General features: G+C 60.2%; 50 protein-coding genes and 1 riboswitch (1 of these 51 running past the window's edge). Of the genes, 22 read left to right on the forward strand and 28 right to left on the reverse strand.

Features of this window, described 5'->3' with window-relative positions:
• Nucleotides 1–146: 146 nt before the first annotated feature.
• The 4 genes from ACQZ5G_RS10845 to argH form a co-directional block, all read right to left on the reverse strand.
• The gene (locus ACQZ5G_RS10845) at nt 147–2,837 is read right to left on the reverse strand and encodes a TIGR02302 family protein (RefSeq protein WP_448737716.1); all 2,691 of its coding nucleotides are present in this window, start codon (nt 2,835–2,837) and stop codon (nt 147–149) included.
• Between the two features lie 177 nt (nt 2,838–3,014).
• A complete protein-coding gene (gene lysA / locus ACQZ5G_RS10850; RefSeq protein ID WP_125144915.1) occupies nt 3,015–4,283 on the reverse strand; it encodes a diaminopimelate decarboxylase in 1,269 nt (422 codons plus the stop codon).
• Nucleotides 4,284–4,296: 13 nt separating this feature from the next.
• Nucleotides 4,297–4,500, reverse strand: a complete 204-nt coding sequence (lptM, locus tag ACQZ5G_RS10855) for an LPS translocon maturation chaperone LptM (RefSeq protein ID WP_003497438.1) — start codon at nt 4,498–4,500, stop codon at nt 4,297–4,299.
• A gap of 94 nt (nt 4,501–4,594) precedes the next feature.
• On the reverse strand, nt 4,595–5,995 hold the full coding sequence (argH, locus tag ACQZ5G_RS10860; RefSeq protein WP_174045505.1) for an argininosuccinate lyase: 1,401 nt from the start codon (nt 5,993–5,995) through the stop codon (nt 4,595–4,597).
• Nucleotides 5,996–6,019: 24 nt separating this feature from the next.
• On the opposite strand from argH, the gene tlpA reads away from it, so the two are divergent.
• Both tlpA and ACQZ5G_RS10870 read left to right on the forward strand, forming a co-directional pair.
• Nucleotides 6,020–6,688 carry a thiol:disulfide interchange protein TlpA gene (tlpA, locus tag ACQZ5G_RS10865; RefSeq protein ID WP_448737715.1) on the forward strand — a complete coding sequence of 223 codons (669 nt, stop codon included), beginning with the start codon at nt 6,020–6,022 and terminating at the stop codon, nt 6,686–6,688.
• 138 nt (nt 6,689–6,826) lie between these two features.
• On the forward strand, nt 6,827–8,074 hold the full coding sequence (locus tag ACQZ5G_RS10870; protein ID WP_448737714.1) for an MgtC/SapB family protein: 1,248 nt from the start codon (nt 6,827–6,829) through the stop codon (nt 8,072–8,074).
• Between the two features lie 18 nt (nt 8,075–8,092).
• Here the strand turns inward: ACQZ5G_RS10870 and ACQZ5G_RS10875 are convergent, their stop codons facing one another.
• From ACQZ5G_RS10875 to ACQZ5G_RS10905, 7 genes are all read right to left on the reverse strand, one after another.
• The gene (locus tag ACQZ5G_RS10875) at nt 8,093–8,974 is read right to left on the reverse strand and encodes a 3-hydroxybutyryl-CoA dehydrogenase (protein WP_003523331.1); all 882 of its coding nucleotides are present in this window, start codon (nt 8,972–8,974) and stop codon (nt 8,093–8,095) included.
• A gap of 116 nt (nt 8,975–9,090) precedes the next feature.
• The gene (locus tag ACQZ5G_RS10880; RefSeq protein WP_448737713.1) at nt 9,091–10,020 is read right to left on the reverse strand and encodes an electron transfer flavoprotein subunit alpha/FixB family protein; all 930 of its coding nucleotides are present in this window, start codon (nt 10,018–10,020) and stop codon (nt 9,091–9,093) included.
• A 25-nt stretch (nt 10,021–10,045) separates the two neighbouring features.
• Entirely contained in the window at nt 10,046–10,792 is a 747-nt protein-coding gene (locus ACQZ5G_RS10885; protein ID WP_003520827.1) for an electron transfer flavoprotein subunit beta/FixA family protein, read from the reverse strand.
• Between the two features lie 184 nt (nt 10,793–10,976).
• A complete protein-coding gene (locus ACQZ5G_RS10890; protein WP_448737712.1) occupies nt 10,977–11,750 on the reverse strand; it encodes a rhomboid family intramembrane serine protease in 774 nt (257 codons plus the stop codon).
• A gap of 32 nt (nt 11,751–11,782) precedes the next feature.
• Complete coding sequence (locus tag ACQZ5G_RS10895; RefSeq protein ID WP_020813416.1) at nt 11,783–12,361, reverse strand: cob(I)yrinic acid a,c-diamide adenosyltransferase; 579 nt, start codon at nt 12,359–12,361, stop codon at nt 11,783–11,785.
• A gap of 1 nt (nt 12,362) precedes the next feature.
• Entirely contained in the window at nt 12,363–12,560 is a 198-nt protein-coding gene (locus ACQZ5G_RS10900) for a twin transmembrane helix small protein (RefSeq protein WP_003520830.1), read from the reverse strand.
• A gap of 16 nt (nt 12,561–12,576) precedes the next feature.
• Nucleotides 12,577–13,410 carry an SDR family oxidoreductase gene (locus ACQZ5G_RS10905; protein WP_125144909.1) on the reverse strand — a complete coding sequence of 278 codons (834 nt, stop codon included), beginning with the start codon at nt 13,408–13,410 and terminating at the stop codon, nt 12,577–12,579.
• A gap of 179 nt (nt 13,411–13,589) precedes the next feature.
• Between ACQZ5G_RS10905 and ACQZ5G_RS10910 the strand changes: the two genes are divergently transcribed.
• Nucleotides 13,590–14,507 carry a YihY/virulence factor BrkB family protein gene (locus ACQZ5G_RS10910; protein ID WP_003520833.1) on the forward strand — a complete coding sequence of 306 codons (918 nt, stop codon included), beginning with the start codon at nt 13,590–13,592 and terminating at the stop codon, nt 14,505–14,507.
• Here ACQZ5G_RS10910 and gluQRS read toward each other — a convergent pair.
• A complete protein-coding gene (gene gluQRS, locus ACQZ5G_RS10915; RefSeq protein ID WP_448737710.1) occupies nt 14,475–15,374 on the reverse strand; it encodes a tRNA glutamyl-Q(34) synthetase GluQRS in 900 nt (299 codons plus the stop codon). The genes ACQZ5G_RS10910 and gluQRS overlap by 33 nt on opposite strands.
• Before the next feature lie 39 nt (nt 15,375–15,413).
• On the opposite strand from gluQRS, the gene ACQZ5G_RS10920 reads away from it, so the two are divergent.
• The gene (locus ACQZ5G_RS10920; protein ID WP_448737709.1) at nt 15,414–16,070 is read left to right on the forward strand and encodes a DNA-3-methyladenine glycosylase family protein; all 657 of its coding nucleotides are present in this window, start codon (nt 15,414–15,416) and stop codon (nt 16,068–16,070) included.
• A gap of 6 nt (nt 16,071–16,076) precedes the next feature.
• Here the strand turns inward: ACQZ5G_RS10920 and ACQZ5G_RS10925 are convergent, their stop codons facing one another.
• A complete protein-coding gene (locus tag ACQZ5G_RS10925; RefSeq protein WP_448737708.1) occupies nt 16,077–17,495 on the reverse strand; it encodes a helix-turn-helix domain-containing protein in 1,419 nt (472 codons plus the stop codon).
• 118 nt (nt 17,496–17,613) lie between these two features.
• On the opposite strand from ACQZ5G_RS10925, the gene ACQZ5G_RS10930 reads away from it, so the two are divergent.
• The 8 genes from ACQZ5G_RS10930 to ACQZ5G_RS10965 all read left to right on the forward strand — a co-directional run bounded on the left by ACQZ5G_RS10930 (nt 17,614) and on the right by ACQZ5G_RS10965 (nt 28,066).
• Nucleotides 17,614–19,146 (forward strand): acyl-CoA carboxylase subunit beta, encoded by a 1,533-nt coding sequence (locus tag ACQZ5G_RS10930; protein ID WP_448737707.1) that lies wholly within the window; start codon nt 17,614–17,616, stop codon nt 19,144–19,146.
• Between the two features lie 92 nt (nt 19,147–19,238).
• Complete coding sequence (gene yghU / locus ACQZ5G_RS10935) at nt 19,239–20,135, forward strand: glutathione-dependent disulfide-bond oxidoreductase (protein WP_448737706.1); 897 nt, start codon at nt 19,239–19,241, stop codon at nt 20,133–20,135.
• Between the two features lie 103 nt (nt 20,136–20,238).
• A complete protein-coding gene (locus ACQZ5G_RS10940) occupies nt 20,239–20,616 on the forward strand; it encodes a hypothetical protein (RefSeq protein WP_003520841.1) in 378 nt (125 codons plus the stop codon).
• Between the two features lie 18 nt (nt 20,617–20,634).
• Nucleotides 20,635–21,645: a hypothetical protein gene (locus ACQZ5G_RS10945; RefSeq protein ID WP_448737705.1), complete on the forward strand. Its 1,011-nt coding sequence runs from the start codon at nt 20,635–20,637 to the stop codon at nt 21,643–21,645.
• A complete protein-coding gene (locus ACQZ5G_RS10950; RefSeq protein WP_448737704.1) occupies nt 21,642–23,645 on the forward strand; it encodes an acetyl-CoA carboxylase biotin carboxylase subunit in 2,004 nt (667 codons plus the stop codon). Before ACQZ5G_RS10945 ends, ACQZ5G_RS10950 begins: the two co-directional genes overlap by 4 nt.
• A 132-nt stretch (nt 23,646–23,777) precedes the next feature.
• The gene (gene scpA, locus ACQZ5G_RS10955) at nt 23,778–25,919 is read left to right on the forward strand and encodes a methylmalonyl-CoA mutase (RefSeq protein ID WP_448737703.1); all 2,142 of its coding nucleotides are present in this window, start codon (nt 23,778–23,780) and stop codon (nt 25,917–25,919) included.
• Nucleotides 25,920–25,932: 13 nt separating this feature from the next.
• Entirely contained in the window at nt 25,933–26,349 is a 417-nt protein-coding gene (mce, locus tag ACQZ5G_RS10960; protein ID WP_448737702.1) for a methylmalonyl-CoA epimerase, read from the forward strand.
• A 172-nt stretch (nt 26,350–26,521) separates the two neighbouring features.
• Nucleotides 26,522–28,066 (forward strand): glycerol-3-phosphate dehydrogenase, encoded by a 1,545-nt coding sequence (locus tag ACQZ5G_RS10965; protein WP_448737701.1) that lies wholly within the window; start codon nt 26,522–26,524, stop codon nt 28,064–28,066.
• 19 nt (nt 28,067–28,085) lie between these two features.
• Here ACQZ5G_RS10965 and ACQZ5G_RS10970 read toward each other — a convergent pair whose 3' ends face one another.
• On the reverse strand, nt 28,086–29,318 hold the full coding sequence (locus ACQZ5G_RS10970) for an ROK family protein (protein WP_448737700.1): 1,233 nt from the start codon (nt 29,316–29,318) through the stop codon (nt 28,086–28,088).
• A gap of 243 nt (nt 29,319–29,561) precedes the next feature.
• Here ACQZ5G_RS10970 and xylF point away from each other — a divergent pair, with 243 nt between their 5' ends.
• The 4 genes from xylF to metE all read left to right on the forward strand — a co-directional run bounded on the left by xylF (nt 29,562) and on the right by metE (nt 35,589).
• Nucleotides 29,562–30,602: a D-xylose ABC transporter substrate-binding protein gene (gene xylF, locus ACQZ5G_RS10975; protein ID WP_065657077.1), complete on the forward strand. Its 1,041-nt coding sequence runs from the start codon at nt 29,562–29,564 to the stop codon at nt 30,600–30,602.
• A gap of 159 nt (nt 30,603–30,761) precedes the next feature.
• Nucleotides 30,762–32,066 carry a sugar ABC transporter permease gene (locus tag ACQZ5G_RS10980; RefSeq protein WP_448737894.1) on the forward strand — a complete coding sequence of 435 codons (1,305 nt, stop codon included), beginning with the start codon at nt 30,762–30,764 and terminating at the stop codon, nt 32,064–32,066.
• 18 nt (nt 32,067–32,084) lie between these two features.
• The gene (locus tag ACQZ5G_RS10985; protein ID WP_078053354.1) at nt 32,085–32,867 is read left to right on the forward strand and encodes an ATP-binding cassette domain-containing protein; all 783 of its coding nucleotides are present in this window, start codon (nt 32,085–32,087) and stop codon (nt 32,865–32,867) included.
• A 61-nt stretch (nt 32,868–32,928) separates the two neighbouring features.
• Nucleotides 32,929–33,140: riboswitch (cobalamin riboswitch) on the forward strand.
• A 100-nt stretch (nt 33,141–33,240) separates the two neighbouring features.
• Nucleotides 33,241–35,589, forward strand: a complete 2,349-nt coding sequence (metE, locus tag ACQZ5G_RS10990) for a 5-methyltetrahydropteroyltriglutamate--homocysteine S-methyltransferase (protein WP_448737699.1) — start codon at nt 33,241–33,243, stop codon at nt 35,587–35,589.
• 192 nt (nt 35,590–35,781) lie between these two features.
• Here the strand turns inward: metE and ACQZ5G_RS10995 are convergent, their stop codons facing one another.
• From ACQZ5G_RS10995 to ACQZ5G_RS11025, 7 genes are all read right to left on the reverse strand, one after another.
• On the reverse strand, nt 35,782–36,015 hold the full coding sequence (locus tag ACQZ5G_RS10995; RefSeq protein WP_020811749.1) for a hypothetical protein: 234 nt from the start codon (nt 36,013–36,015) through the stop codon (nt 35,782–35,784).
• Nucleotides 36,016–36,109: 94 nt separating this feature from the next.
• Nucleotides 36,110–36,547 (reverse strand): helix-turn-helix domain-containing protein, encoded by a 438-nt coding sequence (locus tag ACQZ5G_RS11000; RefSeq protein ID WP_003520859.1) that lies wholly within the window; start codon nt 36,545–36,547, stop codon nt 36,110–36,112.
• Between the two features lie 126 nt (nt 36,548–36,673).
• Nucleotides 36,674–37,819, reverse strand: a complete 1,146-nt coding sequence (locus tag ACQZ5G_RS11005; protein ID WP_448737698.1) for a hypothetical protein — start codon at nt 37,817–37,819, stop codon at nt 36,674–36,676.
• A complete protein-coding gene (locus ACQZ5G_RS11010; protein ID WP_448737697.1) occupies nt 37,816–38,529 on the reverse strand; it encodes a TfuA-like protein in 714 nt (237 codons plus the stop codon). Before ACQZ5G_RS11010 ends, ACQZ5G_RS11005 begins: the two co-directional genes overlap by 4 nt.
• Nucleotides 38,526–39,725, reverse strand: coding sequence for a YcaO-like family protein (locus ACQZ5G_RS11015; RefSeq protein WP_448737893.1), 1,200 nt, complete (start codon nt 39,723–39,725; stop codon nt 38,526–38,528). Before ACQZ5G_RS11015 ends, ACQZ5G_RS11010 begins: the two co-directional genes overlap by 4 nt.
• A 37-nt stretch (nt 39,726–39,762) precedes the next feature.
• Nucleotides 39,763–40,191 (reverse strand): hypothetical protein, encoded by a 429-nt coding sequence (locus tag ACQZ5G_RS11020; protein WP_003520863.1) that lies wholly within the window; start codon nt 40,189–40,191, stop codon nt 39,763–39,765.
• Between the two features lie 8 nt (nt 40,192–40,199).
• Entirely contained in the window at nt 40,200–42,152 is a 1,953-nt protein-coding gene (locus tag ACQZ5G_RS11025) for a BTAD domain-containing putative transcriptional regulator (RefSeq protein ID WP_448737696.1), read from the reverse strand.
• A 172-nt stretch (nt 42,153–42,324) separates the two neighbouring features.
• Between ACQZ5G_RS11025 and ACQZ5G_RS11030 the strand changes: the two genes are divergently transcribed.
• The 3 genes from ACQZ5G_RS11030 to ACQZ5G_RS11040 all read left to right on the forward strand — a co-directional run bounded on the left by ACQZ5G_RS11030 (nt 42,325) and on the right by ACQZ5G_RS11040 (nt 44,624).
• Entirely contained in the window at nt 42,325–42,816 is a 492-nt protein-coding gene (locus ACQZ5G_RS11030) for a hypothetical protein (protein ID WP_035261386.1), read from the forward strand.
• Nucleotides 42,817–42,977: 161 nt separating this feature from the next.
• Nucleotides 42,978–43,286: a hypothetical protein gene (locus ACQZ5G_RS11035; protein ID WP_448735481.1), complete on the forward strand. Its 309-nt coding sequence runs from the start codon at nt 42,978–42,980 to the stop codon at nt 43,284–43,286.
• A 423-nt stretch (nt 43,287–43,709) separates the two neighbouring features.
• Complete coding sequence (locus ACQZ5G_RS11040) at nt 43,710–44,624, forward strand: TIM barrel protein (RefSeq protein WP_448735482.1); 915 nt, start codon at nt 43,710–43,712, stop codon at nt 44,622–44,624.
• 78 nt (nt 44,625–44,702) lie between these two features.
• Here ACQZ5G_RS11040 and eglC read toward each other — a convergent pair whose 3' ends face one another.
• Entirely contained in the window at nt 44,703–46,100 is a 1,398-nt protein-coding gene (gene eglC / locus ACQZ5G_RS11045) for an endo-1,3-1,4-beta-glycanase EglC (RefSeq protein ID WP_448737695.1), read from the reverse strand.
• 276 nt (nt 46,101–46,376) lie between these two features.
• On the opposite strand from eglC, the gene greA reads away from it, so the two are divergent.
• Nucleotides 46,377–46,859 (forward strand): transcription elongation factor GreA, encoded by a 483-nt coding sequence (greA, locus tag ACQZ5G_RS11050; protein ID WP_137004952.1) that lies wholly within the window; start codon nt 46,377–46,379, stop codon nt 46,857–46,859.
• Between the two features lie 9 nt (nt 46,860–46,868).
• On the opposite strand, the gene ACQZ5G_RS11055 is transcribed toward greA, so the two are convergent.
• Nucleotides 46,869–48,287, reverse strand: coding sequence for an O-antigen ligase family protein (locus ACQZ5G_RS11055; protein ID WP_448737694.1), 1,419 nt, complete (start codon nt 48,285–48,287; stop codon nt 46,869–46,871).
• Between the two features lie 130 nt (nt 48,288–48,417).
• Nucleotides 48,418–49,755 carry an SGNH/GDSL hydrolase family protein gene (locus ACQZ5G_RS11060; RefSeq protein WP_448737693.1) on the reverse strand — a complete coding sequence of 446 codons (1,338 nt, stop codon included), beginning with the start codon at nt 49,753–49,755 and terminating at the stop codon, nt 48,418–48,420.
• A gap of 414 nt (nt 49,756–50,169) precedes the next feature.
• On the opposite strand from ACQZ5G_RS11060, the gene ACQZ5G_RS11065 reads away from it, so the two are divergent.
• Nucleotides 50,170–51,318 (forward strand): glycosyltransferase family 4 protein, encoded by a 1,149-nt coding sequence (locus ACQZ5G_RS11065; RefSeq protein ID WP_448737692.1) that lies wholly within the window; start codon nt 50,170–50,172, stop codon nt 51,316–51,318.
• Between the two features lie 55 nt (nt 51,319–51,373).
• Nucleotides 51,374–52,474, forward strand: coding sequence for a glycosyltransferase family 4 protein (locus ACQZ5G_RS11070; protein ID WP_448737691.1), 1,101 nt, complete (start codon nt 51,374–51,376; stop codon nt 52,472–52,474).
• 21 nt (nt 52,475–52,495) lie between these two features.
• On the opposite strand, the gene ACQZ5G_RS11075 is transcribed toward ACQZ5G_RS11070, so the two are convergent.
• From ACQZ5G_RS11075 to ACQZ5G_RS11090, 4 genes are all read right to left on the reverse strand, one after another.
• Nucleotides 52,496–53,695, reverse strand: a complete 1,200-nt coding sequence (locus tag ACQZ5G_RS11075; RefSeq protein WP_448737690.1) for a glycosyltransferase family 4 protein — start codon at nt 53,693–53,695, stop codon at nt 52,496–52,498.
• Between the two features lie 56 nt (nt 53,696–53,751).
• A complete protein-coding gene (locus tag ACQZ5G_RS11080; protein WP_448737689.1) occupies nt 53,752–55,323 on the reverse strand; it encodes an O-antigen ligase family protein in 1,572 nt (523 codons plus the stop codon).
• 79 nt (nt 55,324–55,402) lie between these two features.
• A complete protein-coding gene (locus ACQZ5G_RS11085) occupies nt 55,403–56,080 on the reverse strand; it encodes a hypothetical protein (RefSeq protein ID WP_448737688.1) in 678 nt (225 codons plus the stop codon).
• A protein-coding gene (locus ACQZ5G_RS11090) for a polysaccharide biosynthesis tyrosine autokinase (protein WP_448737687.1) crosses the window boundary here: on the reverse strand, nt 56,067–57,170 show its 3' portion. Its footprint extends 1,155 nt past the window's final position; only the last 1,104 of its 2,259 coding nucleotides appear in the window; its start codon lies off the right edge, out of view — the gene reads right to left on this strand; its stop codon occupies nt 56,067–56,069. The genes ACQZ5G_RS11085 and ACQZ5G_RS11090 overlap by 14 nt, the downstream gene beginning before the upstream one ends.

The raw sequence follows: 57,170 nt of genomic DNA on the forward strand, positions 1-57,170 counted from the left end.
ATGGGAGGTTGGCAGATCCTCGGCACAAGGCCGAGGATGACGTAGAGTGTTTGGCGACCTGCCGAACACATTTCCCGCTGCCGGCTTTTCCGGAAAGCTGCGAGATTAAAGTGAAGGGCCGGATCGCCGTGAATGGCTTCCGATCCTCACTGTATATCCAGCAACCGCTCCAGATACCGCCGCTCGATTTCACCGGGCGGATTGTTGCCGAGCTTTTCGCGGATCGCCTCGAGGATTTCGCGCGCGCGCTGCACGTCGATTTCGTCCGGCACCTTCACCTGATCGCCGAAATCCGGGCCGGTGGTGCTGCGCGGGCGGCCGAGCGGATCACGGCCGTTCTGGCCGCCCTGGCCCGCCATGCCCTCCTGACCTTGCCTCGGCTGCTGGCCCTGCTGGCGCATGGCCTGCATGATCTGGCCCATCATGTCCTGCGCGCCCTGGCGCAGCGCATTCAGCGCATTGCCCTGACCTTCGACGGCCTGCTCGCCCTGCCCCTTGCCCAGCGCCTCGCCGGCGCCTTGCATTTCCTGCTGCGCCTTGCCGAAGTTTTCGCCCGGTTCCATGCCGAGATCGCGCAACCCCTGTTGCAATTCGCCGAGCTGCTTGCCGAGCGCATCCTGCTGCGCCCGCAGGTTTTTCAGCGCCTCGCGCAATTGTTCGGCGGTCATCTGGTCGCTTGGCTGTCCGCCCTGCTGTCCGTTCTCGCCCTGTTGGCCCTGCTGTCCCTCTTGCGGCTGCTGGCCGTTTTCACCCATCTGCTGTTCGTCTTCACCGCCCTGCTGCGGGTCGCCGCGCTGCATGCGATCGCGCAGCGCCTGGTCGAGCTTGAAGGTTTCGTCCATCAGCTTCTGCTGCTGCTGCAGGATTTCGCCCAGCTTGTCGATCTGCTGGCGCATCTTGCTGCTCTGCTGCTGCCCCTGCTGGCCCTGACGCTGCGGGCGGCCCGCCTGCAGATTGTTCATCATGCGCTGCAGCTGCGAGAGCATTTCCTGCGCCGCATCGCGATTGCCGGAACGGGCAAGGTTCTCGATCTGGTTCATCATGTTTTCCAGATCGCGCTGGCGCAATACGTTCTGTGTCTGCTGGTTCATGTTGGCCTGCGGCGCATTCTGCATGCGCTGCGCAAGCTCGCTCATGAACTGCTGCATGGCTTCGCGCAGTTCCTGCATCAGCTTGGCGATTTCCTCGTCGGAGGCATTGCGCTGAAGCGCTTCGGAAAGCGCAGTCTGCGCATCGCGCAGGCGTCTTTCGGCCTGCGAAAGATCGCCGTCCTCGATGCCGAGCGCGATTTCCCAGAGATAATCGGCCGTGTCCTTCAGCATCTCCTCATTATAGGCGAGCCGCATGCGGGTCTGCGCCGATTGCAGCAGGAGATAATGGGTCGTGTTGGGAATGGTCTCTTCCGGACGCAGGCCCACCGCCTCGTTATAGGCGATCGCCTTCGGCATCTGGCGCGTATCGAGCGAGAATATCTGCCGCTGCTCGGCAATGGAGGCGGCCAGCGGTTCGGAGAAATTGCGGCCCGGCAGCACCATTTCATGCGCGGGGCTGCGGCCGGTCTGACCGGCGCCATCCGTCGCCACCAGCGTGATGCGCACGCGTTTTCCCGCCATCGGATGTTCGGTCAGGTTGCGGCTGGTCAGGCCCTTGATCTCGCGATTGTTCTGCCGCGGCAGATCGAGCTTGAATTCCGGCGGCGGGTAAAGCGCGGTCGCACCTTCCGCAACGCCAATCGGCTCGATGATGGCATGGGCTTCCTTCAGCCCATAATCGTCCTTGGCGGTGAAGCCCACTTCCAGCGCGCCGTTAACGGCCCGGCGCGGCATGTTGTCGAAGGCGATGCTGGGCGGCTGGTCGGGAATGACGTTGAACACCCATTGTTCGCCGTTGGCGGTGATCATGCCACTCTCGGTAACATCCATGGCGAAAGTGCGCGGCGCGACGGGCTGGTCTGCCGAACGAGCCGGCGTTTGAACGGCGATATCGCCGCTTGCGCTATCGGCACGTGCCGCTTCCGGCGCAAGCTTTTGCAGCGCGCCTGCCATTTCCGGTTCGAAGGTCACTTCCTCGCCGCCATCGCCCCCGGTCATGCGGATCGTCAGCTTGGAGGATTGCGGCACGGAAACCGCATCACGGTTGGTTGCATCGCGTCCGGTCAGGAAAATCGGCGCGCGACCGGTATAGGATGGCGGCGTGACCCAGGCATCGAGACGGATATCCGGATTGAGTGGACCGACGGCCGGCTGGCTGCGGAAGGCATCGGCAATCGTGCCCGCGCCGTTGGAATAGGAAAAACCGAAGGCGGCGGCCAGAAGAAGGGCGGGAACGGCACGCAGCGCCAGACGGTCATAACGGGCGATATCGGGTTTCGGCAGGCCGGCATTCAGCGCGGCGATACGCTCCGCCATGCGGATCTGGTGTTCTTTCCACAGCGTTCGGGAAAAAGGCGTATCGAAGGCCGGTTCGTCCTCCTGCACGCCTACCGGCTGGTGCGCGAGACCGTTGCGGTCTTCAAGCAGGCGGGATGCATCATTATCCGTCGGCCATTTCTGCCGCACGATTGGCAGGAGAGTGGCGATGAAGGAGAAGACGAGCACGAAAACAACGCCGAGCCGCAGGAAATCCGGCATGTGCCGGTAGAGGCCGAACCAGGCAAGCGCCAGAAACACGGCGGCGATGGAGAGCGGCCACAGCGTTTTCGGCGCAATTTTTTCCGAAAGCAGTACGATTTTAGCGAAGAAGCGCTTGGCGGCAACCCGGCGGGCAAGGTCCGGTCGCTGCGCGAACGCGCCGGTCGGGCGCTTTCTGCCTGTCCTGTCCTCTCCGGCTGTGGTCATCAATCCGTTCTCCCGGTTCTGGCCACGTCGAACGCCATTCCCGGAACGGCGCGCTGTTATATTACAGAAGCAAGGATAACATTCTTTGTGGCGAAGACGAGGGCGCCCAAGCCCTCACCCCCATTTTTTAGGCAGCTTCGCTTGATTGTGATCGGCCAACCGGTGATGCAAGCGAGATCAATCGAGCCAGGCGGGCACGGAATCGAGCGCGATCAGCTCTTCATAGGTGCCGCGCGGGCGAATGACGTGGAACTTGTCATCCTTTACCAGCACCTCCGGCACCAGCAGGCGCGAGTTGTAGGTGCCGGCCTGCACCGCGCCATAAGCACCTGCGGAACTGACGGCGATCAGATCGCCCGGCTGCGGCGCGGCCATCTCCCGGTCCAGCGCCAGATAATCGCCGGTCTCGCAGACCGGGCCGACGATATCGGCCTTGATGCGCGGCGTGTTCTCTGCCGGCTGCACCACCGGGCGGATGCCGTGATAGGCCTCATAAAGCGTCGGGCGGATGAGGTCGTTCATCGCGCCGTCGACGATCACGAAGGTCTTTTCGCCGCCGTCCTTCACATAGATCACTTCGGTCACCAGAATGCCGGCATTTCCGACGATCAGGCGGCCGGGCTCGGTGACGATCTTGCAGTTGAGGCTCTTCAGTTCGTTCTTGACGATATGGGCATAGGCATCCGGCAGCGGCGGCGGATTATTGTCATCGCGATAGGGGATGCCGAGACCGCCGCCAATATCGACGTGGCTGATCGTGTGGCCGTCAGTGCGCAGCGCCTCGACAAGTTCGCGCAGCAGCCGGAAGGCATCCTCGAAAGGCTGCAATTCGGTGATCTGGCTGCCGATATGCATGTCGATGCCGGTCACTTCGATGCCGGGCAGGGTGGCTGCATGGGCATAGACCGCGCGGGCGCGCTCATAGGAAATGCCGAACTTGTTTTCTTTCTTGCCGGTGGAAATCTTGGCGTGGGTGCGCGCATCCACATCCGGATTGATGCGGAAGGAGACATGCGCCCGCTTGCCGACTTTCACGGCGCGCAGGTTAAGGACTTCCAGCTCCGGCTCGGATTCGATGTTGAAACAGTAGATGCCGGCTTCCAGCGCGTAATCCATTTCCGCAACCGTCTTGCCGACGCCGGAAAACATGATGCGGCTTGCCGGAACGCCGGCTGCGAGTGCGCGGCGCAATTCGCCGCCCGACACGACGTCGATGCCCGCACCGAGCTTTGCCAGCGTCTTCAAAACCGCCTGATTGGAATTCGCCTTCATGGCATAACAGACCATGGCGTCCACATCCGCAAAGGCGCCGGAAAACACCTTGTAATGGCGCTCCAGCGTCGCAGTCGAATAGATGTAGAATGGCGTGCCGACCGCCTTGGCGATCTCGGGCACGGGCACGTTTTCGGCGTGCAGCACGCCGTCGATATAGCCGAAATGGTTCACAGGCTTTTATCCGTCAGAGAAGCTTGTCGAGAATGAACGGCCGTTCCGCCGTCGCCGGCTTTGTCTCCGTTCCGTCGGCATTGCGCTTGTTGCGCATTTCGACCGGCGTGCTCGGCGGGTCGATGTCGCCCTTACGCCCGCAGGCGCTGAGAACAAGGCTGACGGCGAGCGTCATGCCGATGGGAACGATGAGTTTGCGCGCGGTTTTTGAAAGCATGGGCCTGTCCAAAGGAAATATGTGCCTCTCTGATAACGAAAAACAGGGCGCTTGTGCACCCTGTTTCTTGTGATCGCAGCGTAACGCGATTTTATCAGTTGCGTCCGCGCCACCAGGCGATCTGCTTCTTCACTTCCGAAGGGGCCGTGCCGCCGAAACTGGTACGGCTGGCAACCGATGCCTCGACGGACAGAACGTCGAAAACGCCCTTGGTGATGCCGGGATGGATGGCCTGCAATTCCTCAAGCGAAAGATCGGCGAGATCGCAGCCCTTCTTTTCCGCCAGCGCCACGGCATTGCCGGTCACATGGTGGGCATCGCGGAAGGGCAGGCCCGCTTCGCGCACCAGCCAGTCGGCAAGGTCGGTGGCGGTGGAATAGCCCGAACCGGCGGCGGCGCGCATGCGGTCCTTGCGAACTTCAAGGTCGCGGATCATGCCGGTCATGGCGGCAATCGCCAGTTCCAGGCTCTCGGCGGCGTCGAAAACCTGTTCCTTGTCTTCCTGCATGTCCTTGGAATAGGCGAGCGGCAGGCCCTTCATCACTGTCAAAAGGGCGATCAGCGAGCCGTTGATGCGGCCGGTCTTGGCGCGCACCAGCTCGGCGGCGTCAGGGTTTTTCTTCTGCGGCATGATCGAAGAGCCGGTGGAGAAGGCATCCGACAGGCGGATAAAGCCGAATTGCGGCGTCGACCAGATGACGATTTCTTCGGCGAGGCGCGACAGATGCGTGGCGCAGATGGAAGCGATAGACAGGAATTCCAGCGCGAAATCGCGGTCTGAGACGGTATCGATGGAATTGCGGGTAGGCTCGCGGAAGCCGAGTGCCTTCGCCGTCATGTGGCGGTCGATGGGATAGCCGGTGCCGGCAAGGGCGGCCGCGCCGATCGGGCTTTCGTCCATGTGCTCGATGGCGTGGCGCACGCGGGCGCGGTCACGGCCGAACATTTCCACATAGGCCATGCAATGGTGGCCGAAGGTGACGGGCTGCGCCGTCTGCAAATGGGTGAAGCCAGGCATAACCGTATCGGCATTTTCCTCGGCGCGGTCGAGGAAGGCGGCGATGAGGGCCGTCAGCATGCCCTCCGTCTTCTGCAATTCTTCCTTGACCCACAGGCGGAAATCGAGCGCCACCTGGTCGTTGCGCGAGCGGGCGGTGTGCAGGCGGCCGGCCGCCGTGCCGATCAGCGTTGCAAGGCGGGCCTCGATGTTCATGTGAATGTCTTCGAGCTTGCGCGAGAATTCGAAGCTGCCGGATTCGATCTCTGACAGGATCGTGTTCAGGCCATCGGTGATCTTGTCTTTATCTTCCGGCGAAATAATGCCTTTAGATGCCAGCATGGCGGCATGCGCCATAGAGCCGCGGATATCCTGGGCGTAAAGCTTCTTGTCGAAGCCGATGGAGGCATTTATCTCTTCCATGATGGCAGATGGCCCGGAAGCGAAACGCCCGCCCCACATCTGGTTGGAGGATTTCTGATCTGTGCCGTCAGCCATGTTCGCAGTGCCCTGGAGTATTCGATGACAGAAAAAAGGCCGTTCAGGCTTCCTTCCGCCAAGTTGGTTGCAATTGCTGCCGTTGCCGGTGTCTTAAGCGGCGCGGGCGCGGTCTGGTTCAGGCATATTGGGTCTGAGAGCCCGGTTCAAGGGGCAGCGGTGACTGACGCCGGTTTATGTGAAGGCGCGGCGAACCGCATCGCCTCGCTGAAGCCGTTTTTGAAGGGGCAGGTGGCGGCCATGTCGGCGGTGGAGAAGCCGCGCATCATTCCTCTCTCCTTCAAGGGGCCGCAGGCGCAGGACATGACGCTTGCCGATCTCAAGGGCAAGGCGGTTCTTCTCAACCTCTGGGCCACATGGTGCGTGCCCTGCCGCGAAGAGATGCCGGCGCTGAACGCGCTTGAAAAGGAAAAGGGCGGTAACGCTTTCGAGGTCGTGGCCGTCAATATCGATACCGGCGCGGATGAAAAACCGAAAGCCTTCATGGATGAATACAGGATCGATGCCCTGAAGCACTACCGCGACAGTTCCATGGGCGTCTTCAACGTTCTGAAAAAGGAAGGTCTCGCTTTCGGCCTGCCGGCAACCCTGCTGCTGGATGAAAACGGCTGCCTGCTTGCGGCCATGAACGGGCCGGCGGCGTGGGACAGCGAGGATGCCAAGGCGCTGGTGACAGCCACGACTGGAAAATGATGCCGGCGGCTGGACATTGAGGGCTGTAGGCCGCAACCGCTCTTCAGAGCCGGCCTTTCCAGCGGACGGGCCGGTGCAGACAAGCCCGTACCCGTCTCATATAATGATTGCTGGCTTCCGCCATGAATGGGTGCCGATATGGAGTTGCTTATTCCCCGGCTTGGTCTTGCCCTCGCCATCGGCCTGCTTGTCGGTCTTGAGCGCGGCTGGCGGGAGCGCGATGCGCCGGCGGGCAGCCGCACCGCCGGGATCAGGACCTATGGCATTGCCGGCCTGCTGGGTGGCGTCTTCGGCGTATTGGCCGCCGAGCAGAACAGCGCCTTCGCCTTCGCGGCGGGTTTTCTGGGGTTCGCATTCAGTTTTTCATGGTTCAAGCTGCGCGAGGCGCGCCATGACAATGATTTCAGTGTCACCGGAGTGGTTGCGGCTCTCTGCGTCTTTGCCCTCGGCGGGCTTGCGGTAACGGCGCAATATCAGGCGGCGGCGGCCGGTGGTGCTGCGCTTGCGGCATTGCTCGCTGGCAGGGAGGTTCTCCACCGCCTGCTGAAACGGCTGACATGGATCGAACTGCGCTCCGCGCTGGTGCTTGCCGTGATGACCGCCGTCGGTCTGTCGATCCTTCCGAACCGGACGATCGATCCGTGGGGCGGCTTCAACCCCTGGGAAATATGGCTGTTCACCGTGATCAGCGCCACGATTTCCTATTGCGGTTATATTGCCGTGCGCCTCCTCGGCTCAACCCGTGGCCTGCTGGTGACCGGGCTGGCGGGCGCCCTCGTTTCATCGACCGCCGTAACCGCCAGCTTCGGGCAGAAGGCGAAAAGCGGTGAAAACGTGTGGCCTCTGGCCGGTGTGGCGGCGCTGGCCGCGGCCGTATCGCTGCTCCGGGTCCTCGTTATCGTTCTTGCCCTTTCGCTGACGACATTTTCCCTTATAGCACCGGCAGTACTGGCCGCCGCACTTGTTCTCGGGTTAAGCGGCGCTGGCCTGATAAGGCTGCAGGACACGCAGTCCGGACAGGAAATCGACGCAAAGAACCCGTTCGAACTGGTGCCGCTTGCCATTTTCGCCGCCCTCTTTGCCGCGACGAGAACGCTGAATGCCGTTCTTCTCGTTTGGATCGGCGCGGGCGGCTTCATCGCGCTCACGGCCTTATCGGCCATATTCGATGCCGATGTCGCCGTTCTCAGTGCGTTGCGAACCAGCGCACAGAATCTGTCGCCGGATATCGTGGCGAGCGCGATCCTCGCTGCACTCGCCGCCAACGCGGTAGGGCGTGTATTCGTCGCCGCCGTTTCCGGAACGCTCGTTTATTGCGGGTTGCTCACGGCTGCATCCGTCGTCGCCGCCGGCGTCGGAGCTATCATTTACCTGCTGATTGCCTGAGGGTTCAGGTGAAGGGGATCAGCGCGTCGGAACGGGCGTCTCGCCGCGATAATCGTAGAATCCGCGGCCGGATTTGCGGCCGAGCCAGCCGGCCTCGACATATTTGACCAGCAGCGGGCAGGGGCGATACTTGCTGTCGGAAAGGCCGTCATGCAGCACCTGCATGATCGACAAACAGGTGTCGAGACCGATGAAATCGGCAAGTTGCAGCGGTCCCATCGGGTGGTTGGCGCCGAGCCGCATGGCGGTGTCGATGGCTTCCACCGAGCCGACGCCTTCATAAAGCGTATAGATCGCCTCGTTGATCATCGGCAGCAGGATGCGGTTGACGATGAAGGCCGGGAAATCCTCGGCAACGGTGATCGCCTTTTCCAGCGTCCGCACATAGTCCTTGGCCGCGTCGAAGGTCTTTTCATTGGTGGCGATGCCGCGCACCAGTTCCACCAGCTTCATGACCGGCACCGGATTCATGAAGTGGATGCCCATGAACTGTTCGGGACGGTCGGTGGCGGAGGCGAGCCGGGTGATGGAGAGCGACGAGGTATTGGTGGCGAGCAGCGCCTCGGGCTTCAGGATCGGGCAGACCTGCGCATAAATCTTGCGCTTGATCTCCTCGTTTTCCGTCGCGGCCTCGATGACGAGGTCCATGGCTGCCAGATCGTTGATGTCGGTCGAACCGCTGATGAGCGCCAGCGCCTGCTTGCGGGCGTCGTCCGACAGCTTGCCGTTGGTGACCTGGCGGGCGAGATTGCCGTTGATCGTGGCAAGACCGGCCTCGATGCCTTCCTTGGAAAGATCGTAGATATGGACCTTGTAGCCGGCAATTGCGGAGACATGCGCAATGCCGCATCCCATTTGACCGGCTCCAATGACACCGATGTTCTTAAAGGGGGCGGTCATAGGCTGGTCTCCTCTCAGGGATTTTGTCTGCGTTATTGCCGGCGATGTTACGCATATCGCCGAAAAAGAGAAGGCGGCGCGTTTAAAAAACGCGCCGCCTCCAATTTATGCTTAAATTACAGCGATTTTTCGAGTTCGGGCAGCGCTTCGAACAGATCGGCGACAAGGCCGTAGTCGGCCACCTGAAAGATCGGTGCTTCTTCATCCTTGTTGATGGCAACGATGACCTTCGAATCCTTCATGCCGGCCAGATGCTGGATGGCGCCGGAAATGCCGGCGGCGATATAAAGCTGCGGCGCAACCACCTTGCCGGTCTGGCCAACCTGCCAGTCGTTCGGCGCATAACCGGCATCGACGGCCGCACGGCTGGCGCCAACCGCGGCACCCAGCTTGTCGGCGACGGGAAGGATGACTTGCCTGAACTTCTCCGACGAACCGAGCGCACGGCCACCGGAGATGATGATCTTGGCCGATGTCAGTTCCGGACGGTCGGACGACGCCAGAGCATCGGAAACGAAGCTGGAAAGGCCAGGGTTTGCAGTAGCACCGATGGTTTCAACCGCTGCCGAACCGCCTTCAGCGGCGGCTGCAAAGGCGGTCGGACGCACGGTGATGACCTTCTTCGCATCGGTCGCCTGCACCGTCTGGATGGCGTTGCCGGCATAGATCGGCCGCTTGAAGGTGTCAGGGCTGACGACCTCGATGATTTCCGAGACCTGCGCCACGTCGAGAAGCGCCGCAACGCGCGGCGTCACGTTCTTGGCCGAGGCGGTCGCCGGGGCGATGATGACATCATAGGAAGGCGCAAGCGAAACGATCAGCGCCGCCAGCGGTTCTGCCAGGGCATTGGCATAGGATGCGTCGTCGGCGAGCAGCACCTTGGAAACGCCGGAGAGTTTCGCTGCTGCGTCAGCTGCACCCTTTGCACCGGAACCGGCGACGAGAACATGGACGTCGCCGCCGATTTGCGTTGCCGCCGTCAGCGTCTTGCCCGTCAGGTCGGAAAGGGTTGCGTTGTCGTGTTCTGCCAGAAGAAGAATGGCCATGAGAATATCTCCCTTTTCCGAAACCTTAGAGGACGCCGTCGGCTTTGAGCTTTTCGACCAGCTCGGCAACCGAGCCTACCTTGATGCCGGCCTTGCGGCCTGCCGGCTCTTCGGTCTTCAGCACCTTCAGGCGCGGTGAAACATCGACGCCGAAATCGGCCGGCGCCTTTTTGTCGAGCGGCTTCTTCTTCGCCTTCATGATGTTCGGCAGCGACGCATAACGCGGCTCATTGAGACGAAGATCGGTGGTGACCACGGCGGGAAGCTTCAGCTCCACCGTCTGCAGACCGCCATCGACTTCACGGGTGACTGCGACCTTGCCGTCGGACGGTACGACCTTGGAGGCGAAGGTGCCTTGGCCCCAGCCGAGCAGGGCGGCCAGCATCTGGCCGGTCTGGTTCGAATCGTCATCGATCGCCTGCTTGCCGACGATGACGAGGCCGGGCTGTTCGGCTTCCGCCACGCCCTTCAGAAGCTTGGCGACGGCAAGCGGCTCGACCGTCTCGTCGGTCTCGATCAGGATGGCGCGATCGGCACCCATGGCAAGCGCCGTGCGCAGCGTTTCCTCGGCCTTGGCCGGGCCGATCGACACGACCACAACCTCTTCGGCCTTGCCGGCCTCCTTCAACCGCAGCGCCTCTTCCACCGAGATTTCGTCGAACGGGTTCATCGACATCTTCACATTCGCAAGCTCAACGCCTGAACCATCCGATTTTACGCGGATCTTCACGTTGTAATCGACGACTCGTTTAACGGGGACAAGGATTTTCATCGGCGGCTTTCCTCAAACTCCTGTCCGCTTTGGCCAGTTGACCGCGCGGACCTCCAAAAACAGGTTGGCGACATGGATAAGCATTTTTCCCGCAATTACAACGGAGCAATCTTCATTATCACATGCACGTAAGGCATATCTTACGTTGACGTTCACGTAAATACTCTATCTCTTTCGCAAGAGCTCATCTGCTCCCGTCATAGCCCCGTTCGATTTGCGACAACCCCGCCGTTTGCGACGGATTCTTGAACTGTGCCGCCCTCGGCGGAACAATGGTGCGGTCAAACAGGGGAACGCCCCGCCTGCGCATGAAAATCACCATGATTGCGCCCGCCACGATGCCGCCCACATGCGCGCCCCAGGAAACGTTTTCTTCGAGCCCGAGCGCCAGCATCAGGAACTGCTGGCCGATCCAGAGCGCCAGCGGAATGAAGGCGGGCAAAGGAAGCGGAATGCGCATGAGAACCAGCACCCAGACGCGCACCCTGGGATGCAGCAGGAAATAGGCCGCGACGACGCCGGAAACCGCACCCGAGGCGCCGATCAGCGGCCCCTCCGAGGTGGGGGCGACGAAACCGTGAAACAGCGCGCCGGCGATGGCGCAGACGATGTAGAAAATCAGGAAACGAAAATGGCCGAGCGCATCCTCGACATTGTCGCCGAAGACCCAGAGAAACAGCATGTTGCCGGCCAGATGCCAGAAATCGAGATGCAGGAAAGCATAGGTGACAACCGTCAGGTCATCGGGCACGACCTGCAGGGCGGGTTCCAGATAGGCGTAGTCGAACACCACTGCCGGAATGAAACCGAGGCCGAGCGCTGCGGCATTGGCCTCAGTATCGCTGGCAAGCACCCCGGTAAACAGCCAGACCAGCACATTGACCACGATCAGGCCGATGGTGACATATTGCAGCCGGATATGTTTGAGGGAATTCGCATCGTGCAGCGGTATGAACATCGAACGCCCTTTGGTTGCGTCATTGAAACGCTTTAGCGGTTCTTGCCGGGAACCCACAATATATCGGCCTTGCCGGCATCATTGGCGAAGCGGGCGGCGACGAACAGGAAGTCGGACAGGCGGTTGGCATATTTCAGCGCCGCCGGGCTGACGATCTCATTCTCAGTGACGGAAAGTTCCACCATCAGTCTTTCCGCGCGCCGGCAGACGGTGCGCGCCATATGCAGGCTGGCCGCCGCCGCACTGCCGCCCGGCAACACGAAAGAGGTCAGCGGTTCAAGGGCGGCATTGAGATCGTCGATTTCGTTTTCCAGCCGCGTGACTTGGCTTTCGACGATGCGTAGCGGCTCATAGGAAAGCGGTTCGCCGCTGTCCGGCGTGGCGAGATCGGCGCCGAGATCGAAAAGATCGTTCTGGATGCGGAAGAGCATGGCATCCAGCTTTTCCATCCCGCCCGTATGAAGCCGTGCGACGCCGATGGCCGAATTGGTTTCGTCCACCGTGCCATAGGCCTCGACGCGAAGATCGTGCTTCAGGCGGCGCGGGCCGGAAACCAGCGCCGTGGTGCCCTTGTCGCCGGTACGGGTGTAGATCTTGTTCAGCTTCACCATGTCAGCGGCCACCGCCGGTGAGCCAGAGGGTGAACATGATCAGCACAATCGCCACAGCCTGCAAAAGCAGGCGAAGCTGCATCAGCTTGTTGGAGCGGTTGGCGTCCTGTCCCTTCAGCATGTTGAAGAGGCCGCGTATCAGCACGATGACGACGAGGCCCATGACGATAAGGGCCAGAACGGTGGTGAAGCCGGACATGCGGTATTACTCCTCCTCAATCGAATCTGCGCAGCAGACGATAGAAAAGTCCGGCAGGCAAGAGCCGTTTCAGCACAAGCCCCTGTTTGGCCGGCACGGTAACGGGATAATGCGGTTTCGGCCTTTTGGCGGTCAGGGCATGTTTCAGCACGGCATAAACGGCGTCCGGGCCGAGCTTGTGGCGGTTGACGGGGCCGGAACCATCCATGCGCGCCAGCTGGCGTTTATATTCCGCCGCATGGGCCGAATTTTCGAGATCGATGTGCTCGTTGATATGGGCAAGCGCCGTTGCGGTGAATTTGGAGGTGATTGGCCCCGGTTCGATCAGGCTGACATGGATGCCGCTGCCCTGAAGCTCCATGCGCAGCGTGACGCCCAGCCCCTCAAGCGCGAATTTCGAGGCGGTGTAAGCGCCGCGATAGCGATAAGGCACAAGGCCGAGGATGGAGGAGCAATGCACGATGCGCCCCGCACCCCGGGCGCGCATGAAGGGAATGACCCGCCGCGTCAGATCGTGCCAGCCGAAGACATTGGTTTCGAACTGTGCCCGCAGCGCCTCGACAGGCAAATCCTCCACCGCGCCCGGCTGGCCATAGGCGCCGTTGTTGAAAAGCGCATCGATGCGGCCGCCGGTCCGGGCTGCGACAGTGTCCACCAGCGCGGCAATCGTCTCCGGCTTGGTATAGTCCATGATCAGGGTCTCGATGCCCTGGTTTTCGAGTGCGGCCATGTCGGCGATGCGCCGCACGGTGGCGAAAACCCGCCAGCCGTCCCGGTGGAGCGCGCCGGCGCAATGGGCGCCGATGCCCGAGGAGCATCCGGTGATGATGATGACGGGTTTTTCAGACATTTGCCGCTCCGGGAAACCGACTGTTGCTCTGGCCCGATTGCCTGGCCCGTTAAAATCCGATCGCGCGAAATCCGTGCCCTTCTGGAACCGAAAGGCCAGCTTGCGCGCTGTACAAAGCGAAGCTGATTTCCCATATTCGGCTCGAAGTTACAAATGAAATGCCGATGAATGGAGGTGACATGGTTGCCGCAGTGCGCCTGGCAGGCAAGGTTGCCTTCGATGCCTATTCCCATTTCGCCGAGGATGACGGCTGGGCGATGGCGAGCCATATGGCGCTGTCCATTTTGCTTGCCCTGTTTCCGTTTCTGATCTTCGGCACGGCTCTCGCCGGTTTTCTGGGGGCGGATCAGTTTTCCGAAACGGCGGTGCATCTGATTTTCGACACCTGGCCGGAGGCGATTGCCGGGCCGCTGGCGGCGCAGGTGCAGCAGGTGCTGACCATTCCGCGCGGCGGGCTGCTGACGATTTCGGTGCTGGCGGCCGCCTATTTTGCGTCCAATGGTGTCGAGGCGCTGCGCATTTCATTGAACCGCGCCTATCGTGTTACCGAAACGCGCTGGTGGTATGTCACCCGCCTGCTCAGCCTGCTTTACGTGCTGATCGCCGTCGTGGTCTTTGCCGGCATCAGCATCGTACTGGTCGCCGTGCCGGTCGCCACATCTTTTGCCGAGCAGCGGTTTCCGTGGCTGACGGATGTGCTGAACACCATCTCCAGCCTCGGTCTATACGGCACCATCGTCGTGCTGACGGCGGGGCTGGTGGCGGCGCATCTGTGGCTTCCGGCCGGCAAGCGCCGCATCTGGGATGTCTGGCCGGGCATTCTCCTGACGATGATCTTTTGGGTCATCGGTGCGGCGATCTTCGCCTATTATCTTTCCACCTTCGCCAATTATGCCGCGACCTATGCCGGCCTTGCCTCTGTCATGGTGGTTCTGGTGTTTCTTTATATGGTCGGCGTCATCTTCATGCTGGGGGCTGAGGTGAATGCCGCGCTGATGAAATACAAGGTCCGCCAGATCATCCGCCGCAATATCGGCGGCAACGGCGCGCGCCGCGGGCAGGCGCTAGAGGAGACCGACAAGCCGGCGGATATCTGAGGGCGCAGCGCCTTCCGAACGAAGGGCGGAAAGCCCGGTGCTGCCTTCGCTTTTCGAGAGCTTGCGCCCGTCCGCGCCCAGGATCAGCCGGTGATGGTGATAGGCCGGTTGCGGCAGGTCCAGCAGGTGTTGCAACAGCCGGTGAATGGCGGTGGCGTGGTAGAGATCCATGCCGCGCACCACATGGGTTATACCCTGTAGCGCGTCATCCACCGCAACGGAAAGATGATAGCTCGACGGCGCATCGGAACGCGACAGCACCACATCGCCCCAAAGCGCGGGCAGGGCCTCGATCTGCCCCGTGTCGCCATCGCCGCTTTCCTGCCAGAACAGGGGGCTACAGGCGGCGTGGATCGCCTTTTCCATATCGAGCCGCCAGGCGTGCGGCCGGCCGGAGGCGAGCAGCGCATCCCGCTCCGCCCTTGGCCTCTCCCGGTCTATGGCCGGGTAAAGCGGCGCGCCATCGGGATCGCGGGGCCACGACCCTCCCTCCGCCTCGAAAATACGAACGATTGCCTTGGTTTCTCCACGGCTCAGAAAAGCAGGGTAAGCAAGTCCTGCCTCGATCAGACTTTCCAGCGCGACACGGTACGCATCGAAATGCTCCGATTGTCGCCGTACCGGTTTCTCCCAGTCAAGCCCCAGCCAGCCAAGGTCATCATAGATCGCCTGTTCCAGCTCCGGGGTGCAGCGTGTCTGGTCGATATCCTCGATACGCAGCAGAAAGCGGCCGTCATTGTCCCGCGCCATATCGTGGTTCAGGAAGGCGGAAAGCGCGTGGCCGAGATGCAGCAGGCCATTGGGGCTCGGTGCGAAACGGTAAACCGGTTTTTGACGGAGAGGCGAAGGCATGGTTTCTTCTGCCATGTTTTAAAGCGCCCCACCAGCCGGCTGGCGGCATATGGAATGACGGACATGAAAATCATTACCGGGATGGATGACATCAGCGAAGGGCTGGAGCATCTCGCCCAACTCGATCCGGCTCTCGGCCTCGTCATCGAAAAGGCCGGTCCGCTGGAACTGCGCATTCACGAGCCCGGCTTTTCCGGCCTTGCCCATATCGTCGTCTCGCAAATGGTGTCGCGCGCCAGCGCCAATGCCATATGGGCGCGTATCCTTGCCGGCACCGGCGGCGCGGTCACGGCGGAAAATTATCTCGGCGCATCGGAGGAATTGCGCGCCACCTTCGGCCTTTCGCGCGCCAAGGCGACGACGCTGGAAGGGCTGGCGCGCGCCGTCACGGAAGGGCAGATCGATCTTGACGGCGTGGTGCGCAAGGAGGGGCACGCGGCCCTTTCCGAGCTGGTGGCACTTCGCGGTATCGGCCCGTGGACGGCGGAGGTCTATCTGATGTTCTGCGGCGGGCACCCGGATATTTTTCCGGTCGGCGATGTGGCGCTGAGATCGGCGGTGGCTCATGCGCTTGCCCTGGAGGTGAGGCCGGAAGCGAAATGGCTGGCGGAGCGGGCAACAATCTGGTCGCCATGGCGCTCCGTGGCCGCGCGGCTTTTCTGGGGCTACTACGCTAACATCATGCGGCGGGCCATGGTGCCGCTGCCCTGAGCGGGGTTAAAAATCGGCGATACTGTAGGGCAGGGCTCCGCGCGAAAGATGGTCGAAATGCAGCTTGCGTTTCAGCGGCGGCACGGCGCGCTGCACGCAATCCACTCTCTCGCAGACCCGACAGGAAATGCCGATCGGTTTGAAGGAGGCCGCATTGCCGAGATCGAGCGTATCGGCATAAACGAAATTCTGCGCATGGGAAATTTCGCAGCCAAGCGCGATAGCATAACGCGGTCTCTCCGTGTTGAAACCGGCGCCGGCTTTTTCGATCTGGGTGGCGATGGAAAGATAGCGCACGCCGTCAGGCGTTTCGGCTAGCTGCCGCACGATCCTGTCGGAGCTTTCGAAAGCCTGATGGATATTCCACAGCGGACAGGCCGCGCCGAAACGGGCAAATTGCAGCCGCGTGGCGCTGTGGCGTTTGGTGACGTTGCCGGCGCGGTCGATCTTGGCGAAAAAGATCGGTACGCCTTTCATGCCCGGGCGCTGCAAGGTGCTCAGCCGGTGGGCCACCTGCTCAAGGCTCGCGCCGAAACGCACGGCGAGAAGTTCGAGATCGTGGCGTAGCTCCTGCGCCGCCCGGTGAAAGCGGCCATAGGGCAGGATGAGGGCTGCGGCGAAATAATTGTGCAGTCCGATACGACAGATTTCGGCCGCTTCCGTGTTGCGGAAACCGGCGCCGGCCAGCACCCTGTCCACCGTCGCACCGGCGTGAAGCTGGGCGATCTGCAATGCAAGCTGAAAACAGCGGGTCGGCGCGGCCATGTAGGAACTGAGGGCGAGGGTCTTGCCGGCAGGATCGAAGTGCCGGATCAGACCGCCCGCCGCCTCGGTTCGGGTGATATGGATGCCGTAACGGCTCTTCAGATGCGCCGCCAGAATGCCATAGGTCTCGCCGCCTTCTATCTCCAGTTCTTCCGCCAGCTCCTCGGCCAGAAGATCGATCTCGGCAACGTAATTGTCGACGAAGTGGAAGAAGTCGCGCACCTCCTCATAGGGGGTTCTTTCCACCTGCGCGGTGCCGCGGCCCAGCCGGTCATCCAGCTGCACCAGCTGCTCGCTGTTCTGGCGATAGGCCTGATGGGCGCGCAGCAGCGCATGGGCAAAACCCGGCGCGTTCTGGGCGATCAGCTTCAACTCCTGAAGTCCCGGCTCATAATTCAGGAACAGCGGGTCTTTCAGCGCCTCGCGCACGGCGGAAACCAGCCGGTCGCTTTCACCTGTCGCCAGTTCCGCCATGTCGAGCTGGAATTTTTCCACCAGCGTCACCAGAACACTGGCCGAAACCGGGCGCTGGTTATTCTCGATCTGGTTCAGGTAACTCGCGGAAATGCCGAGCCGTTCGGCGAATTGCGCCTGCGTGGCGCGGGCGTTTTCGCGAAGGCCGCGAACCTTGCGGCCGATGAAGAGTTTTTCCGTCGCCATGTTGCAACTTTGCAAAATTAAACATTGCAAATATTTATGGCACGCATACGCGCACGATCAAGGCTTCTTGGCGAATGTTTTCTGGGCTATTGATCGTGGCACAACGCATGGAGGAAACATGCCCGGCATTCTGGAGCAATTGGAAACGCGGCGCGCTGAGGCGCGGCTCGGCGGCGGCGTCAAACGCATCGAGGCGCAGCATGGCAAAGGCAAGCTGACGGCTCGCGAGCGTATCGATGTGCTCCTGGATGAAGGTTCCTTTGAGGAATACGACATGTATGTCACCCACCGGGCGGTGGATTTCGGCATGGCGGAACAGAAAGTGGCGGGTGACGGCGTCGTGACCGGCTGGGGCACCATCAATGGCCGACAGGTCTATGTGTTTTCGCAGGATTTCACCGTGCTTGGCGGTTCGCTCTCGGAAACCCATGCCCAGAAGATTTGCAAAATCATGGATATGGCGGTGCGCAACGGCGCGCCGGTGATCGGCCTCAACGACAGCGGCGGCGCGCGCATTCAGGAGGGCGTGGCCTCGCTCGGCGGTTATGCCGACGTCTTCAAGCGCAATGTCGTCGCCTCCGGCGTCGTGCCGCAAATCTCCGTCATCATGGGGCCATGTGCCGGCGGCGCGGTTTATTCGCCGGCCATGACCGATTTCATCTTCATGGTGCGCGATACCTCCTACATGTTCGTGACCGGGCCGGATGTGGTCAAAACCGTGACCAACGAGATCGTTACGGCTGAGGAACTGGGCGGAGCCTCCACCCACACGAAAAAATCCTCCGTCGCCGACGGCGCTTACGAAAACGACATCGAAACGCTGGAACATGTGCGGCTGCTGTTCGATTTCCTGCCGCTGAACAATCGCGAAAAACCGCCGGTGCGCCTGTTCCACGACGATCCGGCCCGGCTGGAAGCGCGGCTCGATACGCTGATCCCCGACAGTTCCAACAAGCCCTATGACATGAAGGAACTGATCCACGCGCTGGCCGATGAGGGCGATTTCTTCGAGTTGCAGGAGGCCTTTGCCCGCAACATCATCACCGGTTTCATCCGTCTCGAAGGCCAGACGGTGGGGGTTGTCGCCAACCAGCCGATGGTGCTGGCCGGCTGCCTCGATATCGACAGTTCGCGCAAGGCGGCGCGTTTCGTGCGCTTCTGCGATGCCTTCAACATTCCGCTGCTGACGCTGGTGGATGTGCCGGGTTTCCTGCCCGGTACGGCGCAGGAATATGGCGGCGTCATCAAGCACGGCGCCAAACTTCTCTTCGCCTATTCGGAAGCGACGGTGCCGATGGTGACGCTGATCACCCGCAAGGCCTATGGCGGCGCTTATGACGTGATGGCCTCGAAACATATCGGCGCGGATGTGAATTACGCCTGGCCGACGGCGGAAATCGCCGTTATGGGCGCGAAGGGTGCGGCGGAAATCCTCTATCGTTCCGAGCTTGCCGACCCGGAAAAGATCGCCGCGCGCACGAAGGAATATGAAGAGCGTTTCGCCAACCCCTTTGTGGCGGCGGAACGCGGTTTTATCGATGAGGTCATCATGCCGCATTCCTCACGCCGCCGCATCGCCCGCGCCTTCGCGTCGCTGCGTAACAAGAGCGTGGAAACCCGCTGGAAGAAACACGACACTATTCCGCTCTGAGACTGGAAAAATGCTTCGGCCACCTTACTATATGTTTGTTCAGGCACCCGGATGTCCGGATGTCCTCCCGAAACGCACAAGGACAGATTTTTATGGCCGAAAATTCCTCCGCAGATAATTTCCCCGCCGGATATGAGGTGCCCAAGGTCTGGACCTGGGACAAGGGTAATGGCGGCCAGTTCGCCAATATCAACCGTCCGATTGCCGGTCCCACCCATGAGAAGGAACTGCCCGTCGGCAAGCACCCGCTGCAGCTTTATTCGCTGGCGACGCCGAATGGCCAGAAGGTCACCATCATGCTGGAAGAATTGCTGGCCGCCGGCCACAAGGGCGCAGACTATGATGCGTGGCTGATCAAGATCGGTGAAGGCGACCAGTTCGGTTCCGGTTTTGTCGGCGTCAATCCGAATTCCAAGATCCCGGCGCTGATGGATCATTCGACGCCTGAGCCGACGCGCGTTTTCGAAAGCGGCTCGATCCTCGTTTACCTCGCGGAAAAATTCGGCGCCTTCCTGCCGAAAGAGGGCAATGCCCGCACGCAGGCGCTGAACTGGCTGTTCTGGCAGATGGGCTCCGCCCCCTTCCTCGGCGGCGGTTTCGGCCATTTTTATGCCTATGCGCCGGTGAAGATCAAATATGCCATCGACCGCTACGCCATGGAAGTCAAACGCCAGCTCGACGTGCTGGACCGGCATCTGGCCGACAACCGCTATCTGGCGGGTTCGGAATATACGATCGCCGACATGGCTGTCTGGCCGTGGTACGGCAAGATCGCGCTCGGTCAGGCCTATGGCGATGCCGGCGCTTTCCTTGAGGCGGACGGTTACAGACACGTCATGCGCTGGACGCTCGAAATCGGCGAACGCCCGGCGGTCAAGCGTGGCGTGATCGTCAACAAGACCTCGGGCGATCCGTCCGAACAATTGCATGAACGCCACGACGCCTCCGACTTCGAGACGAAGACGCAGGACAAGATCGGCAGGGCGTAAGGAAAGATTAGAGCGCCAAAAGCGCTCTAACTATTTGAATTGGCGCGTTTCCGGACGTAAAAGCAAGGCAGCTTTCACTGGAAATGTTCTGGAAGGACAAAAGATGGCGAACCTGCCCGAAATGACCAAACACAAGGGATTTCCCTCCGGCATGCCGAGCACGGGTGTCCAGTTCACCATCCGCCGCGCCAACCCCAAAGGGGTAACACCGATCAAGATGATACCCCGCCGGGCGCGCAACGACACCAAGGAGCATCGCATCGATGCCGCCTTCCTGCACTCGCTCTGGCACCATTTCGGCGCCGAGCCCTTCGAGCGCGGCAATCTCGACGCCGCCCGCCTCAACCTGCTCTTCGGCCGTGAGGTGGTGCCGGCGGAGAAGAATTTCGATCCGCTTTCCTATCAGGCGATGCTGGTGATTGACGAGCGCGTCGCGCGGCAGAACTTCCCGGAATCCTTCGAGAATTTCTTCGAGATTTGAGTGTGCTCAATTTGCACTTTGGGTGTTGATACCATTTCGTTGGATCGCCTTGTTTCGGTTCGGGATTGCGAGGGTTTTGTGAAAACTAATAGGTATTATCCCGAGCTTGATCCAAATCTGAAGCGCCGTTTCTTGGCGGCATGTAAATCTGAAGCTATCAACTATGGGGCGCTGTGGTCCGAAAACAGAGCTAATTTGCTACGAGGCAAAATTGGGCCATGTCGCGAAGACATAGTGGGCAAGGCAAGTGCCCATCTGTTCATTTTAGATTTCTGCATAATTTGGTTCAGTAGCTATACAGAGGCTTTGGCCGTTGCCTTTTTGGTCAGAAGACAAAATTCTGAACGCGATAATCAACATAATGTAGCAAATCTTATTTCATGGAGAATTTGTACTGAGTTGGTCGCTATCAGGAAACTCGTTTTAGAAGGTCTTGATGTACCCGCAAAACAGATTCTACGTTCGATGTCAGAGAATTTGGATGCTCTGGGCCTCGCAACTATAAGTGCTGAATTCTGTGCTGACTTTATCGAGGATCAGGATGTAGGGCATTCCAATAAAACTTGGCACAAATACATTTCAAAAGGGAAAGCTCGTAAGCTAATCAAAAACAACCTTCCCGTATATCTGACCGACAAACTCAATGATCATGACATATATCGTGAAGAGGAAGAGAAAGTTCTTTCCGCTGCGGCGCATCCTTCATTTATATCAAGTTTTGTAAGCCTATTTCCGGAATATGATGATGTTTTGGATTCTGATAACATTGGAATATCGAATGTTTTCTCACCTTTTTCTTTGAGAACGCTAAGGTATTGTTCGTATCGTCTACTGATGCACTCTGTGTATGATCTAGCTTTGTTTGGTATTTATGAAAAATATATTGAGCTGGCGGATTATGATAAATTTGACGATTTGCGACACACAGTAAAATCTGGAAGAAAAATCTGTTTATTGTCGTTTTATCTGCTGTCTGAATTGGATGAGCTTAGAAAAATAAGCGATTCGGAAGTAAGAGGTGTTCTATGATCAAGAAAATCCTCATCGCCAATCGCGGCGAGATTGCCTGCCGGGTCATCAGGACGGCGAAGAAAATGGGCATCGCCACTGTCGCGGTCTATTCGGATGCGGATGCCAATGCGCTGCATGTAAGACAAGCGGATGAGGCCGTTCATATCGGCCCGGCCCCCTCATCGCAGTCCTATATCGTCATCGACAGGATTCTTGAGGCAATCGCGAAGACCGGGGCGGATGCTGTCCATCCCGGTTACGGCTTCCTGTCGGAAAATGCTGCCTTCGCCGAGGCGCTGGAAAAGGCGGGCGTCGTCTTCATCGGTCCGCCTGTTGGCGCCATCAAGGCCATGGGCGATAAGATCACCTCAAAGAAACTGGCCGCGGAAGCGGGTGTTTCCACCGTTCCCGGCCATATGGGGCTGATCGAGGATGCGGATGAGGCGGTGAGGATCGCGTCGCAGATCGGTTATCCCGTCATGATCAAGGCATCGGCCGGCGGCGGCGGCAAGGGCATGCGCATCGCCTTCAACGATGCCGAGGCGCGGGAGGGTTTCCAGTCCTCGAAAAACGAGGCGAAATCCTCCTTTGGCGATGACCGCATTTTCATCGAAAAATTCGTCACCCAGCCGCGCCATATTGAAATTCAGGTGCTGGGCGACAAGCACGGCAACACACTTTATCTGGGTGAGCGCGAATGCTCGATCCAGCGCCGTAACCAGAAAGTCATCGAGGAAGCCCCATCGCCCTTTCTGGACGAAGCGACCCGCAAAGCCATGGGCGAGCAGGCCGTGGCGCTGGCGAGAGCGGTCGGTTACCATTCGGCCGGCACGGTGGAATTCATCGTCGATGGGGAGAGGAATTTCTACTTTCTGGAAATGAACACCCGCCTGCAGGTGGAGCATCCGGTAACGGAACTCATCACCGGCATCGATCTGGTCGAACAGATGATCCGTGTGGCATCGGGTGAAAAGCTCTCCTTCGGGCAGGCGGATGTGAAGCTGAACGGCTGGGCCATCGAAAGCCGGCTTTATGCCGAAGATCCCTACCGCAACTTCCTTCCCTCCATTGGCAGGCTGACGCGATATCGCCCGCCGCAGGAAGGTGCGCAGGAGAACGGAACGGTCATCCGCAACGATACCGGCGTCTTCGAAGGCGGCGAAATCTCGATGTATTACGATCCGATGATCGCCAAGCTGTGCGCTCTAGGCAAGGATCGCGAAACCGCCATCGACGCCATGGGGCAGGCGCTGGATCGTTTCGAGGTGGAGGGCATCGGCCACAATCTGCCCTTCCTGTCGGCCGTCATGCAGCATGAGCGTTTCCGCGCCGGCCGCCTGACGACGGGTTTTATCGCGGAAGAATTTCCGGAAGGATTTTCCGGCGTGGAGCCGGATGAGGCCACGGCGCGCCAGCTTTCCGCCATCGCCGCCATCATCCATCAGCGGCTGCAGAGCCGCGCAGTCGAAATTTCCGGCACCATCGGCAATCACCGCCGCATCGTCGGTCAGGACTGGGTAGTGTCGTTCGGCGCATCCCGCCACAGGGTTAGCGTTGAAACCGGCACGGATGGTACGGCGGTCCGTTTTGAAGACGGGGCAGCGCTCACCGTCGATACCGGCTGGCTTCCCGGCCAGAGCCTTGGCCTCTTCACGGTGGAAGGTGAGGTTATCGCCGCCAAGGTCGATCTTGCAGGTGCTGCGATCCGACTGCGCTGGCGCGGCATGGATATTCGTGCCCATGTGCGCAGCCCGCGTGTGGCGGAACTGGCGCTGCTGATGCCGGAAAAGCTGCCGCCGGATACATCGAAACTGCTGCTCTGCCCCATGCCGGGCGTCATCACCGGTATTTCCGTGGGTGAGGGCGATGAGGTGGACGCCGGGCAGGCGCTGGCGACGGTGGAGGCCATGAAGATGGAAAACATCCTGCGTGCGGAAAAACGCGGCCGCGTTGCCAGAGTGGCGGCAAAACCGGGCGACAGCCTCGCGGTGGATGAAGTCATCCTCGAATTCGAGTGATGCCGCTGCCGTTTTTCGGGAACGCATGCGGGCCGGAGCTGTTTACGGGGTCGGCCCTGCGGGCGGATCGTTCGATTTTCGTCACGATCACCGGCCACAGTGCTAAAATGAAATGCAGAAGGGGAGAGATGCATGTCGGGTGAAAAAACGGTGCGGGATTGGCTGCAGCTTGCCGAGAAAGAGCTGAAGCGTTCACCGGAAACGCTCGTCTGGCACACGCCCGAAGGCATCGAGGTCAAGCCGCTCTATACGGCTGACGATCTTCAGAAGATTTCGCATCTCGACAGCCTGCCGGGCTTTGCGCCATTCACGCGCGGCCCGCGCGCCACCATGTATGCCGGGCGGCCCTGGACCATCCGCCAATATGCCGGTTTTTCCACGGCCGAAGCCTCCAACGCCTTTTACCGAAAGGCGCTCGCCGCCGGTCAGCAGGGTGTTTCCGTGGCCTTCGATCTCGCCACCCATCGCGGTTATGACAGCGATCATCCGCGTGTGGAGGGCGATGTCGGCAAGGCGGGCGTAGCGATCGACAGCGTCGAGGACATGAAAATCCTGTTCGATGGCATTCCGCTCGAAAAAGTCTCGGTGTCGATGACCATGAATGGCGCGGTCATTCCGGTGCTCGCCAGTTTCATTGTTGCGGGGGAAGAGCAGGGTGTGCCCCGCGCCGCCCTTTCCGGCACCATCCAGAACGATATCCTCAAGGAGTTCATGGTCCGCAATACCTATATCTATCCGCCGGAACCCTCGATGCGGATCATTGCCGACATCATCGAATATACGGCGAAGGAGATGCCGAAATTCAACTCCATCTCCATTTCCGGCTATCACATGCAGGAAGCGGGCGCGACGCTTACGCAGGAGCTGGCCTTCACGCTGGCGGATGGCCGCGAATATGTGCGGGCGGCACTGGCCAAGGGACTGAATGTCGATGATTTCGCCGGTCGCCTGTCGTTCTTTTTCGCCATCGGCATGAATTTCTTCATGGAGGCTGCCAAGCTGCGCGCCGCGCGCCTGCTCTGGTCGCGCATCATGGAGGAGTTCAAGCCGCAGAAGGCGTCGTCGCTGATGCTGCGCACCCATTGCCAGACCTCGGGTGTCTCGCTTCAGGAGCAGGACCCTTATAACAATATCGTCCGCACCGCTTTCGAGGCCATGTCCGCCGTGCTCGGCGGCACGCAGTCGCTGCATACCAATTCCTTCGATGAGGCGATTGCCCTGCCGACGGAGTTTTCCGCCCGCATCGCCCGCAATACCCAGCTTATCCTCCAGCATGAAACCGGGGTCACCAAAGTGGTCGATCCGCTGGCCGGCTCCTATTATGTCGAGAGCCTGACGGACGAACTGGCAGAGAAGGCCTGGGCGCTGATCGAGGAGGTCGAGGCGCTTGGCGGCATGACCAAGGCCGTTGCGGAAGGCCTGCCAAAACGGCTGATCGAAGAGGCCGCAACGCGCCGGCAAGCGGCGGTGGACAAGGGCGAAGAGGTTATCGTTGGCGTCAACCGTTATCGTCTCGAAAATGAAGAGGATATCGATGTTCTCGATATCGACAACGCCGCCGTTCGCGCCGCGCAAATCCGCCGCATCGAAGAAACGCGCCGCCGCCGCGATGGCAAGGACGTGACCTCCGCCTTGGCGGCACTTTCCGAGATCGCCCGCAGCGGCAAGGGCAATATTCTCGAAGCCGCCGTTGTCGCCGCCCGCGCCCGCGCCACGGTGGGAGAGATTTCCGATGCGCTGCGTGCGGCCTTCGGTGACCATGCCGCCGTGCCGGAGGTGGTGAGCGATATTTACGGCGAGGCCTATAAGGACGAGCCGGAACTTGCCACGCTCGCCGCCCGGCTTTCCGGTGTGGCTGAGAGGATCGGCACCAAGCCGCGCATCATGGTCGCCAAGCTCGGGCAGGACGGGCATGATCGCGGCGCGAAGGTCATTGCCTCTGCCTTCGGCGATATCGGTTTCGATGTGCTGGCCGGCCCCCTGTTTCAGACACCCGTTGAAGCGGCCGATCTCGCCGTCCAGAACAGGGTGCATGTGGTCGGCATGTCGTCACTCGCCGCCGGGCACAAGACACTTGCGCCGCAACTGGTCGAGGCGCTGAAACAGAAGGGCGCGGAAGACATCATCGTCGTGGTCGGCGGCGTCATTCCGCGGCAGGATTATCAGTTCCTGCTCGACCACGGTGTCTCGGCGATTTTCGGCCCCGGCACCAATGTCATGGATGCTGCGAACAAGGTGCTCGACCTGCTCGAAGGCGTCAGGCGCAACGCGTGAGGGAAAGACGGCCATGTTCGGAAGATTGAATCACGTCGCCATCGCGGTGCCCGATCTTAATGCCGCAATTGCCCGCTACAGGCTGTTGGGCGCAGATGTCTCGGAACCGCAATCGCTACCCGAACACGGCGTGACGGTGGTTTTCATTCAGGCTGACAATACCAAGATCGAGCTTCTTTATCCGCTTGGCGAAAATTCGCCGATTGCCGCTTTTCTCGAGAGAAATCCGGGCGGCGGCACGCATCATCTCTGCTTTGAAGTGCCTGACATTGTCGCGGCGCGCGACGATCTCGTCAAAAAGGGCGTTCGAATTCTGGGGGACGGCGAGCCGAAGATCGGCGCGCATGGCAATCCCGTTCTTTTCCTGCATCCGAAGGATATGGGCGGCGTGCTCTATGAGCTTGAGCAGGTTTCTAAGACATACGGCTGAAACACAGACCCCGTAAGAGGCTGGCCATACGGTGGACGGCGCGCAGCGGCCGTTCGCCTTTGCCGGGACGTGTTTCGTTTGTTTTCTTTTGACATTCGTTTTGTTTTCGTTTTTATGGCAATTGTCTTTCAACGATGGGGGTGCGATCCCCTTACGCTGTCGTGGAGGCTCTATGTCCGGCGAGAATATTTTCGATCTTTTTGTCATCGGTGGCGGCATCAATGGCTGCGGCATTGCCCGCGATGCCGTGGGCAGGGGCTATTCCGTGGCGCTTGCGGAAAAGGGCGATTTCGCTTCCGGCACGTCTTCAGCCGCCACAAAGCTTATCCATGGCGGCCTGCGGTATCTCGAACATTACGAGTTTCGTCTGGTGCGCGAAGCGCTGATGGAGCGGGAAATCCTCTGGGCCATGGCCCCTCATGTCATCTGGCCCATGCGTTTCGTCCTGCCCATCCAGAAAGGCGGCGTGCGCCCGGCCTGGATGGTCCGGCTCGGTCTGTTTCTTTATGACAATCTCGGCGGTCGCAAGCTTTTGCCGGCAACCCGCACGCTCGATCTTCGCAAGGACCCGGCGGGCAAGCCGCTGAAGCCGGCTTTCGCCAGGGCTTTCGAATATTCCGACGGCTGGGTGGATGACGCCCGTTTCGTGGTCCTCAACGCGCGCGATGCGGCCAATCGCGGCGCGACGATCATGAACCGCACGCGGGTCGTTTCCGCACGGCGTGAAGGCGAGCTGTGGCTCATCGAGACGCTGGACGAAAAAACCGGACGGGCGGCCACGCACAAGGCGCGCATGCTGGTGAATGCCGCCGGCCCCTGGGTGGACAAGGTGCTTTCCGGCGTCTTCGGTCGCAACGACGTGCACAATGTTCGGCTCGTTCAGGGCAGCCATATCATCGTGCGCAAGAAGTTTTCCGATCCGCGCGCCTATTTCTTCCAGAACCCGGATAACCGCATCATCTTCGCCATTCCCTATGAGCGCGATTTCACGCTGATCGGCACCACGGACCGCGATTACAAGGGCGATCCGGCCAGCGTTCGCATCTCCGAAGACGAGATTTCCTATCTCTGCAACGCAGCCAGTGACTACTTCAGTGAGCCGGTTCGGCCGGAAGATATCGTCTGGACCTATTCCGGCGTGCGGCCCCTCTTCGATGACGGTGCATCGAAAGCGCAGGAGGCGACGCGCGATTATGTGCTGAAGGTTGAAGAGGGCGAGGGGAAAGCTCCCCTCCTCAATATTTTCGGCGGCAAGCTCACCACCTATCGGCGGCTGGCGGAACATGCGCTGGAAAAGATCGGTGCGGCGATTGGTGAAAAGGGCAAGCCGTGGACGGCGGGCTCCCACCTGCCGGGCGGCGATTTCGGCGCTGAGAGATATGATGCGCAGGTGCGGGCGCTCGTCTCCCGTTATCCCTTCCTTGACGGACGCCATGCCGAGCGACTTGTCAGAAACTACGGTACCAAGGCGGCGGAACTGTTGGGCAGCGCCACCGATGTCTCCGGCCTCGGCCGGCATTTCGGCGGCACGCTTTATGAATGCGAGGTGCGCTGGCTGGTTGAGCACGAATGGGCCTGCGCGGCCGAGGACATTCTCTGGCGGCGCACGAAACAGGGCCTGCGCCTGAACAAGGACGAGGCTGCCGGTCTCGATGACTTCGTGGCTGTGCTGATGGGTGGCGGGCAAAAGGCCGAGGCCCTGGCGGAGCGGGCCTGAAAATCCGCCGGTTGCCCCGTCAGCTCCCGGAATTCCTCACCGGTCTCTCCGGGCCGTCGGCGCTCAGTATATAGTCGTCTGCGGCTGAAAGCGCGTGTTCCATATGCCCTTCGAACACCAGTTCCGGCTCGTTGGGCGCTATGGCGATTTTCGGCATGCCGCCGAAACGCACCGCCTGCGATTGCGCCAGACCGTCGCGCAGGCCGCTTTCCAGAAGATCGAAATAGCGGGTGCCGGGGCCGGTGATGAAGACCGGCATATGGCCATGCAGGCTGAAGAGGCGTGAAAGGCCGTTGCCGAGCGCAAGGCCGGCGGTGCGGAAGGCGAACCGCGCCATGCGGGCGCCGGTGCGGGCCGAGGCGGCGATCTTGTCCACCTCGGCGATCGGCACGAATTTCGCCGGTTCCGCCTGCGGCGGGGCTTCGAAAGCAGAGCGCAGGATGGCGTAAAACCCGGAATAGGCCTCGATGCAGCCTTTGGTGCCGCAACGGCACAGTGCGCCGTCGGCCAGATGCAGCATATGGCCGAAATTGGGAGCGCTGACCTCGATTGCGCCGCCCGTCGAGCGGGCGATGCCAAGGCCGATGCTGTGGCCGAGCGACAGGGTGACGAGGGCCTCCGGCGCCGGGTTTTCTTTTGCCTGCTCCCGCATCCAGATGGCTTTTGCGGCCAGCAGCGTTTCGTTGTTCAGCGTCACGCGAATGCGGTCGTCCCCGGAAACCAGCCGCTGGAAATCGATCCTTTCGTCACCGAGAACCGGCGACCAGACAAGCGTTGCCGTGGCCGCATCCACCAGCCCCTTGCTGCTGATCGAGACCTGGAGGATATCGTGCCGGTCGATGCGCGAGCGATCGGCAAGTCTTGCGAGACCGGCGAGGATCGCGCCGCCGAATGTGCCTTTCTCAGCCGCAATCCTCTGTTCGGTGAAGCGGTCCACCAGCTTGCCGGCATAATCGACCAGCGAATATTGCACGCTGTCGGAAGAGATGATGACGATGGCGACATGGCAGAAAGCGCCGCGCGGGCCGAAGAGAATGCGTGGCCGGCCGCGGCCGGCGGTGGCGAGTTGCTCCTTCCGCAGAATGAGCCCGGCCCGCTCAAGCTCGGTGGTGATGGCGGAGACGGTTGCGGAGGCAAGCCCGGTGAAAGACGACATGTCGGTATGGGAAAGGCTGCCGTGCAGGCGCAGCGCCGCCATCACCGACAGGCTGTTTTTCTGGCGCACCAGTTCCGTACTTGCAATGGCGGACATGGGCTGGGGCATGCTCCCTGAACGGCCTTTTTCCTGTCGTGCTGATCCACTCTGATGGCGCATGCCAGAGCGAAGATCAAGGCACCCGGATGCTGCCCGCAGCCGTTGTTGACAGCATGGGGAATCTCTGACATTAATTTTCTCGACTGTCGAGAAAATTGTGAAACCACAGAGACCGGCAGCTTTTTCCGGGCGTTTTTCCTGCATGGAGGTGCGGGGCTTCGCCCTTACCGGGAGGACATCATGAATTCTTTTGCCAAGCTTTTGGCGGGTACAGCCGTACTCGTTTCCCTGCATACCGCGGCTATTGCGGCCGATCTCGTCGTCGGCGTTTCCTGGTCGAATTTCCAGGAAGAACGCTGGAAAACGGATGAGGCGGCCATCAAGGCGGCGCTCGACAAGGCCGGCGCGAAATACATCTCCGCCGATGCGCAATCATCCGCCGCGAAGCAGCTGACCGACGTGGAATCGCTGATCTCGCAGGGCGCCAACGCGCTGATCATTCTGGCGCAGGACAGCGACGCGATCGGTCCGGCCGTTGAAAAGGCCGTTGCCGAGGGCATTCCGGTCGTGGGTTATGACCGCCTGATCGAAAACCAGAACGCCTTCTACATCACCTTCGACAACAAGGAAGTCGGCCGTCTGCAGGCTGCCGAAGTCTTCAAGGTGAAGCCGGAAGGCAATTATGTCTTCATCAAGGGCTCTTCTTCCGACCCGAATGCGGACTTCCTGTTCGCCGGTCAGCAGGAAGTGCTGAAGGCGGCCATTGACGGCGGCAAGATCAAGAATGTCGGCGAAGCCTATACCGATGGCTGGAAGCCGGAAAATGCCCAGAAGAACATGGAACAGTTCCTGACCAAGAATAACAACAAGGTCGATGCGGTCGTCGCCTCGAATGACGGCACGGCTGGCGGTGCAATCGCCGCTCTCGCCGCGCAGGGCATGGCCGGTTCGGTTCCCGTTTCCGGTCAGGATGCCGATTTCGCCGCGCTGAACCGCGTCGCGCTCGGCACGCAGACGGTGTCGGTCTGGAAGGACAGCCGTGAACTCGGCAAGGAAGCAGCCGGCATCGCGCTGGAACTGGCCGGCGGCAAGAAGATGACCGAGATCAAGGGTGTCTCCACCTTTGAAGGCGGTCCGAAAAAAGTGAAGATGCAGTCGGTCTTCCTCAAGCCTATCGCCATCACGAAGGACAATCTGAACGTCGTCATCGACGCCGGCTGGATCAAGAAGGAAACGGCCTGCCAGGGCGTGAAGGCTAAAACGGTCAAAGCCTGCGATTGATCGAATAGGTCCCGGTTCGGGCGCTGCGCCATGGCTCATGGCGCGGCGCCTTTTATAGCATTTCCAGGAAAAGTAGGCCCCGGTTTTCCACCCGGAAATGCGCCAGAAAAAAGCGAAAACGCTCTAAGATGTGAGGAGCACCGGCAGTTCATGGCCGATATGACCCAGTCCAATACTACAGCGTCGCAAAAGACGGAAAAAACAGGCTCGATAACGCGCTTCATCAACGCCACCGAGCTGGATACCAGACTGCTCGGCATGGTCGGCGCGCTTCTCCTGATCTGGATCGGATTTCATATCCTGTCCGGCGGGCTGTTCCTGACGCCGCGAAACCTCTGGAACCTTTCCGTGCAGACCGCCTCCGTGGCTGTCATGGCAACCGGCATGGTGCTCGTCATCGTCACCCGCAATATCGACCTGTCTGTCGGCTCGATCCTCGGTTTTTCCGGCATGATCATGGGTGTCATGCAGGCGGAAATCCTGCCGCAGATCCTCGGCTTCGAACATTGGGCCACGTGGATCGTCACGCTTCTGGTCGGCATTTTCGTCGGCGGCGCCATCGGCATGTTGCAGGGCTCCATCATCGCCTTTCTCAACGTGCCGTCCTTCATCGTCACGCTGGGCGGCCTGCTCGTTTGGCGCGGCGGCACCTGGTTCATCACCAGCGGCCGCACCGTGGCGCCGATGGATTCCACCTTCCGCCTGATGGGCGGCGGCACCAGCGGTTCGATCGGCGCGACATGGAGCTGGATCGCCGCCGTCATCGCCTGCGTCGCCATCATTGCGGCCATCCTGAACTCCCGTCATCAGCGCCGCCGTTTCGGCTTTCCGTTGCGGCCCGTCTGGGCGGAATATTTTCTGGCCGCGCTGGGCTGCCTTGTCGTCATCGGTTTCGTGGCGGTGGTCAACAGCTATCCATGGCCGGTCAACATCGCCCGCAACTATGCCGACGCCAATGGCATCGCCTGGCCTGAAGGCGGTCTGTTCATTTCGCACGGCATCGCCATTCCGGTGCTGATGGCGCTCGCCGTCGGTGCGGTCATGACTTTCATCGCCACAAGGCTGCGTTTCGGCCGTTATGTCTTCGCCATCGGCGGCAATCCGGAAGCGGCCGAACTCGCCGGCATCAAGACCCGCTGGGTGACAGTCAAAATCTTCACGCTGATGGGTGTTCTGTGCGCCATCGCCGCAGCCATCTCCACCGCCCGCCTCAACGCGGCCACCAATGCCCAGGGCGAGCTGGACGAGCTTTACACCATCGCGGCGGCCGTCATCGGCGGCACCTCGCTTGCCGGCGGTGTCGGAACCATAGCGGGCGCGATGCTCGGCGCGCTCGTCATGCAGTCGCTGCAATCCGGCATGGTGCTGGTGGGCATCGATACGCCCTTCCAGCGCATCGTTGTCGGTGTGGTTCTGGTCGTCGCCGTCTGGCTCGACACCATCTACCGCGCCCGCGCCAAGTAAGAACCGAGGAGAACTCCTATGACGGACCAAGTCACGCCCCTCGTGGAAATGCGCAATATTTCCATTTCCTTCGGCGGTATCCATGCGGTGGAAAACGCCTCTGTCGATCTTTTCCCCGGTGAGGTGGTCGCCCTTCTCGGCCACAACGGCGCGGGCAAATCGACCCTTATCAAAATCCTCTCCGGCGCCTATCGGCGCGATGGCGGCGATATTCTCATCAATGGCGAGGACGCCGATATCCGCAATCCACGCGATGCCAAGAAATACGGCATCGAAACCATCTACCAGACACTGGCCGTGGCCGATAATGTCGATGCGGCGGCCAATCTTTATCTCGGCCGCGAGCTGAAGACGAAATGGGGCACGCTTGACGATGTCGCCATGGAAGCCTCGGCCCGCGAGGTCATGGGGCGTCTCAACCCCAATTTCCGGCGGTTCAAGGAGCCGGTGAAGGCGTTGTCCGGCGGCCAGCGGCAATCCGTCGCCATCGCCCGCGCCATTCTGTTCGATGCCCGCATCCTCATCATGGACGAGCCGACGGCCGCACTCGGGCCGCAGGAAACGGCGCAGGTGGGCGATCTCGTCAAGGAGCTGAAACGGCAGGGCATCGGCATCTTCCTCATCAGTCACGATATTCACGATGTCTTCGATCTGGCCGACCGGGTCTTCGTGATGAAGAACGGCAAGGTGGTGGGCCATGCCCGCACGCAGGATGTCACCAAGGACGAGGTGCTTGGCATGATCATTCTGGGCAAAGTGCCGCCCGGTGCGGTGCCGGGGCCGGGTGCGGTCGCTCTCTGAATTTAGTGAAATAAAGATATAAAGATTTCTTTATGTCTATTGACATCGTGACGCCCGTGGTGAGAAATGCGGGTGTCATGGTTCTCCGGGCTCGTTTGTTCGATCCCGGAGCTAAGAGGGAATCCGGTGCGCCGACGATCGGCAAGACCGGAGCTGCCCCCGCAACTGTAAGCGGCGAGCCTTTGTCCAACACGTCACTGGGGTAACCCCCGGGAAGACGGACAAAGGCGACGACCCGTAAGCCAGGAGACCTGCCAGGACAAAATAACGTCCACGGGCGGGGTGTCCCGGTGGTTGCTGCAATGGTCCGGCACAGGCCGGGCCTGCACGCGTCCGCTTTACCCATGCCCCCACAACCAAATGGGGTATGACAATGCCAGACAAGACCATTCCAGTCGCATCGCTCGGTTTTCCGAGGATCGGACGCCATCGTGAACTGAAGTTCGCGCTTGAAGGCTTCTGGTCCAGCAAGATTTCCGAGACGGAACTGCTCGAAACCGCCGCCCGGCTGCGTGCCGAAAACTGGGCGCTCCAGCTTGAGAAGGGGATTGCCCATATCCCGTCCAACGATTTCTCCCTTTACGATCACGTTCTCGATACCGCCGTGATGGTGGGCGCCATTCCATCCCTCTATGGATGGGCGGGTGGAGATGTTGCCCTCTCCACCTATTTCGCCATGGCGCGCGGCAGCCAGAGCGAAGCGCATGCAGGCTGCGGCCATGGGCATGAAGGACACTCGCATCATGGTCAGGGCGTTCCGGCGCTGGAAATGACCAAATGGTTCGACACCAACTATCACTACATGGTGCCGGAGGTTTCAGAGGATCAGCATTTCGTGCTCACCTCGCAAAAGCCGGTCGACCACTTCCTTGAGGCGAAGGCGCTCGGCATCCATACGCGTCCGGTCATTCTCGGCCCGGTCACGTTCCTGAAGCTTGCCAAGGCGCGCGAGGCAGCCTTCAAGCCTCTCGATCTGCTGGCAAGGTTGCTGCCCGTCTATGAAGAGCTGCTGCGATGCCTGCGCGCGGCCGGTGCGGACTGGGTGCAGATCGACGAGCCGGTCGCCGTGCTCGATCTTTCCGAGGGGGAGCGGCACGCGCTGGCTATAGCCTATCGGGCTTTGTCGAAGGCCGCGCCGGATTTGAAAATCCTGCTCGCCACCTATTTCGGTGGGCTTGAGGACAATCTCGAAGCCGTCGCAGCGCTTCCGGTCGCGGGCCTTCATGTCGATCTGGTGCGAGCACCCGATGCGCTGGAGACGGTGTTGAAGGCGTTGCCGGAAAATCGCGTCCTGTCGCTGGGTGTCATCGACGGCCGCAACATCTGGCGCGCTGATCTCGCTGCAATCATTACCCGATTGGAACCGGTGATCGCGGCACGCGGTGCGGCGGCGTTTCAGATCGCGCCGTCCTGCTCGCTGCTGCATGTCCCGGTCGATCTCGAACTGGAAACCGGCCTCGATGCCGATCTGAAAAGCTGGCTTTCCTTCGCCACCCAGAAGCTCGGCGAGCTTGCCACGCTTGGCAGGGCCCTCGGTGAGGGCAAGGCTGCTGTCGCGACGGAACTGGAGGCTGCCTCCAAGGCCGTTGCCGCGCGTGCATCCTCGCCGAAGGTAACGGACGCCGCCGTGCAGAAGCGTATCGCGACGATTGGCGAGGCCGACAGGAAGCGGGTGAGCCCGTTTGCCGAGCGGCAGAAAGTGCAGTCGCAGGCCATTGCGCTGCCGCTTTTTCCGACGACGACCATCGGCTCCTTCCCGCAGACGCCGGAGGTGCGCAAGGCCAGATCGGCACATTCGAAGGGCGCTCTGACGGATGCGCAATATGAAAAATTCCTGCAGAAGGAAACCGAAGCGACCATTCGCTGGCAGGAGGAAATCGGTCTCGACGTTCTCGTGCATGGCGAGTTCGAGCGCAATGACATGGTGCAATATTTCGGTGAACAGCTTTCTGGCTTCGCCTTCACCCAGCATGCATGGGTGCAGAGTTACGGCTCGCGTTATGTGCGTCCGCCCGTCATCTTCGGCGATGTGTCGCGCCCAAAAGCGATGACGGTTCGCTGGTGGGAATATTCCCAGTCGCTCACTGACAAGCCTGTCAAGGGCATGCTGACCGGGCCGGTGACGATCCTCAACTGGTCCTTCGTCCGCGACGATATCGCCAGAAGCCTGACATGCCGCCAGATCGCGCTCGCCATCCGCGACGAGGTCAATGATCTCGAAGCGGCCGGTGCGCAGATGATCCAGATCGATGAGGCAGCTCTTCGTGAAGGACTGCCGCTTCGGCACCGGGACTGGCAGGATTATCTCGGCTGGGCGGTGGAATGCTTCCGCATTTGCTCCAGCGGTGTGGGCGACCGCACACAGGTTCACACCCATATGTGCTATTCCGAATTCAACCAGATCATCGATGCCATTGCTGCTATGGACGCCGACGTGATCTCCATCGAGACCTCGCGTTCGAAGATGGAATTGCTGGATGCGTTTCGGACCTACAAATACCCGAACCAGATCGGTCCCGGCGTTTACGACATTCACTCGCCCCGTGTGCCGGCGGTTGGAGAAATGGTCGATCTTCTGGCGCTGGCGCGAGAGCGGCTTGACGACCGGCAGCTCTGGATCAATCCGGATTGCGGCCTGAAGACCCGTAAATGGGAAGAGGTCAGGCCGGCACTGGTCAACATGGTCGCCGCCGCTGCCGAGCTTCGCCGCGCGGTGCTCTGATATGAATGGAGGCCCGGCGAGAACCGGGCCTCCATCATGGCTTCCGCCGGGAAAATGTGGGGGAGGGCATATGAATGCCTCTCCGGAAGGATGGAGCCAGCCGGACAGGCAGAGAGAACGTTTCCGGGCCTACGACTGGAGATCGGTGTGGAAACGCTCAATCCCGGCGGATTTACGCCGTTGCGGAAGCGCTCAATGCAGATCGGCCTGAGCGAAGGCGCCGACATTCAGCTCTGCGCTTACCGGCGGCAGACCCTGCTGATTGATGTCCTGGGCCAGCGACAACAATGCCATTTCCAGGAAATAGGTCGACATGCCCAGTTCCAGAGATTTCGAGCGCTGGCAAAGATAGGAAACCATCCGCCCGAGCGCCAGAATCTCGTCTGCATTGTCCTGTTCAAGTATAGCTGTGGTAGACGCCGCCATGATTCCCTCTCGACAGTCGACAGTATGAAAACGCGATAATGTTGCGTTGTTCATTTTCGACCACATCGAGCGTCACGCGAGCGTCACACCTGCGTCAATCGTCGTTTTTGTCCGCCGGCGCGGCGGCATTTTCCGCCGCTTCAGTGGCGGCGAGCGATGTCACGAGAGCGACGATGCTTCTGCGCACGGCGGCGCTCTTGATGCGCGAAAAGGCTTGGTTGAGCGAAAAGCCTTCATTCGAGGCCACGAAGGTCTGCATGGCATTGATCGTGCCAAGGGCCGGATTGGCCGGGTCGCCATCGGGCGTGGCATTGGCGAACAGGGAGCTGACCTCAACGCCGAGAATCGACGCAATGGCCTGCAGACGGGACGCGCCGACACGATTGGCGCCCTTTTCATACTTCTGGACCTGCTGGAAGGTGATGCCCAATCGCCCGGCCAGCGCACTCTGGCTCATGCCGAGCGACTTGCGGCGCATTCTGATTTGTGCGCCGACATGGACGTCGATCGGGCTGGGTAGTTTGGCGTGCATTACAAATTCCTCCGGTTGAGGTTCTTAAATCCGATGATTATCAATTAATATTGTTGAAGGTATACATTCAACACAATTTCCACGGGTATTATGACGCTTTATTGACGAAATTGCACGATTTTTCGTTCATAATCGCGTGTCTGGACCGCGATTTATTATTTTTGTTGCACAACGCAACGCACCGTTGCGGCTGGAAAGATGGCTCCATCCGGCCACGCCGATGGTCTGAAAGCCGATTCTGTCCCAAATTTCTCGGTTCATTGCATCGAATTCCTCAAGCGACTCGGTATCGCCGAAATGCGGAATCCAGACGAATGGCCGTTTCTGACCGGAACGTATGACATTTTCAAGAAGGACATTGTTGTAAAGTCTGGGCAGGCATTTGTTGGTGTCGATGGCCGGCGAAAGCGGGATGGGATTTCGTTCTATCGCAAAGCCCTGCCGCGCGAGCCAAAGCGCCGAGGCGTCCAGTTTTCTTTTCAGCTCGGTTGCGGCGCGGGCATTGCATCCGCCATGCGCGACAGGGTCGGCAACGAGCAATAGCGGCCGGCCGCTGCTTCTCAGACCGGTGACGGAAACGAACTGGTCAACGTGGAAGCCGCATTGGTGCATTTTTTTGCCGGCCATTTCAGCCTCGCAGGTCTCCGTCGTGGAAAAATCGGAAGAGACCGGGATTTTGCCGAGATCTTCCGGCCGATATCCGAAACTGAAGATGTTTCTGCCGTCGAGAGCCTGAATTTTTCGCCACCGCTGCGAAGGGATGGCCGCATTCCTTCCGATCCCCCTGTCATCCTGCAGGCTGGAATGGCCGACCAGCCGAAAATCCGGGCCGACAAGCTGGTTGCCCCCTGCCAAGGCGACATCCGAATGCGTGGTTGTCGCTCCCAGATATTCGGCCAGGCTGACACCGATGGCCTTCTCCGCCACCAGGACGAATTCTGTCGCAGCATCAGCCGCACGCACATGGAACATGTCCTGTATCCATGGATGCGAAACGCTGTCGTTTCCGGCAAGGGGTATCAACTCGGTGCTGCAGGAGGCTGGCAGACTGCCGAGCCAGTCTCGTGCTGACCCGAGACTGGCTCGATCGATCAGGATAGTGGCGGTGATATCCGCAGGCAGGGCCGAGAGCAGATTTCCGATTGGAATGAGCGGTGAAACAGTGTCAGCCGCCCTGTTTTCTGCAAAAAAAGAGGCGGGAAGCGTCAGCGCAATCGTGCGGATCAGCCCGCCGCAATCGGGCATCAGAGGCAGGGGCCGGATGGTGCTCAAGACCTTTTGTCTCCTGCCGCCCGCCTTGCCGCCAATTGCTGGAAAAACATCGTATTCTGGAGTTTCCATGATGGTGGCGGTGGGGATGGCAACGTTTCGCCCGTGAGCGTTGCCAGAAGCTTGGCCGCATCGTTTCTTTTGACGGAAACGGCATTCGCCGCGAGCAGATTTGCCGTCTGGGAGCCGAGGCCCGCTTCCGCGGCAATGGCGCGCCATGTCCTGCGGGTAAAATGCAGATTGTTGGCTGCGAGGGTGAGCGCGTCATATTCCTCTGGAGCGACCGTATCGCGGCAGGCGGCAAGCGTCGCCTCGGCATCGACCAGCGCGACTGTCAGCGGGCGGTAATCGAGCGCGCCGGGTGCGTGGCTCACCGCCACATCGGCATCGGAAAAACGCCGCCCATCCCGATAGGCCTCGAAAATCTCGCCGATGCCGATCATGCCGAAGGGGGCGCATTCCGCCGCCCTGAGCGCCCCCATGCTGGCGGCGCCGAAAACGGTGACGCCGCTCGACAGTGCAAACAGGATTTCCTTGTGCCAGACGGCGGCGCAATCGCCATAGAGCCCGTCGATCAGTCCGATTGTCCCGACGCCTTGCCGGACTGCATCGAAAATATCGCCGCAGGCGGCCGGACCGCGAAGATCGAGACCGGAAGTATATTCGCCCGCGATGCCGTGGATGGACGGGCCTGCAAAAACCACCGGCTTCATCCGAGGCCCCCGACGGTCAGCACGTGATCGAGGGTGCGCTGCGAGATATGTTGCAGGCCGCCGCCGGCCGGGGCAAGGCCGCTTGCCAGAACCCGCACGACGTGCAGGCCGGATACCTCCGTTTCCAGCGGAAAGACATAGATATCCTCGATGCCGCCGGCGAACAGATGCGTCGCAAGCTGATGCCATGGCGGCAAAGACGCGGCGTCATGTATAAAATCGAGATTGGCCGGCACCCTTTCCATCGGCTGCACGCCGGGGGCCGAAGACCCGGCCGCATCCATATCCCGCTGGTAGCGGAGAGGGGAAAGATCGTCCCTCGCGCCGCTGATATCGGTCAATCGCGACTGGATCGCCTCCAGCAAGGCTGCAATCGCAGCGCCATGAATATCAGGCCGGCAGGCAGCCCCCGCGGCGCTGCGGGTGGCAGGCCCGTCCTGCGCCTGCAGCGACCGGGGCAGGCTCGCCATCACCACCGGTACGCCAAGCCCATTCGTCAGGTCGAAGAAGGACGGCGGCAGGCCGATATCCGACAGATGCTGAACAAGACCGTCGAAGGAAGGATCGACGCCCGCCGGAATGAGGACCGGTCGCGGTGCGATGGCGCGCGTCTCGAAAGTGTCGACGAGAAAGCAGGCATCGTTTTCAATGAGTTCGAGCAGGGCATGGAGAACCGCATGGTCATGGTCGAACCCCGCCGCGAGCCCTTGGGAACTCATGCGGAAGGCCTGCCGGTCCCATGGGAAATCCACCCGGAAATCCATGCCGACAAGTTCGTAAGGTGCAAAAACCTGCCCCTGCCGGCGAATGGATGTGCCCTTCACCCAGGCGCGTTCTTTTCGCGGATCGAGCGCGTCGCAATCGACCCTGCCAACGGTTTCGAAGGGAATGAGAGGAGTTTCCTTGTCCCGCATCTCCTGAACGGAGCTGACGGCGGCGATATGTTTGCGGGTTTCTTCGGCAACCGCGCCTTCGATCGCCTCCATGATCGCCGATAGCCGGGCCTGTTCCGCGACAAGCCCCTTGCCCTGCGAGACCGACAGCCCGCGCGAATTGGGCCGGGCCGCGAACCAGACGGGAATGCCGATAATATCGAGGCCGGTCACGTCGCCGACACGGGTAATCCCGAACCGCCGAAGCAGTCCGGGATCGAAGAACGAAGCGTCGACATGCCTTGAAGCCGCTGTCGCTGGTATGGGAGCATCGGCGCCGGTCAAGGCTGCGAGACCGCGATCAGGGCGCCGTGTTGCTGTCGTCGGCAAGGATGGCGTCGAACAGCTCGCCGGTGACGGAGCCGGCCGGGCCGACAGCCTTCAGGGCCGCTTCGATCGGCGCCTGTACCATGCGGTTGAAATCCCAGCCGGCGTCGTTCACTTCGCCGATGAAGGCGAAATCGGCTTCGGAAACCACCGCGCCGCCGGAGACGAGGGCTTCGATGCCCTGAATCTGAACCTGGTCCAGTTCCGCTTCCGGCTGGCCGTTCTGGCGAACGAGCATGGACTTTGCGGCGGCTGCCACGCGGGCATAGCCATCCACGCCGGGATGGCTGGCTTCATAGGCGGCAATCGTCTCATGCGACACGGACGCAACCCTGAGCGGCGCCGTGCGAATGAAGAGAACGCCGAAACCCTTTTTTCCGACAATGAAGAAATGCGAGGACATAGTATCTCCTATTTGATCCCAGCTAATCGAAGTGCGTGATAGAATTTTTCATTCGCTATCGGGTCCCGGTCTGGAGACAGGCTGCTGATCTCCCTCGCCGTCATACCCGGATAGTTTTCCTGAAGCCTGTTGCCGGATTCCCGGGCGGAGGCCAGATCGCCATGCAGCGCGTGGCTTGCGGTGAGGACGCGCAGCGCAGGCTCGTCATTTTCCATCCGCCCGCACAGTTCCACCGCCGTGCCGTAATCCTCGCGCTTAAACGCGATGCTGGCGCCGGCCCACCAGTAGATGTCGGGCGCCAGCGGATTGAGGTCGATGGCCTGCTGAAACTTTTCCCAGGCGATTTCCACATCGCCGAAATGAGCGAGCGCATCGGCATGCTGGAGCAGGAGGTCGGCCGAATTGGGCGCCAGCGCCTCCGCCTCGAAGAATTTTTCGGCGGAGATATCGAAATCCCGCTGGTAGAGCGCCACCACCGCGCACATCCAGTGGCCCACACCGAGGGCGGGGTCGATCTCGACGGACGAATCGGCCTCCGCCTTGGCGCGGTGCAGGAGATGGGGGTCGTTGCCGCCCAGCATCAGCCATTCCAGCTGCAGGCTCTGTGCCACGCGGGCGCGGGCAACCGCCATGCTGTGGTCGAGATCGACGGCCTTGCGGAACATCGAACGGGCTCTTCTGAGAAGCGGCAGATCGCACTTGCCGCGCAGAAGCTGCTGGCCTTCCAGCAATTGCCGGTAGGCCTCGCCGCTATGGTTGCGGTCGGGCTCCACCTGAAGCCGCTCGATTTCGCGGGCAAGCGCCGCCGCCACCTGTTTGGAGAGCAGCCGGAAGGCGGCGTGGATATGCCGCTCAGTCAGGACCGCTTCCAGTGACCAGACGATTTCACCGCTTGCATCCTCGATCAGCGCAACCGACATGCGGGCTTCGTCGAACACGGTCGAAATGATGCGGTAATCCGCCCGCAGCATGGCGTAGCCGTCATCGGCCCGGTCATGCGCCAGCGCAAAGGTGCTGTGCGGCGAAAGGACGGTAAAGGTTCGGTATCGGACAAGGCTGTTGGCGACATCCTCGACGAAGGCGTGCATGACCGGCGAGACCGGCTGCCCGTCGACCCGCGCCGGGCGGACGAATGCGACACGCGGTTTTGCCATTGATTTTCGGCGACTGCCTTCTTCCGGCTCGGCGGGGGCCGTTATCGTGGCGGCCAGACTTTGTATTCTGCGCCTCAGCGCCACGGTTTCCGCTTCCGGCGAACGACCCTCCTGACGAAGCTGCTCCATCAGAAGCTGGTACATGCCCTCGCAGGCGCTGATATTTCCGATCCGCGCATAGGCCGCCATGGCGGCGCGGTAGGTTTCTTCGCGCTCCGGTTCGATCTTGCAGGCGCATTCGGCAAGTCTGGCGATGTCGTTCGAGCTGGCGCGACCGAACCGCGTCAATTCCTCCAGAAGCTGGGTGTAGCTCGAAAAGAACAGGTCCCTGAGACGGCGGCGCTCCGAAAGCAGCCAGAGATAAAGATGGTCCTGCCCGGCCTCCAGCCCCTCCAGCAACTCGCCGCCGAATTCGAGCAGCGCATTGAGCCGCCGCATCGGGTCTTCGGCCCTTGCGCCGGCAAGAAAGATGGCAAGGTCGGTGCGCTGCGCCAGCTTGCCGGCCTTCAGGTCGTTTCCTTCGGTCAGAAGGATGGCATCGTCCTCATTGGGCAGTTTCTGCAGGCGGAGAATGAGCTGCCGCAAATTGCCGAGAGCCCTTTTCTGCTCGACATTTTCCCACAAAAGCGATGCGGCATGCTGGCGGGAAAGGGACTGGTTCGGCGCAAGGATGAGGGCGGCGGTAAGGGCGAAGCCCTTGGACGGAAAAAATGCCTCCCGCACCGCATCACAGCGCGGGGTGCCAAAAAGCCGGATCGGTATCAGTTCAGCGTTCCCAGCCACTTTCGTCCCCTCATGAACCATCATCTAACAACGTGTCCGGGAAATTGAAAGTCATCATAGCGTTCCATTTGACGCTGGTGTGACGCGGCCTGCCTATTGTCGCAGACAGAAGCATGAATGACGGGTGGAAAACAGCGGACATGCGACGGGCAGGCATCGGGAATTTTCGACAGTGATAGCGTTTAACGGAAGCTACATGGCCTTCGAGCCGCGTATCGAGCCTTACCAGCGTGCCGACGATGTCGGATATGCGGTCAGTGAATTCATGTGGTTCAAGGGCCGTCCGTTCTATCCGGTCTCGGCGCTGGTCCATGCGAAGGTCGCGCATGCCAGGCTGTCGGCGGAAAAGGGCGACGACGAGGACGAGGATAATCTCGATATTCTCTTTCGCATGCCGCTGGTAGCGGGCGGGCACTTTTTCGAGATCGTGCTGCGTTCGAATGAAGGGACGTCCTACGGCGGGTGGGTTTGGGGAGAAGAACTGGAAATCCTGAATGAATTCGTCAACGGCTATCGCGTTCTGGCGGGGAAGTTCGACGACAGGCTCATCCGATTCGAATATTCCAGGCGGTTTCAGCGTTACCGCACGATCGAGCCGCTGCCGGTGGAAAAATCCGTCTTCCTGATCCAGCGGGAGGCAAAACCCTATGCGGGCAAGCGTGGTCTGCCGGGAGTTCCGGTGGCCTGATCGCGGGGGCGCCCTTTGGGACAACGGGCGGAAGGCATGGATGCGCGTATTGCGGCATGTCCGGCAAAGCACGGCTTTATCGGAAGTCACCCGGGAATATTTTTATTTTTATTGTGTGGAACATTATGATGCCCAATAGAGGTAAAGTGCGTAACAGGGGGATGTCATCGCAGCTTGTGGCGGTGAATTGCGTTTCCGGCGACGATACGCTTTCCGATGCGGAGAGCGTTGAGGACGAGCCGCGCCCGCTTCTGCGCAGCGACAGGCTCTACGTTGTCAGCGAGCCCGTTTCCCAGACATTGCCCACATCCGCCGTCGGCGATGATCGAGCCGGAAAAGAGGCGTCGGGCAGGACCGAGATTAGAAACAGGGTTGTCGATGCTGATATCAGGGCCGCAAAATGGGCCTGGGCGATATTGGCCATCGCGCATTGCTGGCTGATCTATTTCATGGTGCACAATCTCGGCTAGCACCTCCCGCCGGAAGACATCCGGTTTCAACCCGCTAGCGCGCAGGCCCTTCGCCGCAATTTGCGGCCATTTCGCCGTTTGAGCGGACCCGAGCGTCCGCAACCTGACATTCCGACAGCCTCCCGCGCACTTCTTCATGCTGCCGCCTGTCCAGCCGCGAAGGCTCGCTCTCCCTGCTGTTTGCCTGCGGAAATGTCATAAAGCTGTAAATGAAGAAACTTAATTGAGTGATCGGTTTCAACGGAAACGGATCACCATGTCCCGGTCGCTTTTTACCGACACGGAGGCGACCTCGGACTTTCTTACGACATCGCATCGCCCGGGATAGACGACGTCAATATCGACCGCCCGGACCTGTTTGAAGTGGCGTCGCATGTGCGGCGCCCGAACTCCCATGACCTTTCTAGCCCTGGAGATGACGAAGTGAGCAATCTTATAGGTACCGGCTTCAACGCCGGCTCGGATGATGGCGAACTGGCCACCCTCGAAAACGATCTGCGCGCGCTTGCCGAAATTGGCTGCGATACCGTGGAAATCGCCGCAACAAGCCTCGACATGATCGCCGGCGGCCGGATCATCGAGGAGCGCGCCGACCGTTTCGTGTCGCTCGCAAAGCAGTTCGACTTCCGCTACACGGTGCACGGTCTCGTCTCTTCGAATTTCATGGATCCGGTGACATGCCGTTACCAGATCGATGCGGCCAAGGCGCTTGCCGTTCTATGCGAGCGTATCGGTGCGGGCATTCTCGTCCAGCATAGCGGCGCGCTGCGTGCCGACCAGATCGCCGAACGGGCCGATGCCGACAGCCGCGAGCGGGAAGCGCTTTTCGAACTGGCGGAGTTCTGCCGGCCCTATGGCGTGCGCATCGCCCTCGAGAATATCTTCTCCACCGAACCCGGCCAATATCGCCAGACGCCGGCCGAAGTGGCAGCGACCGTGAAGGCTGTCGGTCACGACAATCTCGTTGCGCTGATCGACTTCAGCCATGCCTATCTCGAATCCACCTATCGTGGCCTCGATTTCCGCGATGAGCTTCGCGCCATGGCGCCGGTTGCCGGCCATCTGCATGTGCACGATTCCTTCGGCCGCCCGCAGGGCTTCTATCAGCCGTATTTCCCGCAGGAAAACACGGCGCTCGGCATCGGCGATCTGCACATGCCGCTCGGCTGGGGCGATATCGACTGGCAGGATATCTTCTCGGAACTTTCCTTCCTGCCCGATACCGTGCTGATGATGGAAATCGGCCGCCGTTATCGCGCCGAGCAGCCGGCAAGCCTCGAAACGGCGCGGCATCTGATCTCGCTAAATAGCGCCCGCACCCAACTCGCGGCCGAGTGATGGGCCTGAACGAGGGGTAAGCCGACAGGCTGATGTTTGAAACACCGGCAGTCCCGATGCGACTGCCGGTGTTTTAATTCATGCGGCCCAGTCGGAGAGCGAATAGGCCCTGATGTAATCTATCATCATCTGCGAGCCGTCGCTGAAATCAGCGTCCGATGGCGTTCCCGCCGTACCGCCGACGGCAAGGTTTACGACCATATACATGGGGTCATGCATATCATCAGGCGTATCCGTCTGCGCCACGGCGACATCGTCGAAATACCAGGTTATGTGCTCGGCATCCCACAACAGGCCGTAAGTGTGAAACCCTTCGGTGCTCGGCACGCTGACATTGTTGATGACCGATGTCTGTTCACCGGTGGCGTTGGAATGGGCGGACATGATGAGCGTATTGGGGTTCTGACCGCGCATTTCGATGACATCGAGTTCAGGCGGCCAGGAGCCGTCTTCGGGCAGGAGCCAGAAGGCAGGCCAAGCGCCCCGGTCGGTCGGCATATCGGCGCGGATTTCGAAATAACCATAGGTCTGGCTGAAGGAGGAATAGGTGTTCAGCATCCCCGAAGTATAATCATAACCTTCGACCTCGTCGGCAATCGACTGCGGGGTCTCCTCGGCGGTAATGGTCAGGACGCCGTTCTCGACGCTGAAAGGGTTGACCTCCGATGTGCCGGTATAGGCCGGGTTGATATACCATTGCGCCTCGCCATTCGTCGTCAGCGAGCTTCCCTTTTCCGGCGCCCACCAATATTTGGCGTCCCAGGTGCCCTGATCGCCGCTGCGCAGCGACAGCGTATCGAATTCATCGGCAAAGGTCTGGGTGAGGGACGATCGGTCGAGGCTGAGTTCGAACTGGTCGGCCTGAAGGTCGTCTATGGTTGTTCCAGCAAGAACGATGGCCTCGCCATTCGAAAAATTGAGCCACAGGTCGCTGCCTTGCTGCGTGGCGCTGCCGACAAGCTGATCGAAAGATGTGATTCCGTAGCCATTGAGCCGGATCGTGTCATTGGCGCTGAAATCCGTGATGAGATCGGTGCCGTTGCCGCTCGTGAAAACAAAGGTGTCGGCCCCGCCGCCGCCGATCAGCACGTCGTTGCCGGCCCCGCCATCGATCGTCTGGCTGCCCGATCCGCCGGTGATGATATTGTCGAGCGAATTGCCGAAGGCATAACGCCCGTCACCCGTTACCCGCAGATTCTCGAAATTGTCGGGCAGGGTGTAACTCATCCAGGTATCGATGGTGTCGATGCCTTCTCCGGCATTTTCGGCGGCGCGATTGATGCTGGAATAGAGATAATAAATATCGTCGCCCGTGCCGCCCGCCATGGTCACATTGACGGAACTGTCGCCCCACATGGAGTCATTGCCTGCGGTGCCGGTGAGCAGCGGGCCGGAACCAGTGGCGGAGAAAAATCCCGTGGAACTGCCGCTGTAATAGAGTGTGTCTCCAAGCGCATTCACTACTGTCCGGGCCATGAACCGTCTCCTGTCCGTTAGCGTTGGTGTCTCACTCCTCCTGCTGCACACCCTAACAGGGCAAAAAGCCTCCTGTTAGGCCGAAATATGAGGGGTATGTTCCGTTGCGGTTGCATTCAGCTGTTGAACGGCCGCGTTGTCATGACCCGCTTCCGCCTGTTACATGTCCGTTTTTGAACCCGCGCAGCGCGGTCTTGCGGTGCCCCTGCGGGCGATGGCAGAATTGGGGCGGATCGCAGATATGTCGCGGGGCATATCGGGAATGGAGTGTCAGGATTGAGCGTAGCGTTTACCAAGGAAGACAGTGCGGAAACCGCAGCCGAAACCGTTCTGCCGGATCGGGTAATCTCGCCTCATCCCAATCTGGTAACGCAGTCCGGGCTGAAGGCGCTTGAAGAGCAGTTGCGTCTGGCGCGCGAAGCCTGTGAGGCGGCCAATGCCATTGAAGACATCAATGAAAGACGCCGCATTTCCGCCAGCCCGCTACGCGATCTGCGATATTTTTCCGAGCGGGTTCGTACCGCGCAATTGATGCCTGATCCGCCAGCGGATGGCGTCGTCGCCTTCGGCAGCCTGGTGACGTTCAGCCGCGATGACGGGCGAACGCAACGGTTCCGGATCGTCGGCGAAGATGAGGCCGATCCCGCTGCGGGAACGATGTCCTATGTCTCCCCGGTTGCAAGGGTGCTGATGGGAAAAGCGGCCGGCGATCTCGTCAGTTTGGGCGGGAGGGAGATCGAGATCGTCGACGTCGCCTGAAACGTTCGGTCAGAACACAGGCGGACTTAGACCCGGCCTGTTTCCGATGAGGCTTCCTTCTTCCCGGTTGCGGGCATTGTCTGCCGTTCCCAGCATCCGCATCATCGTGTTTTTCAGGAAAAGTCTGAAGTCCAGATCAATGGCGGCATAGGCAAGCGCAAGTCCCACATGGGCCATGAAGACGGGGTTGAAATTCAGCTCTTCAAATTGATAGCCGATAATGACGCCGATTGCCGAATAGGCGAAAAAGCCGATTTTCCGTTTCCGGAAAATTACATAGAAAAGCGCGAAGGCGCTCATGATGCAAAATCCCAACCCGGAAGCATAGGCGGTGGCCATAAAACCATTATGTGGTGTGCCGATCCTCGATATCCGCGCAAGTTCCTCATATCGCGCGGTAAATCCTATGCCCAAAGGATGCTGGAACATGACCTGAAAGCCGCCGGTGATCGTCTCCCACCGCTCATGCAAGTTGTTGCTACTATTGCTGTCCTCGAGAAAACGTTTCGAAAAGACCTGCTCTGCAAAGTCGAAAGCGCCGAGCGGCAAAACGGCGGCGATGACGAGGGCGCACAAGGCAAAACCGAAATAGGTGCTGAGCAGCATTCTGACCGAAAAATTCCGGACGTAGAAATAGAGTCCGATGGCAAGGACGGCAAATACCCCCGAGCGGTTAAGCGTAAGGGTAAAGCTGGCAAGATATACGAGCAGAAACACGGCAAACAGCGCGGGGCGCTTGTGGCGTTCGGCGACATAGGCCGCCGCTGCTCCGGCCAGCGCGAAGACCGGTCCAGCCGTGTTGCCCACGGGCCAGATGCCGCCTGCCTTTTCGACGCGCAAAAGCAGCGGCGTTATCTCACCTTTTGCCGCAAGCTCCAGCACGCCCGCCTCATCGAACATGAAGGACAATCCGAGGGAGGCGAGCTGGTCATGGATGACGATGTCCAGGAAAAGCAGGATCGTCACCGCTATGAAGCCCGCAAATACGCCCCAGCAGAACAGTTCGAGCAGGTTTTCCTTGAACAGCATATAGGCAAAGAACAGAAAATAGACCGCATAAAAATATGTCATCGCCGTCGTATAAAACTCGCCATCGCCGCGCGCGTCGGCAAAGAGCGTCGTGAGAACAAACAGCACCGTCAGCGGAAGAAGATAAAACAGGATAATCGACGGCGTCAGGCAGCGAATGTAAAGCAGCGCGATGACGGGCAGCGTCATCAGCACCAGCATGTCGGTAATATTGAGGAAACGCAGGCCAATATTGCTGGTCGCCACATTGCATTGAATGAAGAAACCAATGGCGAAAACGAATGTCGCGAGAAAGATGCCGGGGATATTGATCGTCTTTGAAGGGTAAAGCGGCATTGCCAAAACAAAACCCGGTATAGCGGGCGGGCGCGATGCCGCATGATTTGCTGGTCTTTTCATCCGCGGTTTCTATCTTTTGTGGGCGGATTTCGACTGTCCACAGGACAGCGCTACCGCGCGGCAATCAATATAATATAGCGACCATTATTGGGCTCGATGACGTCGCCGCGCAAGATATTTTATCGTTTCATCATGAGATAAGATTGCCTTTCGGCAAATCCCCTTCGACCGCGATGATGCGCTGAATGTGAACTGGTTCATTCGAGGTGGGCGCACTGATACCGAATGCCGGAAAGATTCGCAGATAGAAATTATACCCCGCCGGGTTGATATCGTGGTCTATGGCGATCCCGTTGGCGATCGCCCACATCCAGCCGCTATTGCCGGCGATGTTGGCACCTCCGAATTGCAGGGCGGAGCAAACGATTGTCCGGACTGCGCCACCGCTTTTCGTAACCAGTGTGACGTAGGGCAGACGCTGCCTCTCGTTGTTTTTATAAAGCACGGCGAAGGAAACGGTCTTGCCGATCATCGCTGCGGCCTCCGCATTGCGGAAATAGCGTGTTAGCCCTGCCGTCTGGCTACCATTGGCATAGAGCGCGAGGCTGCTGGTGAAGAATGGGGAAAAAATGATGTCGGCGATTTTCGTGGCGGAACCCGGCGCGACTGAACTCCAGCCTGTCGGAACGGAACCAGTCCAATCGGTGAAATCGCCATTGCCGATGAGATTGGCGGCAGGAAGCTTTGGCCAGCAAGGTGTCTGGAAGCTGTTATCGTGTGCCGATCCCAGATAGGAAACGAACAGGGTCCGGGCAACCAGCCGGGAGCCCGCCTCGTTCGGGTGAACATTGTCGCGATAAAGGGCGGTGTCCTTGCCCTTCGCCAGAAATGCGGCATGCGTATCCACCAGCGTTAGGTTCGGATGGGCTCGGGCCAGGTCGAGGATTGCCTGATAGACCTTGTCGTAACCCGTCCCATCCCGCCACGGGTTCTGCGTGGTGATGAGTTGCGGAGCATTTGGCCACTGCCATTCGGTCATTCCCAGCGGTCCGAGCAGGGTGGATCGTCCGGAGCTCAAAATGCCGCCGGGCGCTTCGAAGGTTTGCATGTTGTGGCCATGATGCATGATGCAGAGATCGGGGCGGGGAATCTTCAGCGCCGCTGCGCGCTGTTCCGCAAGCATGTAACCCGCCATGCCGCCGGGCAGCGTCGCAAGATAGAGCGTCAGCGTCGCTCCTTTGCCGGCGCGCAGCGTAACCGGGGGCGCATAGGTTTTCGGCCCGGTGGCGGCGCTCGTCTCCCATTCCGCCCAACGGTATAACACGACAGTCGTATCGTGCAGATCGCCGAGCATCATCGCAAATTGCTGAAATGGTCCGGCTTCGGCATGGGCGGTGCTGTCGCCGTTCACGAAGATCGTGGCATTCTGGCCGGCCGCCAGACGGGCCCGCAGGGGCGAGAACGCGGTCAGGGAAAAACCGATGTCACCCATGTTTCGGGGACGTATGCCGAGCGTTAAGCCGATCATGCGGCCACCTCTTCCGTTCGCGCCGTATATATGCATATGTTGTGTTCGAGCGGTGTCATCGTTCGTTCTCCTGGTCTGGCCTCAGAATAGTTCCGCCACGAGGCCCGGGGAAAAAATGCCGGGAGCGAAACAGAAAACAGCGCATGAAAACGAGCGTCATGAATTTTTCTTTGATTTCGCTTGAAGTATAAAAATAGAATATTATTCTAAGTATCATTATTATTGTTGAGTTTTATTGCGAATAAAGGTTTTAAGGCTGGTGTTTTTATCTAGCGACATGCGTTTCCACGCAGCTTTCGGCGAAGATATTCCCGTCGCTTGCGGGCAGGTTCGTTGTTTTTGCCGGCCGGCTGTTCATGCCCGGAATCACAGACAGATGCATCGTCGGTCCTCTCATCCGGCAGGGGAGATGCCATGACATCCGCTCTTTTCGTCAGCCATACCGGAGAGAAGGGCGGCGCCGAACTTTTTCTGACGGACCTCGTCAAGGCGGGCCCACACTCCTGGCGTGCCTGTTTTCTCAGTGGCGGCGCGGCTGCAGATGATCTCGTTGATGCAGGGCGCGCTCCGATCATGCTGTCCGCTGGAGAAAAAATGCTGTCGATCCGCCGCAATGCGTCCTTCGGGGCCCTGTTGCGCGGAGCGGCCGACGTGATGGCGGTTGCCTGGCAATTGAGCCGGGAGGCGAGGCGCTATGATGTGATCTGCGCCAACTCGCAAAAGGCGCTTTTTGTCTGTGCCTTGGCCGCGAAGCTCAGCCGTCGGCCGCTCGTCTGGATTTTACACGATATCGTCACCGATCCCGCTTTCAGCGCCACCAACCGCCGCGCCTCGCTGGCATTTGCGCGCCTTTTCGCCAGGCTGGTGGCTGTCAATTCCGAAGAGACGGGCCGGGCTTTCATCGAGGCCGGCGGCGAAGCGGATAAGGTTCGCATCGTTTACAATGGCTTCGACCCTGCGAAAGCAAGGCTTTACGAGCCCGGTACGGCCGCGCGGCTGCGTGCGGAACTGGGCCTTGGTCCGCAACCGCTTGTCGGCCTTTTCGGCCGGCTGAGCGAATGGAAGGGACAGCATGTGTTTCTGGACGCGATTGCGGCGATGGAGGGTGTGCAGGCGGTCATCGTCGGCGGTGCGCTTTTCGGGCAGGAGGCCTATGAGGCGCGCATCCGCGAACAGGCATCCCGTCTCGGTCTCGACGGTCGCGTCCGTTTCCTCGGTTTCCGCCCGGATGTGCTGGAACTGATGGCGGCGATGGATGTGGTTGCGCATACCTCGATTGTTGCCGAGCCCTTCGGCCGGGTGGTGGTGGAGGCCATGATGTGCGGGCGTCCGGTTGTCGCCACGCGCGGCGGCGGTGTTACCGAAATCATCCGTGACGGCGAAACCGGCCTTCTCGTGCCGCCGGGGGATGCATCGGCGCTGGCGGCGGCGATCGGCTGTGTCCTGTCGCAACCGGCTCTGGCGGAAAGACTGGCGCAAAAGGGGCGGGAGGACGTGAGCCAGCGTTTCTCGCTGGAGGAAACCTGCCGCTCCGTTTCCGCGCTGCTGACGGAGGCGGCGTGAGGTTTCGCCCGGCAATCGACAGGAACACGCAATGCCGGCAGGCGGAAGGGCCAGGATGCGCATTCTCGTAAACATGCCGAGCCAATATGGCGGCAAGGCCTCCGGTGTGGCCCGCGTGACCTTCAGCCTGCTGGAGCGGCTGCTGGAACAGACGACTGATGACTATGTTCTGCGCTCTCCCTGGAAGCGGGCGCAACTGCCTGAAAACCTGCGCGACAGCCGGTTGCAGCTCATCGAGACTCCGCGGCCGCGCGTCATGGTTTTCGATGTGGTGCGTCAGGCCGCGATGCTGCCCGCGCTCTGCCGCCGGCACGGTATCGATGTGCTGTTTAATGCCGATCCTTTCGGAAGTCCCCTCGGCGGCAAACGGCGTCTCACCCTTGTTCATGATCTTTATTTCAAAACCATTCCCGAACAGATCGGCTGGCGGGCGACCCTGACGACCGATTTCATCTTCAAGCTGATGATGGCCGGTTCGGATCAGGTCATCTGCGTATCCGAAGCGACGCGGAAGGATCTTGGGCGTTTCTATCCAGCCGCTGCCGATAAGAGCCTTACCATTTATTCCGACAGCACGCTGAATGTCGATCCCGGGGCTTTCGACACGGTGCCCCCTGTTCCCGGACGCTACATACTGGCGGTCGGAAACGCGACGTCCAATAAGAATTTCGCTCTCCTGGGCAAAGCCTTTGCCATACTCGGTAAAAAATGGCCGGATTTGCGCATCGTGCATGTTGGCCGCGACGAGGCGGAGGAAATCGCCGGCGCGCTGGACGATCCGGAGCTGCAGGGCCGGGTGATCCGGCTTTCCGGCATAGATGACCGGCAACTGGCCGAACTTTACCGTCACGCAGCCTGCCTTTGCGTTCCCTCCACCTATGAAGGCTTCTGCCTGCCGGTGCTGGAGGCGCAGCAGCTGGGATGCCCGGTCGTCTGCTCCAATCGTTCCGCAACACCGGAGATTGCCGGCGAAGGCGCCCTGACTTTCGATCCGGCGGATGCTCAAAGCCTCGTCATCGCGCTTGAGCGACTTTTGGACAATCCGGAACTGGCAGAAAATCTCCGCCAGGCGGGTTATGAAAACCGCAAACTATATTCGTGGCGGAAGGCGGCGGAGAGCTACGCTCGGCTTTTCAAGCAAGGAGCTGCCGCCTGAGGAGGGACGCTGTCGGCACGGTCATGCTGTTTTGCACACATCCGCATAGATCTTTTCATAGGCCGCGATGACCCCTTCGGGCTCAACGCCCTGGCGAATTCGCTCCCGAGTTTCAGGTGTTTCCGCAAGCATGGCGGGATTGCGCATCGCTTCTGCTATGCGTGCGGCCAGTTCGGCGGCATTGCCCGGGGCGAACAGGCGTTCCGGCCTGTCCGCGCCGATCTGTTCGGCGACACCCGCAAGATTTGCGCCGATGACGGGTACGCCGCGCAGAATGGCTTCAGCGACGGTGCGGCCGAAGGCCTCCGGCCATAGGGGCGGCACGATGAGGCAATCTATGCCGGCGAAGAAACGATCGGCCTCCACATAGCCCGGAAATTCGACCGGCAGGCCGGCTGCCTTTTGCTGATAGGCCTCGATGCCATCCGGCGCGCGGCCTGCCATGACCGCCCGCCAGCCCTGCGGCGGCAAAAGCCGCAACGCTTCTATCAGCAAGTCAGCCCCTTTCGCTGCTTCGATGCGGCCCAGATAGCCGAAAACCAGCGGCTCGCCGGGCGTGCGGGGAATGTGCGGTTCTGGCGAATCTGGCGGTGAGATGGCGTTCCAGATCACCGTGCGGCGGTTTTCGGGAACATGGGTGAAAAAACCGGCCCGCACGTGGCGTTCGACGATATCGCGACCGACGCCGGTGACAGCATCGACCGCGCATTGGCAACGCCGGTGGAGATAAGAAAAGGCACGGCATTTTTTGCTGCTGCCGTCGCAGATATGCCCATCATGGAACAGGGAGCCATTGGTGCACATGCTCGTGAAATCATGCAGGGAATGAACCAGTGGAACGCCGCGCTTGCGGATCATCGGCCAGATCAGCGGCGTCAGTTCCGATAGCGAGTGGGTATTCACCACGTCCGGCCGGAAATCATCGATGACACGCGCAAGCCGGCGAACGAGGCGCGGATCCAGTTGCACGGCGATCTTATAATATTTTCGCTTCCATTCCGGTTGTTGCCCCCAGTCGCCGATAAAGAAGGGCGTGGTATGCCCGAGGCGGTGAATGGTGAAACCATCGCGTTGTTCCGCTGCCTGCTCTTCACGCGAGATGGCGGCCACTGCGACCGTGTGTCCCTTATCCGCAAGTCCACGCGCAAGGTCTTCTACGAATATTTCCGCACCGCCCACCCGATCCGGAGAAAACAGCGAGGTTATCTGCAATATCCGCATGCTCAAATTCCTGCGCCTTTAAGATCACGAAACCTGTTTTGCATTCGTAAAATCCGTTATTGCAGACGAAGCGGGGTTTGTACTGTCTGGCCTGAATGGCCCGGCGCCGGCATTGCAGCATCTTCCGGAAATTGTTTCCGCCGTTTGCGGCCTTCCCGCTCCATTCCGGGCGGGTTCAGGCAAAGCGTGACGACCGGGGCGAGGAAAACGGCATAGGCCATGGCAAAGCCCGGAATCTGCAGCGAAAAATCAAGCGTCGAATGCAGCAGGACGAGCAGCAGCGCGGCAAGGCCGAGATGAGAGGCATAACGATAATTTCTGCGTTTCAGTGCCCCGCGAAGGAAAATCACCAGTTGGATGAGCACAAAAAAAGCGAGGTAAAACGGGAAGGCCACACCGAGTGTCAGCAATCCCTCCGCGTAGACGTTGTGGGCATGGGTGACGACGGCGTCCACCCCGCACCGCGCCACATGATAGGGCGCATAGACTTCCGTGAAGCTTGCAAGGCCCGACCCCTGCGGCCAATTGTCGGCGATGGCGCGGGCGATGCCCGGCATGTAGCAGAAGCGCATGTCGTCTTCCAAACGCGTTTCCATGCGAAGCGCCACCCGGTTGGCGAAAAGCGCGAAGAGGGCGATGGCGATTGCGATCAGGAGCGCGGCACGACGTCTCGTCCCGCGCTGCCTGCGCCGGCTGGAGGCCCCATTGCGGCCGGCTCTGGCGGGGGAGTTGAACACAATCAGCAGGATCAGGACAATCAGCGCTGCGAGGCTTGAGCCGATCCCCGCACGCGATCCCGTCAACATTAACGCGATGAAACAAAAGCCCGCGAGGACACCGAGAAAAGCGGCCCAGCGGATGAGCTGTTTCTGCTCCGCTGGCACGGTCAGGCGATTTGCCACGAGCGCCTTCACTCTCGCCCAATCGGGAGCGAGGAGGCTTTTGTGCAATAATGCGGCGAGCGTGAGAAGGATGAGACCGAAGAAGGTCGCGGCAGTATTGCGGTTGACAAAAAGGCCGGTAAGGCTGCCGAGGTAGAAGCGCTTCTGGATGAGGCCGAGAGCTTCGGGGAAAAGCACGAATTGCACGATGGAAAACAGCGCAAGCCAGCCACCGGCGATTGCGAACCATCGCAGCGTCTTCGCCGCACGCTCGTCGCTATCGAAAAGTACGAGGCCGGTCATGAAGGCGCCGAAGGGCAGGGCGGCGCTCAAGAGGCCGAGCCGGTCATCCGCAGGTGTCAGTGAGATTGTGGCGGCTGGCGCAGTCTGCATGAACATGGCGGCGGTGGACCATGCCGGATTGGCGCGCGCGATGCCGGGCATGGAGGATGCCTGCAACAGCACCTGAACGATGAGCGCTCCCAATAAAAGGCAGGCTGCCGCGAATACCTTGCCCGCACCGGCCTTCGGAGGTCCGAACAGGAGGATCGCTGGCACCAGCAGGAGATAGATCGCGGCCGTGACGACGATGCGACTTTCGATTTCCGTTGCGCCCCTATTGAGAAGCGCCAGCAGAAATATTGCCCAGAATGCGACTATTGCGACCGGCCGGACATAGTCCCGAACCGCCGCCAGTGGGGGCTGCGAGGAGGAGAGCGGTTCTGATCGGGCTTCGGTGAGCGACATATCTTTGGGCTTTGTCGGAATTGTTTGTGGTGGCTATGCCGCGAATATCGACGAGGCTCAGCCGTTTCATCGTTTCAGATCATGACAGCGGCGCGGGGCGTTTTGTGTCTGCCGGCGGTGGCTTTGGGCAGACTTCCGCCAGGGTCCATCGCAGGATTTCTCCCTGCCTGCCGCAGACGACGGCCGTATCCGCCTCGCGGGCTGCCTCGGCCTCGGGCAAGGTGTTCTTCGGAAATTGCTGCCACATCACGAAACGCCCACGGATCAGATTGGCATCGGCAGGCCCATAGAGCTGGGAGAAGTTCATCAGCACGGCGACTTCCATGGGCGAGGCGTTGCGCAGCGAGCGAACCATGGCAAGACGCAGCCAGACATCGCCATTTGCGGGAAAACAAGAGAGCGAATGGCGAATAAAGGTTTCGGCAAAACCGAGACGCGCCGCGCCGGAATCGGATGCCGGATCGAAACCATTTGCATCGAGATCGGCCAGAACGAGCCTTAGTCCGGCTTTGACGATATCCGAACGGCAGATTTTTTCGCTAACGACGGGCTGAAGTTCAGGGACCGTTTCCGCAAGCAGATCAGGCGCAAGGCCATTATTGTCGTCGGCGATCCGCGCCAATGCGACAATATCGGAAAAACGACGGCTTTGCGAAAAGGCCTGCGCGGCGACGGACAGGACAGAGATGGAAATGACGAGGACCGGTACGACCGCGAGGATTTTCCGCAGGCGCATCACGCCGTCACGCCTGGTCATGGTAATATCGTGTATAGCGCGAATGATAATATTCACTCGAACCATAGGCGCGGTAAAGCTTCAGCTTTTCGGTGTCCACCTTGTTGAGGATGACGCCGAGGCACTTCTTGCGGATATGAACCTCATTCTCCACCGTGTTCCGCACTGCCCTGCGGGCGGTTTTGCCCCATTCGGTGACGAAGATGAAACCGTCTATCCGCCCCGCCATGGCGCGTGCATCGACCACCGGCCCCAGCGGGGGCAGGTCGACGATGATATAGTCGAAAGCAGTGCTCGCTTCGGCCAGGAGCTTGTGCATTTGCGCCGAGGTCAGCAGTTCCGAGGAATGAGGGACACGCTGTTTGACCACCGTGGGCAGGAAAGCGAGCCGCGTCTTTTCGTCACGAAGCAGCACATCCTGTACGCTGCGGCCTTCCAGCAAGAGTTCGAGCAGGCCTTCGCTGGCGTGACGCGCCATGGCGCGCGTTGCGCCGGGATTGCGAATATCGGCATCCAGCAGCAGGACCCGCGCACCCTGCCCGGCGAGCAGCTGCGCCAGATTGATGGAGATCGTGGACTTCCCTTCGCTCGGCAAGGCCGAGACGACACCGACAATCCGCGCTCCGCTTTTGGCGGGAATGCCGAGATCGATGGCAAGCCTGGTGCTGCGCAGGGTTTCGGCGAAGGAGGAGAGCGGATGGTCGACCGCGTAGCGCGCAACGCTGGTGGGGCGCGTCAGGGCCGGATGGCCGCCTTCCTGATCTTCTATTACCGCCTTGTTCTGGATGAGCGGGGTATTGCCGAGGAACTCCAGCCCGAGAACGTCACGAACCTGTTCCCCGGTGCGGAAAAAACGATCCCGGAATTCGCGGAACATGGCGATACCACCACCGGCCGCAGCACCCATGATCATGAACAGGGCCAAAATGATGGGCTTGTTCGGCTTGCTCGGAATTCTGGGTGGCATCGCCTTGGAAATCACGCGCGCTTCCGTCACGGGGAAGGATTGCTGCTGCATCGCTTCCTGATATCGCTGCAGGAAGGTCTGGTACATGTTCTTGTAGGTTTCGGCCTCGCGCTGCAATTCGCGCAGCTGAACCTGTGTCTCGCT

This window comes from Agrobacterium sp. 22-214-1 (assembly GCF_053522465.1).

Excerpts from the sequence above, each read along its gene's own strand:
- ACQZ5G_RS11055 (WP_448737694.1), bottom strand. The coding sequence starts at position 48,287 with ATGAAAAGACCAGCAAATCATGCGGCATCGCGCCCGCCCGCTATACCG.
- gluQRS (WP_448737710.1), bottom strand. The coding sequence starts at position 15,374 with ATGGCAGAAGAAACCATGCCTTCGCCTCTCCGTCAAAAACCGGTTTAC.
- ACQZ5G_RS11085 (WP_448737688.1), bottom strand. The coding sequence starts at position 56,080 with ATGACCAGGCGTGACGGCGTGATGCGCCTGCGGAAAATCCTCGCGGTC.
- ACQZ5G_RS10880 (WP_448737713.1), bottom strand. The coding sequence starts at position 10,020 with ATGGCCATTCTTCTTCTGGCAGAACACGACAACGCAACCCTTTCCGAC.
- lptM (WP_003497438.1), bottom strand. The coding sequence starts at position 4,500 with ATGCTTTCAAAAACCGCGCGCAAACTCATCGTTCCCATCGGCATGACG.
- yghU (WP_448737706.1), top strand. The coding sequence starts at position 19,239 with ATGGCCGAAAATTCCTCCGCAGATAATTTCCCCGCCGGATATGAGGTG.
- ACQZ5G_RS11010 (WP_448737697.1), bottom strand. The coding sequence starts at position 38,529 with ATGAAGCCGGTGGTTTTTGCAGGCCCGTCCATCCACGGCATCGCGGGC.
- ACQZ5G_RS11065 (WP_448737692.1), top strand. The coding sequence starts at position 50,170 with ATGACATCCGCTCTTTTCGTCAGCCATACCGGAGAGAAGGGCGGCGCC.
- ACQZ5G_RS10930 (WP_448737707.1), top strand. The coding sequence starts at position 17,614 with ATGCCCGGCATTCTGGAGCAATTGGAAACGCGGCGCGCTGAGGCGCGG.
- ACQZ5G_RS10910 (WP_003520833.1), top strand. The coding sequence starts at position 13,590 with ATGGTTGCCGCAGTGCGCCTGGCAGGCAAGGTTGCCTTCGATGCCTAT.
- ACQZ5G_RS10875 (WP_003523331.1), bottom strand. The coding sequence starts at position 8,974 with ATGACCGCCCCCTTTAAGAACATCGGTGTCATTGGAGCCGGTCAAATG.
- xylF (WP_065657077.1), top strand. The coding sequence starts at position 29,562 with ATGAATTCTTTTGCCAAGCTTTTGGCGGGTACAGCCGTACTCGTTTCC.
- argH (WP_174045505.1), bottom strand. The coding sequence starts at position 5,995 with ATGGCTGACGGCACAGATCAGAAATCCTCCAACCAGATGTGGGGCGGG.
- ACQZ5G_RS10905 (WP_125144909.1), bottom strand. The coding sequence starts at position 13,410 with ATGTCTGAAAAACCCGTCATCATCATCACCGGATGCTCCTCGGGCATC.
- ACQZ5G_RS10995 (WP_020811749.1), bottom strand. The coding sequence starts at position 36,015 with ATGGCGGCGTCTACCACAGCTATACTTGAACAGGACAATGCAGACGAG.
- ACQZ5G_RS10950 (WP_448737704.1), top strand. The coding sequence starts at position 21,642 with ATGATCAAGAAAATCCTCATCGCCAATCGCGGCGAGATTGCCTGCCGG.
- ACQZ5G_RS10890 (WP_448737712.1), bottom strand. The coding sequence starts at position 11,750 with ATGTTCATACCGCTGCACGATGCGAATTCCCTCAAACATATCCGGCTG.
- ACQZ5G_RS10895 (WP_020813416.1), bottom strand. The coding sequence starts at position 12,361 with ATGGTGAAGCTGAACAAGATCTACACCCGTACCGGCGACAAGGGCACC.
- ACQZ5G_RS11035 (WP_448735481.1), top strand. The coding sequence starts at position 42,978 with ATGTCATCGCAGCTTGTGGCGGTGAATTGCGTTTCCGGCGACGATACG.
- ACQZ5G_RS10925 (WP_448737708.1), bottom strand. The coding sequence starts at position 17,495 with ATGGCGACGGAAAAACTCTTCATCGGCCGCAAGGTTCGCGGCCTTCGC.
- ACQZ5G_RS10900 (WP_003520830.1), bottom strand. The coding sequence starts at position 12,560 with ATGTCCGGCTTCACCACCGTTCTGGCCCTTATCGTCATGGGCCTCGTC.
- ACQZ5G_RS10940 (WP_003520841.1), top strand. The coding sequence starts at position 20,239 with ATGGCGAACCTGCCCGAAATGACCAAACACAAGGGATTTCCCTCCGGC.
- metE (WP_448737699.1), top strand. The coding sequence starts at position 33,241 with ATGCCAGACAAGACCATTCCAGTCGCATCGCTCGGTTTTCCGAGGATC.
- mce (WP_448737702.1), top strand. The coding sequence starts at position 25,933 with ATGTTCGGAAGATTGAATCACGTCGCCATCGCGGTGCCCGATCTTAAT.
- ACQZ5G_RS11070 (WP_448737691.1), top strand. The coding sequence starts at position 51,374 with ATGCGCATTCTCGTAAACATGCCGAGCCAATATGGCGGCAAGGCCTCC.
- scpA (WP_448737703.1), top strand. The coding sequence starts at position 23,778 with ATGTCGGGTGAAAAAACGGTGCGGGATTGGCTGCAGCTTGCCGAGAAA.
- ACQZ5G_RS11000 (WP_003520859.1), bottom strand. The coding sequence starts at position 36,547 with ATGCACGCCAAACTACCCAGCCCGATCGACGTCCATGTCGGCGCACAA.
- eglC (WP_448737695.1), bottom strand. The coding sequence starts at position 46,100 with ATGGCCCGGACAGTAGTGAATGCGCTTGGAGACACACTCTATTACAGC.
- ACQZ5G_RS10845 (WP_448737716.1), bottom strand. The coding sequence starts at position 2,837 with ATGACCACAGCCGGAGAGGACAGGACAGGCAGAAAGCGCCCGACCGGC.
- ACQZ5G_RS10885 (WP_003520827.1), bottom strand. The coding sequence starts at position 10,792 with ATGAAAATCCTTGTCCCCGTTAAACGAGTCGTCGATTACAACGTGAAG.
- ACQZ5G_RS10985 (WP_078053354.1), top strand. The coding sequence starts at position 32,085 with ATGACGGACCAAGTCACGCCCCTCGTGGAAATGCGCAATATTTCCATT.
- ACQZ5G_RS11080 (WP_448737689.1), bottom strand. The coding sequence starts at position 55,323 with ATGTCGCTCACCGAAGCCCGATCAGAACCGCTCTCCTCCTCGCAGCCC.
- ACQZ5G_RS10870 (WP_448737714.1), top strand. The coding sequence starts at position 6,827 with ATGGAGTTGCTTATTCCCCGGCTTGGTCTTGCCCTCGCCATCGGCCTG.
- ACQZ5G_RS10980 (WP_448737894.1), top strand. The coding sequence starts at position 30,762 with ATGACCCAGTCCAATACTACAGCGTCGCAAAAGACGGAAAAAACAGGC.
- ACQZ5G_RS11020 (WP_003520863.1), bottom strand. The coding sequence starts at position 40,191 with ATGTCCTCGCATTTCTTCATTGTCGGAAAAAAGGGTTTCGGCGTTCTC.
- tlpA (WP_448737715.1), top strand. The coding sequence starts at position 6,020 with ATGACAGAAAAAAGGCCGTTCAGGCTTCCTTCCGCCAAGTTGGTTGCA.
- ACQZ5G_RS11060 (WP_448737693.1), bottom strand. The coding sequence starts at position 49,755 with ATGATCGGCTTAACGCTCGGCATACGTCCCCGAAACATGGGTGACATC.
- ACQZ5G_RS11030 (WP_035261386.1), top strand. The coding sequence starts at position 42,325 with ATGGCCTTCGAGCCGCGTATCGAGCCTTACCAGCGTGCCGACGATGTC.
- ACQZ5G_RS10920 (WP_448737709.1), top strand. The coding sequence starts at position 15,414 with ATGACGGACATGAAAATCATTACCGGGATGGATGACATCAGCGAAGGG.
- ACQZ5G_RS10970 (WP_448737700.1), bottom strand. The coding sequence starts at position 29,318 with ATGTCCGCCATTGCAAGTACGGAACTGGTGCGCCAGAAAAACAGCCTG.
- ACQZ5G_RS11025 (WP_448737696.1), bottom strand. The coding sequence starts at position 42,152 with ATGATGGTTCATGAGGGGACGAAAGTGGCTGGGAACGCTGAACTGATA.
- ACQZ5G_RS11075 (WP_448737690.1), bottom strand. The coding sequence starts at position 53,695 with ATGCGGATATTGCAGATAACCTCGCTGTTTTCTCCGGATCGGGTGGGC.
- ACQZ5G_RS10965 (WP_448737701.1), top strand. The coding sequence starts at position 26,522 with ATGTCCGGCGAGAATATTTTCGATCTTTTTGTCATCGGTGGCGGCATC.